At 72.5% G+C, this 57,671-nt stretch carries 42 protein-coding genes and 1 pseudogene (1 of these 43 running past the window's edge); 23 read left to right on the top strand and 20 right to left on the bottom strand.

Annotation, left to right across the window (positions count from 1 at the left end; all coding sequences use genetic code 11):
- Positions 1–58: 58 nt before the first annotated feature.
- Complete coding sequence (locus AB0D99_RS01020) at positions 59–1,267, bottom strand: NAD(P)/FAD-dependent oxidoreductase (protein ID WP_362355386.1); 1,209 nt, start codon at positions 1,265–1,267, stop codon at positions 59–61.
- 317 nt (positions 1,268–1,584) lie between these two features.
- Here AB0D99_RS01020 and gdhA point away from each other — a divergent pair, with 317 nt between their 5' ends.
- On the top strand, positions 1,585–2,931 hold the full coding sequence (gene gdhA / locus AB0D99_RS01015; RefSeq protein ID WP_362355383.1) for an NADP-specific glutamate dehydrogenase: 1,347 nt from the start codon (positions 1,585–1,587) through the stop codon (positions 2,929–2,931).
- A 103-nt stretch (positions 2,932–3,034) separates the two neighbouring features.
- Here the strand turns inward: gdhA and AB0D99_RS01010 are convergent.
- Positions 3,035–5,252, bottom strand: a pseudogene (locus AB0D99_RS01010) (SpoIIE family protein phosphatase).
- A 198-nt stretch (positions 5,253–5,450) separates the two neighbouring features.
- On the opposite strand from AB0D99_RS01010, the gene AB0D99_RS01005 reads away from it, so the two are divergent.
- Both AB0D99_RS01005 and AB0D99_RS01000 read left to right on the top strand, forming a co-directional pair.
- Positions 5,451–6,665, top strand: a complete 1,215-nt coding sequence (locus tag AB0D99_RS01005; protein ID WP_362355380.1) for a cation:proton antiporter — start codon at positions 5,451–5,453, stop codon at positions 6,663–6,665.
- Between the two features lie 113 nt (positions 6,666–6,778).
- The gene (locus AB0D99_RS01000) at positions 6,779–7,000 is read left to right on the top strand and encodes a hypothetical protein (protein WP_362355377.1); all 222 of its coding nucleotides are present in this window, start codon (positions 6,779–6,781) and stop codon (positions 6,998–7,000) included.
- Positions 7,001–7,032: 32 nt separating this feature from the next.
- Here AB0D99_RS01000 and AB0D99_RS00995 read toward each other — a convergent pair whose 3' ends face one another.
- Complete coding sequence (locus tag AB0D99_RS00995; RefSeq protein WP_362355374.1) at positions 7,033–7,863, bottom strand: endonuclease; 831 nt, start codon at positions 7,861–7,863, stop codon at positions 7,033–7,035.
- Between the two features lie 276 nt (positions 7,864–8,139).
- Entirely contained in the window at positions 8,140–8,718 is a 579-nt protein-coding gene (locus AB0D99_RS00990; protein ID WP_362355371.1) for a snapalysin family zinc-dependent metalloprotease, read from the bottom strand.
- A 293-nt stretch (positions 8,719–9,011) separates the two neighbouring features.
- Between AB0D99_RS00990 and AB0D99_RS00985 the strand changes: the two genes are divergently transcribed.
- The 3 genes from AB0D99_RS00985 to AB0D99_RS00975 all read left to right on the top strand — a co-directional run bounded on the left by AB0D99_RS00985 (position 9,012) and on the right by AB0D99_RS00975 (position 13,757).
- A complete protein-coding gene (locus AB0D99_RS00985; RefSeq protein WP_362355368.1) occupies positions 9,012–10,436 on the top strand; it encodes an amidase in 1,425 nt (474 codons plus the stop codon).
- A gap of 45 nt (positions 10,437–10,481) precedes the next feature.
- A complete protein-coding gene (locus AB0D99_RS00980; RefSeq protein ID WP_362355364.1) occupies positions 10,482–11,732 on the top strand; it encodes a glycosyltransferase in 1,251 nt (416 codons plus the stop codon).
- Positions 11,733–11,909: 177 nt separating this feature from the next.
- Positions 11,910–13,757 (top strand): glycoside hydrolase family 15 protein, encoded by a 1,848-nt coding sequence (locus AB0D99_RS00975; protein WP_362355361.1) that lies wholly within the window; start codon positions 11,910–11,912, stop codon positions 13,755–13,757.
- 24 nt (positions 13,758–13,781) lie between these two features.
- Here the strand turns inward: AB0D99_RS00975 and AB0D99_RS00970 are convergent, their stop codons facing one another.
- The 8 genes from AB0D99_RS00970 to AB0D99_RS00935 form a co-directional block, all read right to left on the bottom strand.
- Positions 13,782–15,560, bottom strand: a complete 1,779-nt coding sequence (locus AB0D99_RS00970; protein ID WP_362355358.1) for a cation:proton antiporter — start codon at positions 15,558–15,560, stop codon at positions 13,782–13,784.
- 56 nt (positions 15,561–15,616) lie between these two features.
- Positions 15,617–16,675, bottom strand: coding sequence for a cytochrome d ubiquinol oxidase subunit II (locus AB0D99_RS00965; RefSeq protein WP_362355355.1), 1,059 nt, complete (start codon positions 16,673–16,675; stop codon positions 15,617–15,619).
- On the bottom strand, positions 16,672–18,147 hold the full coding sequence (locus AB0D99_RS00960) for a cytochrome ubiquinol oxidase subunit I (RefSeq protein WP_362355352.1): 1,476 nt from the start codon (positions 18,145–18,147) through the stop codon (positions 16,672–16,674). Before AB0D99_RS00960 ends, AB0D99_RS00965 begins: the two co-directional genes overlap by 4 nt.
- 35 nt (positions 18,148–18,182) lie before the next feature.
- A complete protein-coding gene (locus AB0D99_RS00955; RefSeq protein WP_362355349.1) occupies positions 18,183–19,025 on the bottom strand; it encodes an SDR family oxidoreductase in 843 nt (280 codons plus the stop codon).
- Positions 19,026–19,188: 163 nt separating this feature from the next.
- Complete coding sequence (locus AB0D99_RS00950; protein WP_362356025.1) at positions 19,189–20,769, bottom strand: GMC family oxidoreductase; 1,581 nt, start codon at positions 20,767–20,769, stop codon at positions 19,189–19,191.
- A gap of 166 nt (positions 20,770–20,935) precedes the next feature.
- Entirely contained in the window at positions 20,936–21,853 is a 918-nt protein-coding gene (locus tag AB0D99_RS00945) for a cyclase family protein (RefSeq protein WP_362356023.1), read from the bottom strand.
- 32 nt (positions 21,854–21,885) lie between these two features.
- A complete protein-coding gene (locus tag AB0D99_RS00940) occupies positions 21,886–23,382 on the bottom strand; it encodes a gluconokinase, GntK/IdnK-type (RefSeq protein ID WP_362355346.1) in 1,497 nt (498 codons plus the stop codon).
- Between the two features lie 35 nt (positions 23,383–23,417).
- Positions 23,418–23,831 (bottom strand): hypothetical protein, encoded by a 414-nt coding sequence (locus AB0D99_RS00935; protein ID WP_362355343.1) that lies wholly within the window; start codon positions 23,829–23,831, stop codon positions 23,418–23,420.
- A 558-nt stretch (positions 23,832–24,389) separates the two neighbouring features.
- Between AB0D99_RS00935 and AB0D99_RS00930 the strand changes: the two genes are divergently transcribed.
- From AB0D99_RS00930 to AB0D99_RS00905, 6 genes are read left to right on the top strand one after another with little or no spacing between them, the layout of a single operon-like run.
- Positions 24,390–25,094 (top strand): sigma-70 family RNA polymerase sigma factor, encoded by a 705-nt coding sequence (locus AB0D99_RS00930; protein ID WP_362356021.1) that lies wholly within the window; start codon positions 24,390–24,392, stop codon positions 25,092–25,094.
- The gene (locus AB0D99_RS00925) at positions 25,091–26,347 is read left to right on the top strand and encodes an FAD-dependent oxidoreductase (protein WP_362355340.1); all 1,257 of its coding nucleotides are present in this window, start codon (positions 25,091–25,093) and stop codon (positions 26,345–26,347) included. Before AB0D99_RS00930 ends, AB0D99_RS00925 begins: the two co-directional genes overlap by 4 nt.
- 53 nt (positions 26,348–26,400) lie before the next feature.
- Complete coding sequence (locus tag AB0D99_RS00920; protein WP_362356019.1) at positions 26,401–27,126, top strand: DUF1365 domain-containing protein; 726 nt, start codon at positions 26,401–26,403, stop codon at positions 27,124–27,126.
- On the top strand, positions 27,123–28,433 hold the full coding sequence (locus AB0D99_RS00915) for a cyclopropane-fatty-acyl-phospholipid synthase family protein (protein WP_362355337.1): 1,311 nt from the start codon (positions 27,123–27,125) through the stop codon (positions 28,431–28,433). Before AB0D99_RS00920 ends, AB0D99_RS00915 begins: the two co-directional genes overlap by 4 nt.
- A complete protein-coding gene (locus AB0D99_RS00910; RefSeq protein ID WP_362355334.1) occupies positions 28,430–29,263 on the top strand; it encodes a DUF1295 domain-containing protein in 834 nt (277 codons plus the stop codon). Before AB0D99_RS00915 ends, AB0D99_RS00910 begins: the two co-directional genes overlap by 4 nt.
- Positions 29,260–29,961, top strand: coding sequence for an alpha/beta hydrolase (locus AB0D99_RS00905; protein WP_362355331.1), 702 nt, complete (start codon positions 29,260–29,262; stop codon positions 29,959–29,961). Before AB0D99_RS00910 ends, AB0D99_RS00905 begins: the two co-directional genes overlap by 4 nt.
- 104 nt (positions 29,962–30,065) lie before the next feature.
- On the opposite strand, the gene AB0D99_RS00900 is transcribed toward AB0D99_RS00905, so the two are convergent.
- Both AB0D99_RS00900 and AB0D99_RS00895 read right to left on the bottom strand, forming a co-directional pair.
- A complete protein-coding gene (locus AB0D99_RS00900) occupies positions 30,066–31,151 on the bottom strand; it encodes a MerR family transcriptional regulator (protein WP_362355328.1) in 1,086 nt (361 codons plus the stop codon).
- 162 nt (positions 31,152–31,313) lie between these two features.
- Positions 31,314–31,805: a MarR family winged helix-turn-helix transcriptional regulator gene (locus AB0D99_RS00895; RefSeq protein ID WP_362355325.1), complete on the bottom strand. Its 492-nt coding sequence runs from the start codon at positions 31,803–31,805 to the stop codon at positions 31,314–31,316.
- A 216-nt stretch (positions 31,806–32,021) separates the two neighbouring features.
- On the opposite strand from AB0D99_RS00895, the gene AB0D99_RS00890 reads away from it, so the two are divergent.
- Positions 32,022–33,278: an NAD(P)/FAD-dependent oxidoreductase gene (locus tag AB0D99_RS00890; RefSeq protein WP_362355322.1), complete on the top strand. Its 1,257-nt coding sequence runs from the start codon at positions 32,022–32,024 to the stop codon at positions 33,276–33,278.
- Between the two features lie 100 nt (positions 33,279–33,378).
- On the top strand, positions 33,379–33,957 hold the full coding sequence (locus tag AB0D99_RS00885; RefSeq protein WP_362355319.1) for a fasciclin domain-containing protein: 579 nt from the start codon (positions 33,379–33,381) through the stop codon (positions 33,955–33,957).
- 252 nt (positions 33,958–34,209) lie between these two features.
- On the opposite strand, the gene AB0D99_RS00880 is transcribed toward AB0D99_RS00885, so the two are convergent.
- Positions 34,210–34,650, bottom strand: a complete 441-nt coding sequence (locus AB0D99_RS00880; protein ID WP_362355316.1) for an SRPBCC family protein — start codon at positions 34,648–34,650, stop codon at positions 34,210–34,212.
- Positions 34,651–34,874: 224 nt separating this feature from the next.
- On the opposite strand from AB0D99_RS00880, the gene AB0D99_RS00875 reads away from it, so the two are divergent.
- Positions 34,875–36,461 (top strand): SDR family oxidoreductase, encoded by a 1,587-nt coding sequence (locus tag AB0D99_RS00875; protein ID WP_362355313.1) that lies wholly within the window; start codon positions 34,875–34,877, stop codon positions 36,459–36,461.
- Between the two features lie 96 nt (positions 36,462–36,557).
- Complete coding sequence (locus AB0D99_RS00870; RefSeq protein WP_362355310.1) at positions 36,558–37,931, top strand: deoxyribodipyrimidine photo-lyase; 1,374 nt, start codon at positions 36,558–36,560, stop codon at positions 37,929–37,931.
- Positions 37,932–37,953: 22 nt separating this feature from the next.
- Here AB0D99_RS00870 and AB0D99_RS00865 read toward each other — a convergent pair whose 3' ends face one another.
- The 3 genes from AB0D99_RS00865 to AB0D99_RS00855 form a co-directional block, all read right to left on the bottom strand.
- The gene (locus AB0D99_RS00865) at positions 37,954–40,026 is read right to left on the bottom strand and encodes an MMPL family transporter (protein ID WP_362355307.1); all 2,073 of its coding nucleotides are present in this window, start codon (positions 40,024–40,026) and stop codon (positions 37,954–37,956) included.
- A 336-nt stretch (positions 40,027–40,362) separates the two neighbouring features.
- Positions 40,363–41,493: a PP2C family protein-serine/threonine phosphatase gene (locus tag AB0D99_RS00860; protein WP_362355305.1), complete on the bottom strand. Its 1,131-nt coding sequence runs from the start codon at positions 41,491–41,493 to the stop codon at positions 40,363–40,365.
- Positions 41,494–41,655: 162 nt separating this feature from the next.
- The gene (locus tag AB0D99_RS00855) at positions 41,656–44,118 is read right to left on the bottom strand and encodes a SpoIIE family protein phosphatase (RefSeq protein WP_362355302.1); all 2,463 of its coding nucleotides are present in this window, start codon (positions 44,116–44,118) and stop codon (positions 41,656–41,658) included.
- Positions 44,119–45,320: 1,202 nt separating this feature from the next.
- On the opposite strand from AB0D99_RS00855, the gene AB0D99_RS00850 reads away from it, so the two are divergent.
- The 3 genes from AB0D99_RS00850 (at position 45,321) to AB0D99_RS00840 (ending at position 49,674) form a co-directional block, all read left to right on the top strand.
- A complete protein-coding gene (locus AB0D99_RS00850) occupies positions 45,321–46,208 on the top strand; it encodes a DUF4436 family protein (RefSeq protein WP_362355299.1) in 888 nt (295 codons plus the stop codon).
- 479 nt (positions 46,209–46,687) lie between these two features.
- Complete coding sequence (locus tag AB0D99_RS00845; RefSeq protein ID WP_362355296.1) at positions 46,688–48,085, top strand: alpha/beta fold hydrolase; 1,398 nt, start codon at positions 46,688–46,690, stop codon at positions 48,083–48,085.
- The gene (locus tag AB0D99_RS00840) at positions 48,082–49,674 is read left to right on the top strand and encodes an alpha/beta hydrolase (protein WP_362355293.1); all 1,593 of its coding nucleotides are present in this window, start codon (positions 48,082–48,084) and stop codon (positions 49,672–49,674) included. The genes AB0D99_RS00845 and AB0D99_RS00840 overlap by 4 nt, the downstream gene beginning before the upstream one ends.
- Positions 49,675–49,758: 84 nt before the next feature.
- On the opposite strand, the gene AB0D99_RS00835 is transcribed toward AB0D99_RS00840, so the two are convergent.
- Both AB0D99_RS00835 and AB0D99_RS00830 read right to left on the bottom strand, forming a co-directional pair.
- Positions 49,759–51,666, bottom strand: a complete 1,908-nt coding sequence (locus AB0D99_RS00835; protein ID WP_362355290.1) for a hypothetical protein — start codon at positions 51,664–51,666, stop codon at positions 49,759–49,761.
- A gap of 185 nt (positions 51,667–51,851) precedes the next feature.
- Positions 51,852–53,000 (bottom strand): ROK family transcriptional regulator, encoded by a 1,149-nt coding sequence (locus tag AB0D99_RS00830; RefSeq protein WP_362355287.1) that lies wholly within the window; start codon positions 52,998–53,000, stop codon positions 51,852–51,854.
- 510 nt (positions 53,001–53,510) lie between these two features.
- Here AB0D99_RS00830 and AB0D99_RS00825 point away from each other — a divergent pair.
- From AB0D99_RS00825 to AB0D99_RS00810, 4 genes are all read left to right on the top strand, one after another.
- Entirely contained in the window at positions 53,511–54,407 is an 897-nt protein-coding gene (locus AB0D99_RS00825; RefSeq protein ID WP_362356017.1) for an ABC transporter permease subunit, read from the top strand.
- On the top strand, positions 54,404–55,339 hold the full coding sequence (locus AB0D99_RS00820; RefSeq protein ID WP_362355284.1) for a carbohydrate ABC transporter permease: 936 nt from the start codon (positions 54,404–54,406) through the stop codon (positions 55,337–55,339). Before AB0D99_RS00825 ends, AB0D99_RS00820 begins: the two co-directional genes overlap by 4 nt.
- Positions 55,340–55,465: 126 nt before the next feature.
- The gene (locus AB0D99_RS00815; protein WP_362355281.1) at positions 55,466–57,127 is read left to right on the top strand and encodes a hypothetical protein; all 1,662 of its coding nucleotides are present in this window, start codon (positions 55,466–55,468) and stop codon (positions 57,125–57,127) included.
- On the top strand, positions 57,124–57,671 hold the 5' end (the start) of the coding sequence (locus tag AB0D99_RS00810; RefSeq protein ID WP_362355278.1) for a Gfo/Idh/MocA family oxidoreductase. 658 nt of this gene lie beyond the right edge of the window; only the first 548 of its 1,206 coding nucleotides appear in the window; it begins with the start codon at positions 57,124–57,126; the stop codon falls past the right edge of the window. Before AB0D99_RS00815 ends, AB0D99_RS00810 begins: the two co-directional genes overlap by 4 nt.

The raw sequence follows: 57,671 nt of genomic DNA, 5'->3' as shown, positions 1-57,671 counted from the left end.
CGGGCGTGCGGGCGCGGACGCGCGGGCGGAGCGGTGGCGGGTGCGGGGCGCGGGCGGCTCAGCCCGCCGGGGCCGTCAGGGCCGGGTCGGAGAAGAACTCCGAGGGGGCGGTCACCCCGGCGACCACCCGGGCGAAGCCGTCCATGGTCTCCTGCTGCCGGGCGATGGCCCCGAACATCTGCAGCATCTCCGGGGTCGGCGGGTCGAGACAGGCGAAGTCGGCGGTGAACTCGTACATCTCCCGCACGCGTCCGTCGCGGGCCTCCTGGTACTCCCGCATGGCCTCCTCGTAGGGGCGCCGTCCGGTGAGGGTCTCGTCGACGGCCCGGGCGCACAGTTCCGCGTCCTGGAAGGCGTCCTGGATGCCCTGGGCGGTGATGAAGTCCTTGAGGTAGCCGGCGTCGCCCACCAGGGCCCAGCCCGGTCCGTACGGGGTGCGGAAGTAGTTCGGGACCGCCGTCCCGACGAAGCGCTCCACGCGGGTGGCCGACGCGATCCGTTCGGCCAGGGCGGGAGCCAGGGCGACGGTCGCCAGGTACTCGCCCTCGGGGTCGGTCCGGTGCTCCTCGAACTCGCGCATGGGCCAGCCGCAGATGAGCAGGGTGAGGCCGTCGTTGGTGGGCCAGCCGGCGAACGCCCGGTCCGGCCGCAGGAACGCCTCGAACCCGTCGAAGTCGAGCCCCGACCAGTAGGTGTAGTAGCTGGACTGCAGCTTGGGCTTCTCGGCGTAGGCGGCGGCGCCGACGCTCCGCGCGAGGAAGGAGTGGGCGCCGTCCGCGCCGATCACCACCCGGGCGCGCTCCGTCACCCGGGGGCCGTCGTGCTCGCGTCCACGGACCCCCGCCACGGTGTCGTCCGCGGCCTCGTCCCCGTGCACCAGCTCCTCGACGGAGAACCCCTCGCGGACCTCCGCGCCCGCCTCCGCGGCCGCGTCCACGAGGATCTTGTCCAGGACCGTGCGGCGCGGGGCGTAGGAGCCGGGGAATCCGTGCCCGGCGGGGGAGCCGGCCAGGACGAGCGGCCCGAGGTCGAAGGAGTAGGTGTGGATCATCGGCAGATCGCCCGCGGTCACCCGGTCCAGGAGGCCCCATCGGTCCAGGGCCGCCAGGCCCGGCGGATGGATCAGGTGCGTGGAGACGGTGTCGCTGGGGAAGTGGGCCCGGTCCAGCAGGAGGACCCGGTGGCCCTGTCGTGCCAGCAGCATCGCGGTGGGCGCGCCGGCGCAGCGCGCTCCGACCACGATGGCGTCGTAGGTCTTGTCGGTCATGGCGTCATCACCTGACAGTCGCGGTACTTCCACGCTATCCCCGGGCCCCGTCCGGCGCGTCCGGCAGCCGGATCAGGGCGCTTCGTCCCGCCTTCCGGGCTGCCGGGACGGCGACTGATACGATCTCGAATCGAATTCGAAAAAGTCCTCGGACCGGGACGAGCCGATCGAGACCCCCCTCGCCCCGGCACCACGGGCCGCCGGGACGAGGGACCGGATCGCCGACCGCCGCGGCACCCGCGCGGGCTAAGGTCCGACGACGACTGTGTGACGTCGCCCTCGGGCGACGGAACTTTCGGAGAAAGCGAGGCACGGGAATGAACGTCAGCGCACACATGGAGGCCGTCTACACGGAGGTCTGCCGTCGCAACCCCGGCGAGGCGGAGTTCCACCAGGCGGCGGCCGAGGTCCTCGACTCCCTCGCTCCCGCGATCGAGCGACACCCGGAGTACGTGGACACCGGCATCCTGGAGAGGCTCTGCGAGCCCGAGCGGCAGCTGATCTTCCGGGTTCCGTGGGTGGACGACGAGGGCTCCGTACGCGTCAACCGGGGATTCCGGGTGGAGTTCAACAGCGCGCTCGGCCCGTACAAGGGCGGGCTGCGCTTCCATCCGAGCGTCAACCTGGGCATCGTGAAGTTCCTCGGCTTCGAGCAGATCTTCAAGAACGCGCTGACGGGGATGGCGATCGGCGGCGGCAAGGGCGGCGCCGACTTCGACCCCAAGGGCCGCTCGGACGGCGAGATCATGCGCTTCTGCCAGTCCTTCATGACCGAACTCCACCGCCACCTGGGCGAGCACACCGACGTCCCCGCCGGGGACATCGGCGTGGGCGGCCGGGAGATCGGCTACCTCTTCGGCCAGTACAAGCGCATCACCAACCGCTACGAAGCCGGAGTCCTCACCGGCAAGCCGGTCGGCTGGGGCGGCTCCCACGTCCGTACCGAGGCCACCGGCTACGGCGCGGTGTACTTCGCCCAGGAGATGCTCGCCACGCGCGGTCACGGCTTCGACGGCCGCCGGGTGGTCGTCTCCGGCTCCGGGAACGTGGCCGTGTACGCGGCGGAGAAGGCGCAGGCGCTCGGCGGCCGGGTGGTGGCGTGCAGCGACTCCTCCGGATACCTCGTCGACGAGGACGGCATCGATCTGGAACTGCTGAAGGACGTCAAGGAGGTGCGCCGCGCCCGGATCTCCGCCTACGCGGAGGCGCGGCCGAGCGCGCGGTTCTCCGCGCGGGGCACGGTGTACGACGTCCCGTGCGACATCGCCCTGCCGTGCGCGACCCAGAACGAACTGGGCCGCGACGACGCGGTCGCGCTGGTCAAGAACGGGGTCAGGGCCGTCGCCGAGGGCGCGAACATGCCCTGCACGCCCGAGGCGGTCAAGGTGTTCCGGGAGGCCGGGGTCCTCTTCGGCCCGGGGAAGGCCGCCAACGCGGGCGGCGTGGCGACCTCGGCGCTGGAGATGCAGCAGAACGCCTCCCGCGACAGCTGGTCCTTCGAGCAGACCGAGGCCCGGCTCGCGACGGTCATGCGCGACGTCCACACCCAGTGCCGCGCGACGGCCGACGCGTACGGCGGAAGCCCCGAGGACTACGTGCTCGGCGCCAACGTGGCGGGCTTCCTGCGGGTGGCCCAGGCCATGACGGCCCAGGGCGTCATCTGACGCGCGCGCCCGCCGGACGGTCCGCACCCGCGGCCCCTCCGGACGGCGCCGCACGTACCGGGACAGACCGCCTCCCGCGCCGCCCGGTGCGGGAGGCGGGCCGTCACGCGGTGGTGCTCCCCGTGCCGCCCGCCGCGGGGAGGGCCTGTTCCGCCCAGATCACCTTCCCCTCGCGGTGGTGCCGCGCGCCCCAGCGCTCCGTGAGCTGGGCGACCAGCAGCAGGCCGCGGCCGCCCTCGTCGTAGGTCCGGGCCCGGCGCAGGTGCGGGGCCGTGCTGCTGGCGTCGGAGACCTCGCAGGTGAGCGTGGACTGGAGGATCAGCCGCAGCTGGATGGGCTCCTTGCCGTAGCGGATCGCGTTCGTCACCAGTTCGCTGACGACCAGCTCCGTGACGAAGGACAGTTCCTCCAGCCCCCAGGCGGCCAGCCGCTCGGACACGAAGGCACGGACGTCGGAGACGGCCGCCGGGTCGGACGGGACGTCCAGCGTGGCCACCTGGCCGGGGTCGAGCGCCCGGGTGCGCGCCACCAGGAGGGCGACGTCGTCGGAAGGACGGCTGGGCAGCAGGGTGGCCAGCACACGGTCGCAGATCGCGTCCGGAGACTCGGCGGGCCCGGCCGGCCCCGCCTCCGACGCCTCGGCGAGGACGTCGCACAGCATCGTCCGCGCGGTCTCCACGTCACGCGTCCGGCTCTCGACGAGACCGTCGGTGTACAGGGCCAGCAGGCTGCCCTCCGGCAGCTCGAACTGCGTGGTCTCGAAGGGCAGCCCGCCCAGGCCAAGGGGCGGGCCGATCGGCAGGTCGGGGAAGTCGACGACACGGGCGGCCGGGGTGTCGCCGTCGGTGCCCCGCGGAACCACCACGGCCGGCAGCACATGCCCGGCGCTGGCCAGCGAGCACAGCCGGGAGACGGGATCGTAGACCGCGTACAGGCACGTGGCTCCGGTCTCGCCCCGGTCCGACGCCTCCTCGCGCTGAAGGCGGATGACCACGTCGTCCAGGTGCGTGAGCAGTTCGTCCGGCATCAGATCGATGTCGGCGAAGGCGCGGACGGCCGTCCGCAGGCGGCCCATGGTGGCGGCGGCGTGCAGGCCGCGACCCGACGACGTCGCCCACGACGAGGGCGACGCGGGCGCCCGACAACGGAATGACGTCGTACCAGTCACCGCCCACACCCGCGCGGGAACCGCTGGGCAGATAGCGGGAGGCGGTCTCCACGGCCGACTGCTCCACCGCGCGCTGCGGCAGCAGACTGCGCTGGAGGGTGAGGGAGGTCGAGTGCTCGTGGGTGTACCGGCGGGCGTTGTCGATGTACACCGCGGCCCTGGCGGCGATCTCCTGGGCCAGCAGCAGATCCTCCTCGTCGAAGGGGGCCACCGTGCGATGCCGGAAGAACTCGACGAGCCCCAGGGTGTGACCGCGCGCCTGCAGGGGCACCAGCAGCACCGAGTGGAAGCCGTGGGCGCGCAGGGCCCGCCTCTCCTCCTCGGACGGCGCCAGCCACACGGGGACGTCCGAGGAGGTGATCCGGTGCAGCAGCGACCGACTGTCGGCCAGTGCCAGCGCCGGATGCGATCCCGTCGGGTAGGTGTGCGTGTCACCCGTGGCGACGGCGGAGTCCGGGCAGCCGTCGAGGACGGACCGCTGGGCGATCCGGCACAGCACCGGCGCGTCCGCTGACGGGTGCGCGGCCTCGTCGCGGAGCACCGAGTCGAGCAGGTCCACGGTGACGAGGTCGGCGAAGTCCTCGGCCGCGACGTCCGCCAGTTCCTGGCAGGTGCGGGCGGTGTCGAGCGTGGTCCCGATCCGCACGCTCGCCCGGTTGGTCAGGATGAGTCGCCGCTGGAGCAGCAGGTCGCGCTCCTCCTGGTAGGCGGCGGCGACGTGCTCGGACCCGAGGTCGACGTACTCGAAGCCCAGCGACATCAGTCGGGTCCACGCCGCGTTGACCAGCTGCTGGTCGTCGGTGAGGCCGGCGGCCGTGTCCTGCGCCAGTTGCAGCATGCCGATGTGGCCCAGCCGGTAGGAGCGCAGGAGCTTGCCGACCGGCACCCCGCTCCGGGCGCATCTGCGCGCGAACTCCAGGGCGGCGGGAGGCGTCCTCGCGCTGGTCGCGTCGAGGCCGTTCTCCAGGAGGTCCAGGAAGGCGTCGATGTGTGCGGCCGTCTCCTCCACGGCCTCGGAGGCGAGGTCCTCGTACTCCCACAGCTCCGGAAGCTCGCCGCTGATGCGCCGCAGCAGCATGTCGGCCGTCCGGTCCGCCCGGGGCCGCAGCTCCTGGGCCAAGCGACGAAGAAACACCTCGACATCGGTCGCCATACCCGAAACGTACCGAAGGACCGGTCCGCGCGCCCCTCAGGGATCTTGCCGCCCCGCGCCCCGTCCCTCCCGCTCGTCGGACGCGGGGCCCGCGCGGCCGCTCGGGGGTGCGCGCGGGCCCCCTTCGGCGTGCTCCCGCGGGCCGGAAGGAGGTCCGCCTTACGCTGCCTCTGTCCGAGGGCCCCTTCGAAAGCGCGGATGCTCTTGCTTGCCGTCACCGTCATCGCGGGCGTTCTGTTCACGTGGTGCGTCCTGTCGCACCGGCTCGCACGATGGAGCATCACCGCTCCGATCGCGATGATGGTGGCGGGGATCGCCCTCACCAGCGGCTCCGACCCGCCGCTCGTCTTCGACTTCGGCGACATGGCGGGCTTCGAACACGCGGTGGAGGTGGTCCTCGCCCTCCTGCTGTTCGTCGACGCGACCGAGGTTCCCGCGGGCGTCATCCGCCGGGAGCGCAACGTCGTCGCCCGGCTCCTGGGGGCCGCGCTTCCGCTCACCCTGCTCGCCGCCTTCCTGACCGCGCTCGCCTTCTTCCCCGACCAGCCCGGATGGGTGCTCGCGGCGCTGGCGACCGTGGTCGTCCCGCTCGATCTGGCACCCACCGCTGCCGTGGTGCGGGACAAGCGCATCCCGGCGCGCCTGCGGGAGGTCCTCAACGTCGAGGGCGGCCTGAACGACGGGATCGTCTCCCCGGTGTTCCTGCTCTGCGTCGCCGCCGCCGTGGAGTCCCACACCGAGAGCGACGACTACGCCGAGGCCGTCCTCGACGCCGTCGGATCGGCGGCCTGGGCCGTCGCGGCCGGCTCGCTCGTCGGCTTCCTGGCCGGCTGGGTGCTGCGCCGGTCCTGGGCGAGGGGCTGGACGCAGCCCGCCGCGGCGAGACTCGCGGTGCTGAGCGTGCCCATCGCCGCGTACACCCTGTCCTCGGCCCTGGACGGCAACGGCTTCGTCGCCTCGTTCGTCGCCGGGGTCTGTGTCGTGCCCGCGATGCGGCACCTGCCGAAGGACGCCGTGGAGATGACCGACGACCTCGTCACCCTGCTCACCCTCGCCCTGTGGTTCCTCTTCGGACAGATCGTCAACGACGAGTTCTGGGACGGCTTCCACCTCTCCGTCATCCTCTACGCGCTCCTCGCCGTCACCCTGGTCCGCGTGGTGCCGGTGATGCTCTCCCTGATCGGTACGGATCTCTCCCTGACCGACAGGCTCTTCCTGGGGTGGATGGGTCCCCGAGGCGTGACCTCGGTGGTCTTCGGTCTCCTCGCAGCGATCCAGCTGCCCGCGGCCGAAGGAGGGGACTTCATCTCCCGGGTCATGGTGGTCACCGTCATGCTCAGCATCGTGCTGCACGGACTGAGCAGCGAGCCCGTGGGCCGTCTCTACGCCCGCCGTCGGCGCGCCTCGACCTGAGCGGCCCGGTGCGACCCGTGGCCGTGCCCGGGAACCCGGGGCCGCTCCCGGGCGTCACACAGGGCGAGGGCGATCATCGCCGACGCATGCACCACTCACGGAGGGAGCCGCCCATGCGGTCGAGTGAAGCCGGCACGTTCGAGACCGACCTCCCCGACGGTCGACGCATGACCCTGTCCCTGCCCCCGCTCGACGCCCCCTGGGCCACCGGGGGCGTCGACGGCCTGCGGCCGGTCCGCGCCCTGTACGAGGGGCGCGGCGAGGAGCCGCACGAACTCCCGCCCGTACCGGACCTGCGTGCGCTGAACCTCGCAGTCCTCGGCATGGGGGCCTGAGCCGACCGGGGCCCGTGCGGGCGGGAGCCCCGCTACTTCCAGATCTCGGCGACCCACTCGGGGTGGTCGACGAACGGATTCCGGTTCTTCTGGATGCCGAAGATCTTGTCGTTGCGGGTCTTCTCGAACGCGTCCGGCGGGTCCTGGTCGTTCCACTGCTTGAGCACCGAGAGGCGGCCCATCGCCGGCGCGGACCCGTTGTCGACCCGGTCGTTGGGTTCGAGGTCGGGGAAGCCGTCGCCGCCCTCGTAGCGGACGGCCATGTAGAGGATCATGCGGGCCACATCGCCCTTGACCTCGGCCCGGGGCTCGAACGAGTCGCCGTCGACGCGACTGCCGGCGGCCTCGTCGACCGGGTCGCCCCCGTTGTCGAAGTCGAGGTTCCCCCGGGTCGAGTTGACGGTGACGTCCTCGGGGCGCAGGTGGTGGATGTCGGTGCCCGGGCCGGTGGCGGTGCCGAAGTCGCCGTGCGACTTCGCCCAGACGTGCTCGCGGTTCCAGTCGTCGGCGTCGCCGCCGTTGTCGCCCTTGGCCTGGGAGCGCCCGGAGTAGAGCAGGACGACGTTGTCCGGGTTCTCCGGGTCCTCGTCGGTGGTCTTCAGCGCGTCCCAGACCTCGTCGTACGAGAGCTTGGTCTGCTCGCTGATGATCGTGTGGAGCGCGCCCTTGAGTTCGGCACCGGTCTTGCCGAGCGCGCCTTCGTAGTACGTGTCGTCCAGCGGCGCGGCCGCGGGTGTCTCCGCCTCGGCCGGTGGCGGCTGGACGCCGGAGGCGTAGGCCGCGGTGGGGACGGCGATCGCGGCGACCGCGACGATGCTCAGGACGGGACGCCGCCAGCGGCGCTGCCTCTGGTGAGCGGACATGTGTGGGGGGTGTCCTCTCGCTCGGCGGGCACGGCGCCTCGTTCCGGCGATCGGCAGGCCCGGACGTGGTGCCCGACAGACGGATCACGATGGGTGGTTCACGGCGAGCTTGGCATGTCCTGGCCATCGAGACGTGGACACCGCGCACCCGTCCTGTGGTGACACCGTGGAGAGCGAGTGCGATTCGGGCAGTGGCCGGAGCGCACCGGCCGGGAGTCGTCGGGGGAGGGCGGCGCCCGACCGTGGGGCTCGGTCGGGCGCCCTCCTGTCCGGGTCCTACGGGGCGTCCACCAGGATCCGGCCGTCGGCGGGGGCGAGCGAGGCGACGCCGCCGGCGTACGCGGAGTCCACCCGGGACCGCTCGGTCGCGTTCGGGACCGCGTTCGCGCAGCTCGTACCGGCGCTCGACCCCGACATCAACTGCGAGCACGGGCCGGGCTTGGTGTCGGGCAGGCCCAGGCTGTGCCCGAGCTCATGGGCGGCGATGCGGGTCTTGTCGTACCCCTGGGCCACCGCCTGGCTGCCGAGTTCGACGCGAACCTGCCGCCCCGGGCGGACGGGGCCGAGGGTCGCCTGCGGCCAGCCGGTGGTGGCGACGATGACGATCTCGGCGCGCGTACCCGGTGCGGCCTCGACCAGCCTCACGTTGGCCACGTTCGCGTTCCAGGAGGCGACTCCGGCCGTGATGGCCGCCTCCCAGCCGGCGGCCCGGCTGTCGTCGTAACGAAGTGTCACCACCGCCGCGGCGCGCGCCGTCGACGGTGCGGGGGTGGGTGCTGCGGTCGCGGCCGTGGCGGTGGCCAGGACGACCGCCGCGGCGGTGGTGCCCGCCTTCAGCCATGTGCAGAGCGGCATTGCTGCTCCTTCACTCGTGGGGGCTCGGGTCCACGCGGAACCGAGAGTGCGGGAAGAGCGGCGCGGGTGACCGGTCGACCGGGTGGTCTCGCCGATCCTCCCGGGGCCCTCCGAAGGTATGCCCTCATACCCTCGCCCGTCATGCACCTGTCATTCTTGACTGTTCGTCAATTCTTCTGTGAAGGCGGAGCTTTGGGCTCCACGGCGCGTCGGAGGTGCGAAGCCCTCGCGTGTTACTCGACAGTAAGGAATGATGGTCGACGACCATTCACACGGCCGGGGCTGAGGTAGCGGTGACGACTTTCGACGAACGAACGACGGTGCACGCCTTCCGGGACGACGCGCTGGGGGAGCACGACGCCGTCGGCCTCGCCGCGGCGATCAGGCGCGGCGACGTCAGCGCCGCCGAGGCCGCGCGGGACGCCGCGGAGCGGGTACGGGCGGTCGAGGCGCGGCTCAACGCCGTCCAGGTCCACGCCGGCACGCCGGCGTACCCCACCGGCGCGGCCGGGGAGCGCGGCGCGCTGGCCGGGGTCCCGACCTTCGTCAAGGACAACACCGACCACCACGGTCTGCCCACCGGCCACGGCAGCGCGGCCTTCACCCCGCGCACCGCCCGGCGGGACGCGCCGTTCACCCGGCAGTTCCTGAGCACCGGGGTCACGGTCCTCGGCAAGACCCGGCTGCCCGAGTTCGGGTTCAGCCCGACCACGGAGTACGAGGGCGCCGAGCCCGTCCGCAACCCCTGGAACACGGGGTACTCGGCGGGCGGTTCGTCCGGCGGCAGCGCCGCGCTCGTCGCGGCCGGCGCGGTCCCGATCGCGCACGCCAACGACGGCGGCGGCTCGATCCGGATCCCCGCCGCCTGCTGCGGACTCGTCGGACTCAAGCCGACCCGTGGCCGGGTCGTGCCGAACGCGCAGAGCCGTCAACTCCCGCTGGACCTCGTCTCCGACGGCGTCGTGAGCCGCTCCGTCCGGGACACCGCCGCGTTCCTCGCCGCCGCGGAGAGCCACTGGCACAACCCGAAGCTGCCTCCTCTTGGCCTGGTCGAAGGGCCCTCGGGACGACGGTTGCGGATCGGGTTCCTGCTCGACTCGCCGAACGGCGTCCGGGCCGACGACGCCACCCGCGCGGCCGTGACGGAGACCGTGGCCACCCTCGCCCGGCTCGGCCACACCGTGGAGCCGGTGGAGCCGGTCATCGACCCCCGGTTCACCGAGGACTTCCTCACCTACTGGGGGATGCTGTCGTTCCTCCTCGGCGTCACGGGCCGCACCCTCGGCACGGACTTCGACCGGCACCGCATGGACGGTCTCAGCCGCGGCCTGCGCGAGGCGTACGTCGAGCGGTGGCGGACCACTCCGGGCGTGCTGCGCAGGCTGAAGGGGACGGTGCGGGCGTACGCGGCGGCGTTCCGCGGCCTCGACCTCCTCCTCTCCCCGGTGCTCGCCCACACCACGCCGGCCATCGGCCACCTCAGCCCGTCCGTCCCGTACCCGACGCTGATCGAACGGATCCTCGCCTACGTCGCGTTCACGCCGGTCGACAATGTCGTCGGCACCCCGTCGATCTCGCTGCCCGCCGCGAGTGCCACGGGGGACGGGCTGCCCGTCGGCGTCATGTTCTCCGCCCGTCCGGGAGCCGAACGGACCCTGCTGGAGGTCGCGTTCGCGCTGGAGGCGGAGCGGCCCTTCCGGCGAATTCAGGACGTGTGACGGCACCTCCCCGACAGCGCCCCGCGGGTCTGGCAAGCTGCCCTCGTGCGCGTGTTGATCGTGACGGCGGGAAGCTGGGGCGACGTCGCTCCGTACACGGGCCTCGGCATGCGGCTGCGAGCGGCGGGCCACGACGTGGTGCTCGCGACGCACGAGCGCTTCGAGGGCGCGGCGGCGGCGTACGGCCTCGGCTTCCGTCCGCTGCCCGTCGACCCCCGCGAGGAGTTGGCGTCGGGGCGTGGACAGGGACTGGCCAGAGCGGTCAGCGCCCCGGTGGAGATGGCGCGGATCGCGGCCATGGCGGCGGCGTTCATGCCCCGGCTGGCCGCCGGTGTCGCGGACGCCGTGCGCCAGGGAGCCGACGTGCTCCTCGGCTCCACCGTCACGGAACCCCTGTGTGCGGTGCTCGGCGAGGCGCTGCGCCTGCCGAGCGTCGGTCTCCACCTCCAGCCGCTCCAGCCCACCGCGGAGTTCCCGCCGACGGTGACGGGGCGCAGGTCGCTCGGACGGTACGGCAACCGGCTGGCCGCTCACGCGCTGCTGGCGGCGGCCGACCGGATCTTCGCCCCGGCCGTCCGTGACCTGCGGCGCGACCTCGGCCTTCCGCCACGGCGGTGGGGTGGCCCGCCGGCCCTGCCGCGCGATCGGACGGTCCTGCACGGCTTCAGCCCCCGGATCGTTCCGAGGCCCGCCGACTGGCCCGACGGCCACCGGGTCTGCGGCTACTGGTGGCCGGGAACGACGCCCGGCTGGCGGCCCGACGCCCGGCTGGTGGACTTCCTCGACTCCGGCCCGCCCCCCGTCTTCGTGGGCTTTGGAAGCTTCGTCACCACCGAGGCCGAGCGCCTGAGCACCCTGGTCGTCGAGGCCCTGCGCCGAGCGAAGGTGCGCGGGATCGTCCAGGCGGGATGGAGCGGTCTCCACGCCGACGGCGACGACCTGTTCACCGTCCAGGAGGTCCCGCACGCCTGGCTCTTCCCGCGCACCGCCGCCGTCGTCCACCACGCCGGTGCCGGTACGACCGCGGCCGGTCTGCGCGCGGGGGTCCCGGCCGTCCCGGTCCCGGTCCAGCTGGACCAGCACTTCTGGGCGGCCCGCCTCGCCCGCCTCGGTGTCGCCCCGGCCCCACTGCGCTACCAGCGCCTGACGGTCGAGGGGCTGGCGGCCGCGATCACCACCGCGACCCGCACCCCCGCGCTGCGCGCCCGTGCCCGCCTCCTCGCCGGACACCTCGCCGAGGAGGACGGAGCCCAGCCCGTCCTGGAGACCCTGGAGCACCTCGCCGAGCGGCGGTGACCCGGCGCCGTCCACACGGCCCGGGCGCTGCCGGGGCCGGTGCCCCGCGGCCGCGCGCGGCGTCCCCGCAGGACGGGACGACGACGTCGGCCTAAGCTGACGAGACGGCGACGGTCCGCGTCCCGCGCCGCGCCACCGTGCCCGATCGTCGTCGGCAGAGGCCGAAAGGGGCTCACGATGGACGACTATCCCCTGATCGAGAACCACGGCCTGATCGGTGATCTGCAGACCGCGGCCCTCGTCACCACCGATGCGACGATCGACTGGTTCTGCTGTCCGCGCTTCGACTCGCCCAGCGTCTTCGGCGCCCTGCTCGACCGGCGCAAGGGCGGCCACTTCACCATCCGCCCGGCCGCCGCGAACCACACCACCAGGCAGCTCTACCACCCGGACACCGCCGTGCTGGTGACGCGCTTCATGACCGAGGCCGGGGCGGGCGAGGTGGTCGACTTCATGCCGGTGACCGGCACGACGGCGACGGACCGCCACCGCCTGGTCCGCATGCTGCGCTGTGTGCGGGGCAGCATGACGTTCGAGGGCGAGATCGCTCCGCGCTTCGACTACGGCCGCAAGCCGCACGAGCTGCACATCACGGAGCACGGGGCCCTGTTCACCTCGCAGGACATGGACCTCGCCGTCCACGCCGTCCGTGAGCCGCAGGACGAACGGCTGCTGAGCACCCTCTCGGGAGACACGGACCTGCGGTTCACGCTGACCCTGCGGGCCGGACAGCAGCGCGGCATGATCCTGGAGTCGTCCCCCGGCGGGCCGCCGCACGTGGTCCGCGTGGCGGAGTTCGAGCGGCTGCTGGACGAGACGGTCGGCTTCTGGCGCTCGTGGCTCGGCCAGTCCACCTACTCGGGCCGCTGGCGGGAGGCGGTGGAACGCTCCGCCGTGGCGCTGAAGCTCATGACCTACGCACCGACCGGCGCCCTCGTCGCCGCCCCCACCACGGGGCTGCCCGAGCAGCTGGGCGGGGAGCGCAACTGGGACTACCGCTTCACCTGGATCCGTGACGCGTCGTTCTCCGTGTACGCCCTGCTGGGACTGGGGTTCACGGAGGAGGCGTCCGCCTTCATCGGCTGGCTGCACGACCGGGTGAAGGAGAAGGCCGGTCACGGCAACGGCACCGGGCCACTGAACATCATGTACCGCGTCGACGGCACCTCCGACCTGGTCGAGGAGACCCTGGACCACTGGGAGGGCTACCGCGGTTCCGCGCCGGTCCGCATCGGCAACGGAGCCGCCGACCAGCTGCAACTGGACATCTACGGCGAGGCTCTCGACAGCATCTACTTCGCGCACCAGCACGGCATGCACCTCGACACCGGTGGCTGGCGGGCCCTGCACACCCTGCTCGACTGGCTGGTCGACCACTGGGACCAGCCGGGCGAGGGACTGTGGGAGACCCGGGGCGGCCGGAAGGACTTCACCTACGGCCGCGTGATGTCCTGGGTGGCCTTCGACCGCGCCCTGCGGATCGCCTACGACGACGGCCGCCCCGCGGCCGGTGGCCGCTGGGTGGACGCGCGCGACGAGATCTACGCGCAGGTCCTCGACCGGGGATGGGACCCCGGGAAGCGGGCCTTCGTGCAGCACTACGGCGACGACGTGCTCGACTCGTCGCTGCTGCGCATGCCGACGGTCGGCTTCATCACGCCGGACGATCCGATGTGGAAGTCCACCCTGGACGCGATGGAACGCGAACTGGTCAGCGACAGCCTGGTCTACCGCTACAACCCCGAGGCGTCACCCGACGGTCTGCGCGGCTCCGAGGGAACCTTCTCCCTGTGCACGTTCATGTACGTCGACGCCCTCGCGCGGGCCGGACGCACCGACATGGCCAGGCTGGTCCTGGAGAAGATGCTCACCTACGCCAACCACCTCGGCCTCTACTCCGAGGAGATCGCCCTGACGGGACAGCAGTTGGGCAACTTCCCGCAGGCCTTCACCCACCTGGCCCTGATCGACGCGGCGATCACGCTGGACGCCATGATCAACGGAGCTCGGAGGGGCGGGACGTAGCCCCACGGACCCGGCCCGCGAGGCTCACGGTCCCGCCGCCCTCGGGACGGAGCCGAACAGCACCACCGTGTCGCCCTCCAGCGGGACGGTCCGCTGTCCCTCGGTGACGGGTTCCAGCCGCTGGTCGGCAGCCCGTACGACGAAGAGGGTCGCGTGTTCCGGCGGCTGCGGGGCGGAGGCCGGCTGGACGAGGAACCGGGCACCCTCCTCGTAGCGCGCCGCCAGGACGTGCCGGACGAGGGCACGGCCGAAGAGGATGTCGCCACCCGTGTACGGAGCGACCACTCCATGGCTGTCGTGCGGCGGGCCGACGCGGTAGACGGGCCCCTCGACGTTGTCCTGCATCACGACCGAGGCCAGGGCGTTGAAGTCGTCGTCCTCCGTCGCCAGATACACGGCCGTCACCCCCTCCAACCGCGCCCCGGGGTTGATGGCCGTGGCCAGCAGATCGCCCTTGGCCAGGCCGATCCCCGACCGCCTGATGCGTTCGCGCTGCTCGTCGCGTCCCGCCCACATCAGCACGTCCAGCCCGGCGGACCGCAGGGCGCGCCCCAGGTCGACCACCCACGGCTCGCCGCCCACCAGAAGGATGCGCGTGCCCGCCGGCTTGACGACGCCCAGCCGCCGCGCCACGGGCGCGGCGGTCAAGGAGTAGAGCAGAACGGTTCCCACGATCACCAGAAACGTGACGGGCAGGATCTTCGACGCCCCGTTCATCCCCCGGGCCACCAGGCTTGCCGAGAACGTCGACGCCGTGGCCGCGGCGACGATCCCGCGCGGGTCCATCCATCCGATGAAGGCCCGCTCCCCTCGGCTCAGACCGGAGCGCGCCGTCGCGGCGTAGGCCACGAGCGGCCGCACCGCGAGGACGAGGATCGCGATGAGGACGAACGAGGGTAGGAGTACCGGTACCAGGGACGCGGGGGTGACCGTGGAGGAGATCGAGACGAACAGCAGCCCGATGATCAGCTGGACCAGGGTCTCGAAGAAGGGACGGCGAGCCGGCATGTCGAAGCCGGGGATGTTGGCGACGGCCAGTCCCGTGACGATCGCGGCGATGAGCCCCGTGTCGTCCCGCACGACGTCGCAGCCCGCCGACACGGCGATCACCGTGGCGAGTTGGGCGAGCGTACCGAGGGTCTCGCCGAGCCTGAGGGTCCGCAGGGTGAGCCAGAGCAGCGCCGTCCCCACGACCCCGCCGACCAGCCCCACGGCCAGGCTGATGGCGAACTGGCCCAGCTGGTATCCGCGGCCGAGGTCGACCTGGGTCGTCGTGGCGATGGCATGGAAGGTGAGCGCGCCGAGGATGGCGCCGATCGGGTCGGTCAGCGTCCCCTCCCAGATCAGGATGCGCCGCACCTTGTCGGTCGGCCGTACGAAGTCGAGCAGCGGTCCCACGACGGTGGGGCCCGAGACGACGAGGATCACGCCCACCATCGCGGCCACCCGCAGCGGCATGTCGAACATCGCCGGAGCCACCGAGGCGACCAGCAGAAACGTGAGCAGCACCCCGTACACCAGCAGGCGTCCCACGATGCCCCGGGTCCGGCCGGTGAGCTTGCGCAGGTCGAGTCCCAGGCCGGCGTCGTAGAGGATCACCGCGACGGAGAGCGAGACGAGGGCGGAGAAGGCCGGCCCCATCAACGCGTCGGGATGGATGACGTCCGTGAGCGCGCCCGCGGCGAATCCGACCGGCAGCAGGATGATCAGGGCAGGGACGCGCAGCCTGCTCGCCAGGATCTGCGAGCCGACGGCGAGCACCACCGTCAGGGCGAGTCCGAGAAGGATCTCGTCGTCGGTCACAGAGGCTCCCTTCGCCTGATTCCGGGCACGGTGGATGTCGGTGTGGATCCGGCCGATCAGCCCCCGGGTGCCGCACCGTCACCGTCGGGGCCGCTCCGTGCCCGCAGTTCGGCGTCGGTGAGTTCGGCCAGCTCACCGTGGGTGTCGAGCCAGTAGAGAAGGAAGACGGCCGGCATGACGAGTACGAGCGCCACCAGGGTGACGATCGCCAGCCACGTCAGCGTGGCCGGCGCGCCCGCCGCGTCGGCCACCGTCAGCGAGGTGGGGACCAGATAGGGACGCTGCGCCATGCCCCAGGCGATGACGGCGCAGGCGACCACCGCCACCGCGGTGACGCGCGTCCACGCGCTCGGCGTCCGCAGCAGCAGCCAGGCCGTCGCGAGCGCCGCGGCCCCGGCCAGGACGACGAAGAGCAGCCCCAGGCCGTGGGTGAGTCCGTGCCACACATGGGGGGAGTCCTCGTGCGTGACGAATCCGGTGATCACCGCCAGGACGGTGAGCACGGCCAGGGAGCCCAGCGCCCGCAGCCGGAAGTAGCCGACCAGATCGGGGGCGTCGAACCGACGGGCGTCCCCGGTGAGGAACACCGCGCCCAGCAGGGCCGTGGTCGCGATGGCGACCAGCCCGAACATCACGGAGGTGGGGTTGGCCCACGCGTCCGTCGAAGCCCCGGTGCCGGGCGCCGCCCGCCCCGAGGCGACCCCGCCGACCGCGGCGCCGAGGAAGAACGGCGTGACCAGCGAGGCGACGGCGAACACGGCACCGTACAGCCGCCGGCCCGCGAGCCGCCGGGAGGGCTTGCGGAAGGCGAAGCCCGCGCCGCGCAGGACCAGGCCCACGGCCGCCAGCGCCAGCGGCAGCCACATCGCGGAGAACACCGTCTGGAACAGGACGGGGAAGCCGGTCCACATGATGACGAGGACGAAGATCAGCCAGACGTTGTTGACCTCCCAGACGGGGGCCATGGCGTGGTCGATGAGCCAACGGGGCCGCCGGCCGCGCTCCGCGCCCCCGGCGGTCAGGTCCCAGAAGCCGGCCCCGTAGTCCGTGCCGCCACCGCAGGCGTAGGCGGCCACGGCGAGGAGCAGCACCACGGCGATGAGGTCGGCGGTCATGGGCGGCCGTCCTCGGACTGGGCGGCGCCCCCGGGCGGGGCGTCACCCACCGGGAGGGGCGCCCGGGGACCGTACGGGGTGTCCGCCTCCGGCGCGTGGACCGCGCCTCCCGCGGCCCGTTGCTCGTCGGCGAGCCGCCAGCGCGTGCGCATCCTGAGCAGGATGACGAGGAAGGAGCCGAAGAGGAACACGTACACCACCATCACCACGGCGAGCATGATCCAGAGGGTGGTGGAGCGGGTCGAGGTCACCGCCTCGGCGACTCGCATGTTCTGGTAGACGATCCAGGGCTGGCGTCCCACCTCGGTGGCGATCCAGCCGCACTCGACGGCCACGACCGACGCGACGCCCGCGCAGGCCGCCGAGCGGTAGAACCACTTCGAGGCGGGAAGCCGGCGGTGCCGCAGCCAGACCAGGCCGTACCAGAGAGCCAGCAGGACCAGTACGGAGCCGATCACGACCATGAGGTCGAAGGCCCAGTGGGCGATGGTCGCCTGAGTGGCCGTGGGGCGCTGGTCCGCGGGGACGGAGGTCAGTCCCACCACCTTGGTGTCCGGGCTGAACCCGGCCAGGATGGAGTCGAGCAGGGGGATCTTGATGCCGCCCTTGACGGTCCCGTCCTCCTGCAGGCGGCCGAAGAGGTACTCCGGCACCCGGGTGTCGGTCTCCCAGACGATCTCCAGCGCGGCGAACTTCACCGGCTGCTTGTGGAACACGGACCGGGCGATCGCGTCGCCGAGGACGAACTGCACCGGAGTGGCCAACGCGGCGATGGTGAAGGGAACGGCGAACCCGAGCCGGTGGTAGTGGTCCCGGCGGCCCCGCAGCCAGCCCACGGCGTAGACACCCGACACCATGAAGCCCGCGGTGAGGATCATCGCCACGACGAAGTGCCAGTACTGCGGCCCGAACATCGGGGTGAAGATCGCCTTCCAGACGTTCACGTCGACCGGGTTGCCCTGCGCGTCCAGGGAGAAGCCCCGCGGTGTGTTCATCCAGGAGTTGGCGGCCAGGATGCCGAAGGCGCCGAGGAGCGCCGCGGCCGGGAGGGGCAGCCCGAGCAGGAAGTGCGTACGGGGCTTCAGCCGCCGCCATCCGTACAGATAGATGGCGATGAGGACGGCCTCCAGGAAGAACGCCCATGCCTCGACGCCGAATCCGATGCCGAAGACATCACCCCACCGGCCCATCAGGCCGGGCCAGAGCAGGCCGAACTCGAAGGACAGCACCGTGCCCGTGACGATGCCGAGCGCGAACTGCACCGCCATGACCGCCGACCAGCGACGCGCGAGGAGCAGGGCCGTCTCGTCCTTGCGGCGCAGCCCGCGGTAGTGCATGACCAAGGTGATGAAGGGAAAGGCCACGCCCAGCGGAACCAGGATGATGTGGGACGCCAGGGTGAAGGCCATGAGCTCGCGGGCCGGCAGGAGTTGGGCCGGGGCATCCGCCAGCAGGTGGAGCGAGGTGGACATACACGCCTTCGCTGTTCGTGACGGTCCGGGAGGGGTCAGCCGCCGGTGGCGAATCCCGGGAAGAGGGTCATGCCGCCGTCGACGTACAGCGTCGTCCCCACCACGTAGTCCATGAGGTCGGAGGCGAGGGCGACCACCGCGTGGGCGATGTCCTCGGGGTCACCGATCCGGTCGTACGGGATGAGCGTCAGCAGGTCGTCCCGTGCCTCGGGCGTCTCCCACGCCTCGCGGTTGATCGGTGTCCTGATGGCCCCCGGGGCGACCGCGTTCACCCGGATCTTCTCCGGCGCGAGCTCCTGGGCCAGGGTCTGCATCATCATCTGCACACCGCCCTTGGAGGACGCGTAGTTGACGTGTCCGGACCAGGGGATGATCTGGTGCACCGAACTCATGCAGATGATCTTTCCGGCGGCGCGGGACACCTCGGGAACCACACCGCGGCGCCGGAACTCCTTGACGGCCTCCCGGGCGCACAGGAACTGACCGGTGAGATTGACGTCGATGACCTTCTGCCACTGGGCGAGCGTCATGTCGGTGAGCCGGGCGTCGCGCTGCAGGCCCGCGTTGGCGACCAGGATGTCGATGGTCCCGAACTCCTCGACCATCCGCTCGGTCATCGCCGTGACCTGGTCCTCCTGGGAGACGTCCGCCTCGACGGCCGTCGCACGGACCCCGAACGAGGCGATCTCCTCGACCACCTTCCGCGCGGACTCGGGGTCCGCGACGTAGTTGACGACCACGTCGGCACCGGCTCGGCCCAGGCCGATGGCCGTCGCCTTGCCGATGCCCGAATTGGCGCCGGTGACCAGCGCCTTCTGACCTCGCAGCAGACGTGCGGGGATCACACCCTGCGGTGCTCCCTCGGTGGTGGAACCCATGACGCCCTGCCTCCTCGCCGTGTGGCCGTGTCCCGCCGGGCCGTTGCCGGGGCGGGCACGGAGGTCACGCAATCACCGGCCGTGGCGGTCGGCATGCAGGGAGGAGAGCCGTTGATCCGTTGGGCCGAACATCTTCGTCCGATCGGTCCAGCGTGCCCCGGGCTCAGCCGAGCCGTTCCAGGAGGTGGTCGCCGACGCGCAGGGCGTTGGCCATGGCCGTCAAGGACGGGTTGACCGCGCCGATGCTCGGGAAGAAGCTCGTGTCGACGACGTAGAGGTTGTCGAGGTCGTGGGCCTTGCAGTTGACGTCCAGCGCGGAGTCGGCGGGGTCGGTGCCGAATCGCACGGTGCCCGCCTGGTGCGCGGTCGCACCGATCGGCATGCCCTTGTGCAGGTAGATGCTGCGGGACAGCAGGTGGTGCTCGTGCATGCCCAGGTGGCCGAGCACCTTCTGGAGTTCGTGCCTCAGCCGCTTCAGCCCTTCGACGTTGTTCTTCTCGTCGAGAGCGAGGTGGACGCGGCCGTCCCCGTCGAGAGTGACCCGGTTGTGGGCCTGCGGCAGGTCCTCGCCGCACAGCCAGAAGTCGACGGCGTGATGCGCCAGCACCTCGAACGGCATGTCCGGTACGGCCGCGCCCGCCCACCGCGGCGCCTCGCCGTGGATCTGCTCGGCGTCCGACTTGCCCAGCATCTGGATGCCGCCCAGCGGGAAGTCCCAGTCGTCCGCGCCGAGATACCAGTCGTGCAGGGCCAGCGTCTTCTGGAACCGGGTGTCGTTGGGTTCCTTCGACACCGCCATCAGCGCCAGGTTGTTGTGCCGCATGTAGAAGCGCCCGACCACGTCGGAGCTGTTCGCCAGGCCACGCGGATGGTGCTCGTTCGCCGAGGCCAGCAGCAGCGCGGCGGAGTTGACCGCCCCGCAGGAGACGACGACCACGTCCGCGGTGAAGCGGACCTCCTCGCCGTCGTCCCGCCGACAGACGACCGTGTCCACACGCCGCCCGCGCGCGTCGGTCTCCAGGCGGACGACCCGTGTGTGCGTCACCATCTCGACATGGGGGTGTTCCAGGGCCGGCTCCACGCAGACCACCTCCGCGTCGGACTTGCCGCGCACGAGACACGGGAAGCCGTCCACCCGGTCGCAGCGGATGCAGACACTCGCGTGGGTGGCCCGCCCGCGGTCGTCCTGGCTCAGGTCGACGCCGATCGGCAGGTGGAAGGGATGGAGACCGAGTCTCGTGAGGTCGTCGCTCAGCTGCTGGATGCGCGGCTCGTGCTCCACGGGCGGGTGGGCGTACTGCGCGCTCACCGGACCCTCGCCGGGATCCTCGCCGTGCCGGCCGTGCACGCGGTAGAGGTGCTCGGCCTGCGTGTAGTACGGCTCCAGATCCTCGTAGCGGATCGGCCAGGCGGGAGAGAGGCCGCCGTGGTGGCGCAGCTCGCCGAAGTCCTCGGGCCGCAGCCGGAACAGGGCGGCGCCGTAGAACTTCGTGTTTCCGCCGACGTAGTAGTTGACCTCGGGCGGGAACTCGGCGCCGTTCTTGTCCAGCCAGAACTCCGGAGCCCGGTACTTGCCCTTGACGAAGACGGCCGTCGAGTCCCAGTTGTCCCGCTCCCTCGGCAGGTGGCCGCCGCGTTCGACGAGCAGGACGCGCTTGCCCGACGGGGCGAGCCGATGGGCGAGGGTGCCGCCGCCGGCGCCCGTACCGATGATGATGACGTCGTAGTGGGGAGCGTCGCCCACGGCGACCACCGTCCTCGCGTTCACGGCCCCGCTCCGGCGCCGGGACCTGTCGCTCCGCGCCGCGGAGCCCCTGCGTTCCCCACCCGGGCGGAGGGGACCGCGTTCCCCACCCCGACGAACGTAGCCGTGCTCCTGACGCACGGCGACCCGAGACGGGGCGAGCGGCTCACAGCACCGCGATCGGGTTCACCGGCGAGCCCGTGGCTCCGGGCAGCCGCAGCGGGGCCACCACGCACAGGAAGCTCCAGCGTCCCGCCGACGCGCAGACCGGGACGAGATCCTCGAACCGCAGGTAGTCCATCAGATGGATGCCGAGGGCATGAATGGCGAGGACGTGCACGGGAAAGGCGGTGCCCTCCACCGTGCTGGGCGCGGTGTCGTTGTTGCCGTCCCCGCCCAGGACCGCCACCTGCCGTTCGGCGAGGAACTCCGCGGCGGTCGGGTGGAGACCGGCGCGAGCGCTCGCCGCGTCCCACGGTCCGAGTTCCGCACGGCGGAGGCGGTGTCCCACCCGGACGAAGAGCAGGTCGCCCGGACCGACGCGTACCCCCTGCGCGGCCTCGGCGTCCGTCAGATCGTCCGAGGTCACGCTGTCGCCCGGTTCCAGCCAGCGCACGCCACGCGACCGCGGGACGTCCAGCAGTACGCCCCGGCCGACGACACCGTCCGCCACCCGTCCCACGGAGAGCGCACGGGCTCCCTCGGGCGTGATGCTGCTCGCGGGCACCCCGCCGTACAACTCCCCGTCGAGCACCACGTGGCACAGGGCGTCGAGATGGCTGTCCGCGTCCCCGTGCACGTTCATGGCGAAGCGGTCGGTGGCGAAGTGCAGCCCCTTCGCGTCGAGTTCGCCCGGGGCCGGTCCGGTCATCCGGTGGTCGGCCGGCTCGGGGTCGTCGGGGCCCGGCACGGTCTCGATCGGCGCGGCCAGCGACACCGTGCGTCCGAGGCGGACCTCCGCGGCGGCTGCCACCACCCGCTCGGGCGTCACATGGCGCAGGGCGCCGGGCCGGCCGTCCGGGGCCGACCGCGGTGCCTCGCGCCGCAGGCGCTCGTACAGCGCGCGGAAGTCGGCGGCGCCCATGCCGGGTACGGCCGAGGGACGCGGGCGACGGGTCACGGAGACCCCCAGGGACTGAGGCCCCATCGGAGCACGTGGGTGGCGCCCGGCTCCAGGACCGCGAGATCCGTACCGCTGCGAAAGGCGTCCGGCGGGCAGGACATCGCCTCGACGGCGACACCGCGGCGCCGTCGCTCCGGTTCGGCCAGGGTGTCGCCCGTGTACAGCTGGACGTACCGGGTGCCGTCGCCGAGCCAGAGATCGACGCCCCGCAGCCCGGAGGGATCCGCGAGGCGCACCACCGCCCGGCCGTCGGCGGCGCGGTCGAGCCCGGTGTAGGCGGTGTCCAGTCGCAGATCGCCGATGGGGCGCGCGGTGCGGAAGTCGTACGCGGTGCCGTCGACGGGCTCCCGGCCGACCGGCAGCCCGCGGTCGTCGGTACGGAGCCGGTACCGGGCGGGAACGGTCAGCAGCGCGGTGTCGACGAGATCGGTGCCGACCGTCAGATAGGGGTGCTGGCCCACTCCGTAGGGTGCCGGACCCGTGCCGGTGTTGGTGGCGAGGACCGAGGTCTCCAGCCCTTCGGGTCCCAGCCGGTATTCGGCGCTGACCTCCAGGAGGAAGGGATATCCGGGCTGCGGGCAGAGCGTCGTGCCGAGCCGGATCGCGTCGTCGCCGCGGGCGAGCAGCGCCCACGGCGTCCAGCGCAGCAGCCCGTGGATCGCGTTGTTCTTCTCCGGTTCCGTCAGGGGCAGCTGGTGCTCCCGGCCGCCGAAACGGTAGCGGCCGCCGCCCACCCGGTTCGGCCAGGGGGCGAGCAACTGCCCACGCCCGCCGGTGATGGCGGAGTCGGCGGAGAACCCGTCCAGCAGCTCCTGGCCGTTCGCGGCGTAGGAGCGCAGCGCCCCGCCCAACTGGGCGACCACGGCGCTCTGTCCGTCGCGGGTCAACCGCCACTGCGTGCCCGTGGGGCTGGGGGACATCGAAGGCTCCTCACGGAGGACGGCGTGTTCCGGGACGGTTCCGGCCGGAGGAGCCCCGGAGGCGGGGCCGCGCAGGAGCGAGAGCACCTCCGCGACGATGGCCTCCGGAGTCTGGTCGATCTCCACCACCAGCGGGTGTTCGTCCGGCTGCGGCTCCTGCAGGTCCGCGAGCTGGCTGTCCAGGAGCGCCGCCGGGAAGAAGTGACCGTGCCGGGCGGCCAGCCGGGAGCGCAGGAGTTCAGGCGATCCGCGCAGGTAGACCAGAGCGACTCCGGGGCGCCCGGCCAGCAGCCTGTCCCGGTACGCGCGCTTGAGCGCCGAGCAGGTGGCGACGGCCGGGCGGCCGGCCGCGATCTCACGGTCCAGCCAGGCCCCGATGGCGTCGAGCCAGGGGGCCCGGTCGCTGTCCGTGAGAGCCTGACCGGCGGCCATCCTCGCGCGGTCGGCCTCGGAGTGGAACTCGTCCGCGTCCCGGTAGGGCCGGCCGAGGCGCTCCGCGAGGAGGCGCGCGACCGTCGACTTGCCCGATCCCGCGACACCGACGACGAGCACCACCTCCGGCAGCGTCACGGCTCCCGTCCCGCGTGCGGCCGCGGCCCCGGACGTCAGTCCCTCAGCGGCCGGGGGGCGACGCACAGCGCCCAGATGACGACGGCGTCGAGCGCGATGATCAGCAGTGCCCACCACGGCGTGTAGGGAAGCCACATGAAGTTGGCGATCATGCTGAGTCCGGCGAGCACGATGCCGACGACCCTGGCCCAGGTGGCGCCCGAGAACAGGGCGATGCCCGCCAGCGTGATCACGATGCCCAGGATGAGATGGACCCAGCCCCATCCGGTGAGATCGAGCTCGTAGACGTAGTTGCGGGTGGTGAGGAACACGTCGTCCTCGGCGATGGCCGAGATGCCCGCGAGCAGCGTCATGATGCCGCCGAAGATCATGATCACGGAGGCGAACAGCAGCCAGCCGCTGCCGCGCGTACTCTCTCCCCGCCCCGGATCGCTCACATGTGTGGTCATGACAATCCTCCTGCCGTCGGCCGGCCCGCCGGGCAGGCTCGGGCCCGACGAGTCGGATACCTCCAATCTGGGGCCATGCCTCCCCGGGCGCATGTCGACGGCGCGGTGCCGAACGGGCCGGGGAGGCCGGTCCGGCCCGGCCCGGCAACCGCACGCCCGGCCCGGCATCCGCCCGGCCCGGCATCCGCCCGCTGTCCGACGCCTACGCGACCGCGTAGGCCGGGACCGCCCCACGGCATGGCGGGCTCCACCGGCGCGACGGGCCCTGGGAAGCCGCGCGGGGACATCCGTACGGGACCCTCGGGGAAACGATGCGCAACCGATGCGTCTTGAGCCGTGGCCTCCGCCCACCGGATGCTGAGGAAGCGGAAGCACCCGCCCCCGGGCGGCGGATCCGCACCACCAACGGCCGAGGTCCGCCCGCCCACCACGCCCGCTCGCCGGGCAGAAGGAGTGGCCGTCATGATCACAGCACCAGCGGCGCGCCGCCCCCGCCCCCACCCGACCGACACGGCGTCCGCGCCGCGCCCGGTCCCGTACGGTCCGGACGTACGCCCCGTGCACCGGCCCGCCGACGAGCTCACGGACGAGGAGATCGGCGCCGGGCTCGTCCGCGGCGACGAGCACTGCCTGGTTCTCGCCTACCGGCGCTGGGGCGGTCTCGTCCACACGCTCGCCAGCCGTACGATCGGCGACCCCCGCGAGGCGGAGGACGTCACGCAACAGGTCTTCCTCGCCGCCTGGCGCGGCCACCGGAGCTACCGCCCCGAACGCGGACCCGTCCCGGCCTGGCTGGTCGGCATCGCCCGCCGCAAGATCGCCGACGCGCTCTCCGCACGCACCCGCAGGACCGCCCTCATCGCCGCGGCGGGAGCCGCGCTGCCCCCGTCCACGGCGACGGCCGACGGGCCCGACCACGTGCTCGACCGCGTCGTCGTCGCGGGCGAACTCGCCCGCCTGCCGGGTGCCCAGCGCGACGTCCTGACCCTGGCCTACTTCGGGGACCTGACGCAGGCGCAGATCGCGCGGCGCACCGGCCTGCCGCTCGGCACCGTCAAGAGCCACGCCCGGCGCGGCATGCAGCGCCTGCGCTGCCGCCTGGCCCCGGACGCGGGAGACGACCTGCCGGACGGGGAGGCCACCCCGACCCGGACAGCCGTTCCGGATTCCGTCGACGCGTGCGGGGAACGCGCACCCATCCGCACCGCCGACCGCACCGAATCACACCCGTGGAAGCCCACGGACAAGAGGGGGAACCGATGAACCGAGGGACCGTCGCCGTCGTGGGGGCGGGCGTGGCCGGCCTCACCGCGGCCCATGTGCTCTCCCGCGTCCACGACGTCGTGCTCTACGAGGCCGACTCCAGGCTCGGCGGGCACGCCCACACCCACGAGCTGCCGACCCGGAACGGCGGCACGGTGCGCGTGGACACCGGATTCATCGTCCACAACGAGCGGACGTACCCGAACCTGCTGCGCCTCTTCCGCGAACTCGGCGTCGCCACCCAGGACTCCGAGATGAGCATGTCCGTCCGGTGCGACGGCTGCGGCCTCGAGTACGCGGGTGCCCGCGGCCCCCGGGGGCTGCTCGGCGGCGGAAACCTGCGCCGCGGCCGCCACCTGAGGATGCTCGCGGACGTGCCCCGTTTCCACCGCGCGGCACGCCGCCTGCTCGCCGCCGGGGACGAGGGCCCGAGCCTCGGCGCCTTCCTGGACCGCGAAGGCTTCTCCCCGTACTTCGTCGGCCACTTCGCCATCCCGCTGGTCTCCGCCGTGTGGTCCTGTCCGCCGGACACCGCGCTGCTGTACCCCGCGGCCTACCTCTTCCGCTTCCTCGACCATCACGGGCTGCTCTCCACCACCGGCTCACCCCAGTGGAAGACGGTCACCGGCGGCTCCTCCGCGTACGTCGAGAAGGCGGTCAAGCGACTCGCCGCCGTCCGTACGGCCACGCCCGTCCGGGCGATCGAGCGCTCCGCGGACCACGCGCGCGTGACCACCGAGGACGGCGAGTCCGAGACGTACGCGGCCGTCGTCGTGGCCGTCCATCCCGACCAGGCCCTGCGGCTCCTCGCCGACGCGACCCCCGACGAACGCCGCGTCCTCGGAGCGTTCACCTACTCCCGCAACCCGACCGTCCTGCACCGGGACACCACCGTGCTGCCGCGATCGCCGCACGCCCGCGCCTCCTGGAACTACTGGCTCCCCTCATGCCGGGCACGCCCCGGGTCCGTGCAGGTCAGCTATGACATGAACCGGCTCCAGCGCCTGCCGGCGGACGAGCCGCACATCGTGACCCTCAACGCCGGCGACCGCGTGGACGAGACCACGGTCCTCGCCCGCATGGTGTACGAACACCCCGTCTACACGCCCCGCTCCGTCGCCGCCCAGCGCGAACTGCCGGGCCTCGCGACATCCGTCACGGCCTTCGCCGGCGCCTACCACGGCTGGGGCTTCCACGAGGACGGCTGCCGCTCCGGAGTCGAGGCGGCCCGAGCCCTGGGGGTGACGTGGTGACCGCCCCAGCCGCCGACGTCCCGTCCGTCGCACCGCCCGGCCCCCGCGTCCCGGTGCCGTCGCTCTACCCGAGCGAGGTCGCGCACACCCGCGTCCAGCCGGTGCGGCACAGCCTGCGCCGCCGGACCTACCTCTGGCTCGTGGACCTCGACGACCTCCCCCGACTGCCCCGACTCCTGAGGCCGCTCGCCCGGTTCGAGGCCCGCGACCACTTCGGCGGGCGGGCGCCCACCCTGCGCGCCGGCCTCGACGCGTACCTCGCCTCCCACGGTGTGCGCGACGCCGACGGCCAGGTGCTGATGCTGGCCCACGCCCGGGTCTTCGGCCACGTCTTCAACCCGCTGACGCTGTACTGGTGCCACGACCGGACCGGCCGCCCCGTCTGCGTCGTCGCCGAGGTGCACAACACCTACGGCGGCCGGCACTGCTACCTCCTGCGGCCCGACACCGACGGACGCGCCGACGTCGCCAAGGACTTCTACGTCTCGCCGTTCTTCGACGTCGAGGGCTCCTACCGGATGCGACTGCCGCTCCCCGGCGAACGCCTCGACCTCACGGTCCAGCTGCGGCACGGCGACGGAAGCCGCCCCCTCACCGCCACCGTCCGAGGGCACCGCCGTCCGGCCGATCTCCGCGGCCTGCTCGCCGTCGCACTGCGCCACCCCTGGTCCACCGCGGCCGTCAGCATCGGCATCCGCTGGCACGGAATCCGCCTGTACCTCAAGGGACTTCCCGTCCGCCCCCGACCCGCTTCGCCCACCCGAGAGGGCATGCTGTGACTGTCACCGTACCGTCGGCCGAACCCATCGCCCCCGGTCCCGACCGCCCGCCCGTCGACCCCGAGCGCTGGCCCGACGTCGCCCGCCTCCCGCGGGCCTCCGCCCTCCGTACGGCCGTCGCCCGTCGTGTCGTCGAACGCGCCCTCGCCCGCCTGCCGCTGCGGATACGGAACGGCCCCGCATCCGGCGGCGTCCCCCACCCGGCCACGGACGGAGCCGGTCCGCCCACCCTGACCCTGCACGACCCCGCCGCCTTCCACCGCCGGATCGGCGCCGACGGCCTCATCGGCTTCGGCGAGTCGTACATGGCCGGCGAGTGGGACAGCGACGACCTCGTCGGCGTGCTCACCGTGCTCGCCACCCATGTGGACGACCTCGTGCCCGGCCCGATGCGCCGCCTGCGCGGCGCGTGGGCGCACCGGCGCCCCGACAGGGACCGCAACACCCTCGACGGCGCCCGGGACAACATCCAGCGTCACTACGACCTGTCGAACGACCTGTTCGCCCTCTTCCTGGACCCGAGCCTCACCTACTCCTCCGCCGTCTTCGACACGCTCCCCGCCACGGCCGACGTGTTCCCCGCCGCCCAGCACCGCAAGATCGACCGCCTGCTCGACCTCGCCGGGGTCGGCCCGGGGACACGGCTCCTGGAGATCGGCACCGGCTGGGGCGAACTCGCCGTCCGCGCCGCCTCCCGGGGCGCCGACGTCCTCACCGTCACCCTCTCCGAGGAGCAGCGCGAGCTGGCCCTGAGGAGGATCGCCGACGCGGGCGTGAGCGAGCGGGTCACCGTCGAACTCCGTGACTACCGCCAGGTCGAGGGGCGGTTCGACGCCGTGGTCAGCGTCGAGATGATCGAGGCGGTCGGCGCCGAGTACTGGCCCGCGTACTTCACCGCCCTGCGCCGCCTGCTGGCGCCCGGCGGCGCCGTGGCCCTCCAGTGCATCACCATGCCGCACGAGCGGATGCTCGACACCGCCCGCACGCACACCTGGATCAGCAAGTACGTCTTCCCCGGCGGCCTCATCCCGTCGCCGGAGGCCATCGCCGGGGAGAGCGCCGCCGCCGGCCTGACCCTCACTCACGACACCGGGTTCGGCGACCACTACGCCGAGACCCTGAGGCTCTGGCGCGAGCGGTTCGTCGCGGAGTCGGAGGCGGTCGGCGCGCTCGGCTTCGACCGGGTCTTCCGCCGCATGTGGGAGCTGTACCTGGCCTACTCCGAGGCCGGGTTCCGCTCCCACTACCTGGACGTGCGCCAACTCCGGCTGGTCGCCGACGGCCGGGATCCGGAGGCGCGGCGATGACATGGTCCGCCTTCGCCGTGAACCTGGCCGCGTCGGCCGGCGCCGCCCTCCTGGTCATGCTCGTGACCTTCGCCGTGGCCCTGGTGAAGGGCGTCCACCGGATCGTCGACGTCGCCTGGGGGGTGGCGTTCGCCGCCGTCGCGCTGGTCACCTGGGTGCTCTCCGACGGGTACGGGGACGACGCGCGCAGGCTCGCCGTCACCCTCGCGACCTGCCTCTGGGGGCTGCGGCTCGCGCTCCACATCGGTCGCCGGGGACGCGGCCACGGCGAGGACCCCCGCTATGCCCGGATGCTCGCCCGTGCCCCCGGCAGTCCCGCCCTCTACGCGCTGCGCAAGGTCTACCTGCTCCAGGGCGCCCTCGTCTGGCTGGTCTCGCTCCCCGTCCAGGCGGCGGCGTACCTGCCCGCAGGCGTGGACGCGCTGCTGGTCGCCGGTCTTCTGCTGTGGGCGGTGGGGCTCGCCTTCGAGGCCGTGGGCGACCACCAGCTCGCCCGCTTCAAGTCCGACCCCGCCAACCGGGGACGGATCATGGACCGGGGGCTCTGGAGCTGGACCCGACATCCCAACTACTTCGGTGACTTCCTCGTCTGGTGGGGGTTGTATCTGACGGCATGCGCGAACCCGTGGACCGCCGCGCTCACCCTCGTGTCGCCGCTGGTGATGAGCGGACTGCTCATCTGGGGGAGCGGGAAGCGGCTGCTGGAGGCGCACATGGCGGAGCGGCCGGGATTCGCCGCCTACGCGGCCAGGACCAGCGGCTTCCTGCCCCGGCCTCCGCGTCGCCGGTCCGCGCCCCGGGCGGGCGCGTCCGGGAGCGAGGCCGGATGACCTCGCGGTACCGGCAGCGGCGGGACCCGGCGGGCGGGGCGGGGGCGCGCCGGGAACAGGCGGGCCCGCGGCGGGACGAGGCGGGCCCGCTGGTGGTGCGCAGTGCGCCGGCGGTTCCGGTCGCGGCCGTGCTCCTGCTGCACGGCGGCCGTTCCGAGGGGCTGGAGCCGCCGCCCGCGATCAACCTCCCCGCATTGCGCATGCGGCCGTTCGCGGCGGCCGTCTCCCGTGCCCTGTCCGGGCGCGACGTGCTGGTCGCCGAGGTGCGCTACCGGCACCGCGGCTGGAACGGAGAGCGCCGCGACGCCGCTCGCGACGCGGAGGCCGCCCTCGTGCGGCTGCGGGAGCGCTACGGCGCGGTCCCGGTCGTTCTCGTCGGGCACTCGATGGGCGGCCGCGCCGCCCTGAGCGCCGCCCGGGACCCGATGGTCCGCGGGGTGGTGGGCCTGGCCTCGTGGTGCCCGCCCGACGAGCCCGTCGGGCACCTGCGGGGGCGGGCGGTCTACCTGCTGCACGACGAGGCGGACCGGGTCACCTCGGCGCGGGAGTCCTGGGAGTTCGTGCGCAGGGCCCGGTCCGCGGGCGCCGACGCGGTCGGGGTCCCGATGCCCCGCGGAGGGCACGCCATGCTCGCGGGCGCCTCCCGCTGGCACCGCCGTACCGCCGAACTCACCGCGAGGCTGCTCTTCCACCGGTGACCCATGGCCGGTCCTGTGCACGGCGCGGCCCCTGTCGCGGCCGGAGCCGCGCCGGAGCAGCAGCGGCGCCGCGTCGCGACCGGAGCCGCGGGACGGCGACCGTGTCAGGCGGACGCGTCCCGGGCCGTGTCGGGGCCGGCCGTGCCGCACCGGTGCACGAGGATGTCGAGCGCCTCGCGCAGGCCACCGGGCCTGAGCATCCCCGGCGCGGTGGCGCGGCCCGCCCAGCCGGGGCCGGCGAGCAGCACCAGGGGATGGGTCCGGGCGCCCCTGACGCCGAAGGAGATGTCCGCCACGTGCCGTGCCAGGGCGTGGCTGGCGGTCGACCGGGACTGGGACCAGAGGACGACGGCCGTGGGGCCCAGACGCCGTACCGCGGCGTCCAAGGCCTCGGCAGGGACGGCCGCGCCGAACATACGGGTCGGCAGCCCTCGTTCGGCCAGTCCGGCGGCCAGGGCCTCGATCGGAAGGGTGTGCTGCTCGCCGGGGACGCAGGCCAGCAGCACCGGATTCGCGTCCGCGCGGTGCGGACGCGCGGAGCCGACCAGCTGACGGAGTGCCGTGGAGATGTGCCAGGACAGCAGGTGCTCCACCTCGACGTAGCGGTCGCCCGAGGACTCCCACTTGCGGCCGACGGCGTGGAGCGTGGGAGCCATCACCTCTTCCCAGGAGACGAGCAGCCCGTGCGTGGCCACCAGATCGCAGAGCAGCGTGTGCATGGTGGGGCTGTCCAGGCGCACCGCCGCCCGGGCCAGGCCGCGGAACTCCTGATGGACCGAGGTGAGCGGCAGCCCGTTGCCGGAACCCGGGGCATGCGGCCGCTCCGCCCGGTCGGGAGCGGGCTGTTCGGCGGTGTTCCGGGACGGCGCTTCGGCGGTGTTCCGCGACTGCTGTTCGGAGGCGTTCCGGGTCGGCTCCTCGGAGCGCTTCCCGGACGGCCGCGGTGCCTGATGACCGGCGCGCTCCCGGGCGACCCGGGCGGCCTCCGCCGGCGGCACGCCGGACGTCGTGAGCCGGCACATCGCCTCCAGCATCTCGACGTCCGCCGGTGACCAGCGCCGGTGCCGTCCGTCCTCCCGTTTCGCCGGGCCGATGCCGTAGCGCTGGTCCCACGAGCGCAGCGTGGTGGGGGAGACACCCAGCCGTCGGGCCACGGCCCCTGTGGTGATGCCGGCCGCCGTATCGCTCATACGGCCAGGATACGACGCACAAGCGATGCGAGCAGAGCGGTGGCGACCCAGGCAAGGGAGGGGTCAGCGGCCCGGGGCCGGAAGGGCGGTCAGCGGGCCGGGGCAGGAAGCGCGGTCGGCTGCAGGGGGCAGGGGGCAGGGGGCAGGGGCAGGGGCAGGCGGTCAGCGGCCGGGGGCGCGAAGAGCGGCCAGTTCGTCGTTCAGGACGGTGAGGAAACGCAGCGCCGTCGCCAGTTCCCGTTCGTCGAACCGCTCCCTGGCCCGGGTGGCCGCCTGCGCCAGCGGGAGGAAGTGTTCGCGGGCGGCCGCCCGCGCCCCGTCCTCGTAGTGCACATGGACGACCCGGCGGTCCGCGGTGTCCCGGGACCTGCGGATGTGGCCGGCCTTCTCCAGGCGGTCGAGACACGCCGTCACCGCACCCGAGGTCAGCCCCAGGTGCTCCCGGAGCCGCCCGGGGGTCAGGGGTTCGGCACTGTCCAGGACGATGCCGAGCGCCTGCACGTCGGTCGGGTGCAGACCCTGGGCCAGCGCGAAGCCGTGGACCAGCCTGCTCATCTCGGCATGCGTACGGCGGAGCGCGACCGCGAAGCCCTGGAGGTCGCCCGGAGTTCCGCCAGGGGGCTCGGTCGTCTCTCGGTCATCGGTACTGGCCACGCGATCACCCTATGCGCCCGGACCGCCGGCGGACGAACGCCGGGTCCGCGGCGGGGACGTGGCCGGGCCGCAGGCGAGTGGGGCGCCGGCTCATCCGTACGGCACGCGATGACGGAAGTACGGATGACCGCACTCCACCCCGGGCCGTCTGCCGCCCCGGGTGCCGTGGTCGTCGGCACGTGCCTCGCAGGACCGGACGCGAAGAGGAGCGACAAGGTGACGAGGAAGACGGAGGGTGGAATCGACGTCGTGATCGTCGGGGCCGGGGTGTCCGGGCTGGCCTGTGCGGCGGACCTGGTCGCCGCGGGGCTGCGGGTACGCCTGCTGGAGGGTGACGACACCGTGGGAGGGAGGATGCGGACCGACAGGATCGGCGGCTTCACCGTCGACCGCGGCTTCCAGGTGTTCAACACCTCCTATCCACAGGTCAAACGGCGGATGGACCTGCGGGCGCTCCGGTTGAGGCCGTTCACCCCGGGCGTCATGGTGCACACGGACGACGGGCGGCGACGGGTCAGCGACCCCACCCGGCGGCTCCGGGAGAGTCGGGACCTGCTGCCCGGCCGACTGGCCTCGGCCCGTGACCTCGCGGCCCTCGGCGTGCTCTCGGCGCGCGACGCGTTGCTGCCCGTCGCGCGGCTGCGCGGGCGACGCGACTCCACGACCCTCGGGGCCCTCACCGACGCGGGCGTCTCGGCCGAACTCGTGGACACCTTCCTGCGGCCCTTCCTCTCCGGAGTCTTCCTCGAGGACGACCTGGAGACCTCGGCGCGCTTCTTCCACCTCGTGTGGCGGTCCATGGTGCGCGGCACGCTGTGTCTGCCGGCCGACGGGATCGGTGCGGTCCCCGCCCAGCTCGCCTCCGGGCTCCCCGACGGGGTGGTGCGCACCGGTTCGCCGGTCGCCTCGCTGACCGTCGACGGGGTGGCGCCGGCCGACGGCGGGGAGCTGGCGGCGCGGGCCGTCGTCGTCGCCACCGGACCGGGCGAGGCCGCACGTCTGCTGCCCGGCCTCGCCGTACCCCCCGGCCGGACCGTCACCACCTACTACCACGCGGCGGAGCGATCGCCCCTGGGCGAGCCGACCCTCATGGTCGACGCGCGTCGGCGGTTCCTGAACACCTGCGTCCTGACCGAGGTCCAGCGCGGCTACTCCGGCGACGGCCGGGCGTTGGTGTCGACCTCGGTCCTCGGGGCGCCGGGCCCCGAGGAGGAGAAGGCCGTCCGCGTGGCGCTCGGCGAGGTGTACGGCACCGGCACGGCGGTCTGGGAGACCGTGCACCGGGTCACGGTGCACGAGGCCCTTCCGGCCATGCTCCCGCCACTGGCACTCTCACGGACCACGCGTTTCGTACCGGGCAGGTACGTCTGCGGCGACCACCGGGCCACGGGTTCGCTGCAGGGAGCGCTCGCCTCCGGAGCCCGGGCGGCCAGGGAGGTCCTGGCCGACCTCGATCGCCCGGCTCCGGCCTGATCCGGAGAGGGGTGTCGCCCCGAACACTTCTTGAGAAGGCAATCCAGCTCACGGCCCGCCGGTTCCGGTTTCCTGGGCCGGCCCAGGAGGAGAGAGCATCATGAACACCTCACACGTCATGCGCCGCGTCGCTGCCGTCGCGGCAGCCGTCACCCTTCCGGTGTCGCTGGGCGTACTCGCCCCGCAGGCGGTGGCCGCGGCGGAGAACGGGCCGTTCGGGCCCGGCTGCAGCGCGCTCCCGGCCGAGGGGGAGGGCAGCGCCGAGGGCATGTCCGACGACCCGGTCGCCACCGCGGCCGCGAACAACCCGGAACTGTCCACGCTCGTCTCGGCCGTCAAGGCGGCCGGTCTGGTCGACACGCTGAACAACGCCGAGGACATCACCGTGTTCGCGCCGACGAACGACGCCTTCGCGAAGATCCCCAAGGCGGACCTGGACAAGGTCCTCGCGGACAAGGCCGCCCTGACCAAGATCCTCACCTACCACGTGGTGGACGAGGAGGTGGGCAAGGCGGACCTCGCCGACGGCTCGTTCAAGACGCTCCAGGGCGGCACGGTGACGACCGACGGCTCCGGCGACGCCTACACGGTCAACGGCACCGCCAAGATCGTCTGTGGCGACGTGCAGACGTCCAACGCCAACGTCCACGTGATCGACACCGTCCTGATGCCGAAGTGACGCCCGCGGTGACGCCCGCGACCGGCCGAACGCTCGCGCCTCCCGTCCGGGGGCGCGAGCGTTCGGGGACGGTGCGACCGTCCGGAGGGGGTGGCGACCCGGAGAGGGTGGCGACGTGAGCGCCTTCGGGAGGACGCGGGCGAATTCGGCGTCGGGCGAGGATGGCGACGTGGGGCGCGAGGGCGGCGACGTGGTGCGACGGCTCAGCGGCAGTACGTCCACGGCTCAGCTGCAGGAGTACTGCGCGACCGCTCAGCGGCAGTACTGCGCGACCGCGGCCGGGAGACGTTCGGTCACGCCGTCCCCGAGCCGTTCGAACTCGGCCCGCAGGAAGGGCGTGGCCAGCTTGGCCAGTCCGTGGAACCGCAGGGATCCGACGTACGTCAGCTCCGTCACCGCGGGAGAACGCGCCTCGAAGCGCATGTCGTCGGTCGCGGTCACCGTCGAGTTCTTCCCCACGAACACCAGACGGGCCGGGTCCCGGGTCTCCAGCCGGTAGAGGAGGTCGCTGGTCCGCCCGCGGAAGTGCGAGGTGTTGCGCCATGTCGACCCCGGCCGCACCGGACCCTCGTCGACCCGGACGCAGCGCACCGTCCCGGGATCCCATTGCTCGGTCCTCCCGAAGTCCTCCAGATAGGCGACCACCTCGTCCAGAGGACACGCGATGACCATGTTCCGCCGCACGACGATCACGCCGCCGCCTCCTTCGTCCGGCCCGACGGCCGTCGGGTCTCGTCGTCCCTCCTTCTCCCGGAAGGACACCGCTGGATGCACGACTTCCCTCCGCACGTCACGACGGACGCCTCCCCGTGCATCCAGCCGAGTCGGGAAGAGGGAAGACCTCTCGTGTAGTACGGCTTGGACCAGGACGTCATCCGTTCCGAGCGTCCGTCCGTCGGGAAGGGGAGTGGCTGGCCATGGCGACGCGTACAGGGGACTCGTCCACGGGCGAGCGGTGTCTGGTCACGGGAGCCGGTGGATACATCGGCGGCCGGCTCGTACCCGAACTGCTCGACGCCGGGTACGCCGTCCGCTGCCTGGCCCGTACACCCGCCCATCTGCGCGACCTTCCGTGGGCCGACCGCGTCGACGTGGTCCGTGGCGACGTCACCGACGCCGACACTCTGCGGCCCGCTCTGCGGGACGTGCAGGTGGCGTACTACCTGGTCCACTCCATGAGCTCCGGCCGGGACTTCGAGGAGACGGACCGGCGCGCGGCCCGCATCTTCGCCGAGGAGGCCCGCGCGGCCGGGGTCCGCCGCATCGTGTACCTCGGCGGTCTCACCCCGGTCGACATCCCCGAGGACGAGCTCTCCCCGCACCTGCGCTCCCGGGCCGAGGTGGGAAGGATCCTGCTCGCCTCCGGGGTGCCCACGACCGTGCTGCGGGCGGCCGTCGTCGTCGGCTCGGGCTCCGCCTCGTTCGAGATGCTCCGCTACCTCACCGAGCGCCTCCCCGTCATGGTGACCCCCAGCTGGGTCAGCACCCGCGTGCAGCCCGTCGCCGTCCGGGACGTCCTGCGCTATCTGGTCGGCAGCGCCCGGATGCCCGAGGAGGTCAACCGGACCTTCGACATCGGGGGGCGCGACATCCTCACCTACCGGGAGATGATGGAGCGCTACGCCACCGTCGCCCGGTTGCCCCGCAGACTGATCCTCCCCGTCCCGATGCTGACCCCCCGTCTCTCCAGCCATTGGATCGGGCTGGTGACACCGGTACCCGCCGCGCTCGCCCTGCCGCTGGCCGAGTCGCTGCGGTACGAGGTCGTGTGCTCCGAGAACGACATCACCGACCACGTGCCCGACACGCCCGGTTCGCCGCTGTCCTTCGACCGGGCCCTGGCCCTCGCCCTCCAGCGGGTGCGCGACGCCCAGGTCGTCACCCGCTGGTCCTCCGCCTCGCTGCCGGGAGCGCCGAGCGACCCGCTGCCCACCGACCCCGACTGGGCGGGCGGCAGCCTGTACACGGACGAACGGCGGCGTGACGTCGCCGCCGGGCCCGAGGCCCTGTGGCGGGTCATCGAAGGGATCGGCGGCGAGAACGGCTGGTACTCGTTCCCGCTCGCCTGGGCGCTGCGGGGCTGGTTCGACCGGCTGGTCGGCGGGGCGGGGCTGCGGCGCGGCCGTCGCGACGCCGACCGGCTGCGGGTCGGCGACGCCCTCGACTTCTGGCGCGTGGAGGAGATCGAGCGGGGGAGCATGCTCCGGCTGCGGGCGGAGATGCGCCTGCCCGGTAAAGCCTGGCTGGAGATGTACGCCGAGCGGGACGGCGCCGGGCGGTCCCGGTACCGGCAGCGCGCCGTGTTCCACCCCCGGGGCCTCGCCGGACAGCTCTACTGGTGGAGCGTCGCGCCCTTCCACACGATCGTGTTCGGCGGCATGGCCCGCAGGATCGCGCGGACCGCCGAGGAGTCGGCGAGCGCCGGCCGCGGCGACGCGCCCGCTGCCGCGGACCCGGCCACGGAACCGCCCCGGCACGGCCGCGAGGAGCAGCCGCATCCGTGAGCCCTCCGCGCGGAGAAGGAGGACCGCAGTGCACACGCAGCAGTGCACCGGGCGTACCCGCCTCCGCCCCGGTGCTCGATCGCCAGGAGTGGTGACATGAACGTCTCGGTCGTCCTGTACACGTCGGACCTCCGCCTCCACGACCACCCGCCCCTGCGCGCCGCGCTGGAGTCGGCGTCCGAGGTGGTGCCCCTCTTCGTCCGCGACCCCGCCGTCGACCGCGCGGGCTTCGCCGCCCCCAACCGGCTGGCGTTCCTCGCCGATTGCCTGACCGACCTCGACGCGGGGCTGCGGGAGCGGGGCGGCCGGCTCGTGGTGCGGCACGGCGACACGGTGGAGGAGGTGTGCGCCGTGGCCCGGGAGGTCGACGCCGACGAGGTGCACATGGCGGCGGGCTGCAGCGCCTTCGCGAGCCGGCGGGAGGAGCGCCTGCGGCACGCCCTGGAGACGGACGGCCGCCGGCTGTACGCCCATGACGGGGTGGTGACCGTGGTGCCGCCCGGCGCGGTCACTCCGGGCGGATCGGACCACTTCGCCGTCTTCACCCCCTACCACCGGCGGTGGTCGGCCGAGCCGCCGCGTTCCCCGGTCGCGGCTCCCCGGTCGGTCACGGTTCCCGGGGACGTGCGCTCCGAGGACGTGCCCGCGCGGGGCGCGGTGTCCGAGGTGTCGGAGGGCCTGGCCGTCGGGGGGGAGCGCGAGGCGCGCCGGCGGCTCTCGGCGTGGATGTCGCGGCATGTCGACGCGTACGAGGACCGTCACGACGACCTCGCCGGCGACGTCACCTCCCGGCTCTCCCCCTATCTGCACTTCGGCGCGGTCTCTCCGGCCGAGGTGGTGCACCGCGCGCGGTCCCGGGGCGGGGCGGGCGCCGACGCGTTCGTACGGCAGATGTGCTGGCGGGACTTCCACCACCAGGTGTTGAACGCCCGCCCGCACAGCGTCACGGAGGACTACCGTCCGCGCCACGACCGCTGGCGGCAGGGCAAGGGGGCCGAGGCCGACCTCCTGGCGTGGAAGGAGGGCCGGACCGGCTATCCGGTGGTGGACGCCGCGATGCGGCAACTCGCCCACGAGGGCTGGATGCACAACCGGGGGCGGCTGCTCGCGGCCTCCTTCCTGACCAAGACGCTCTACCTCGACTGGCGGGCCGGAGCACGCCACTTCCTCGACCTCCTCGTCGACGGCGACGTCGCCAACAACCAGCTCAACTGGCAGTGGGTCGCGGGCACGGGCACCGACACCCGGCCGAACCGGGTCCTCAACCCCGTCCTCCAGGCCAGGAGGTACGACCCGGACGGCGCCTACGTCCGCCGCTGGGTCCCGGAACTCGCCGGTCTGGAGGCCCCGGCGGTCCACGAACCGTGGAAGCTCACCGCGCGCGGGGAGGTCTCCCTCGACTACCCCGACCCGATCGTCACGCTCGTCGACGGACTGGCCCGCTTCCGCCGTGCCCGCGGCCAGGACTGACGCCCCGGCCGCGGTCGCACCCTCAGGGGCGGTGCCGGAGGGCGCCCGGCCACCAGACCCCGGGGCCGATGTCCCGGACGAGGGCCGGCACCAGGAGCGACCTGACGACGAGGGTGTCGAGCAGGACGCCGAAGGCGACGATGAAGGCGATCTGGACCAGGAACGCCAGCGGGATGACGCCCAGCGCGGCGAAGGTGGCCGCGAGCACGACGCCCGCCGAGGTGATGACCCCGCCCGTGGCGACCAGGCCGCGCCGTACGCCCTCACGTGTCCCGTGCAGCGCCGTCTCCTCGCGCACCCGTGACATGAGGAAGATGTTGTAGTCGACGCCGAGGGCGACGAGGAAGACGAAGCCGTACAGGGGGACGGCGGGGTCTGTTCCGGTGAAGCCGAAGACGTGCTCGAAGACGAGGGCCGACACCCCCAGGGTGGCCAGGAAGTTGAGCGCGACCGTGGCCACCAGGAGGACCGGCAGCAGCAGGGAGCGGAGCAGCCCGACGAGGATCACCAGGATGATCACGAGGACGACCGGGACGATGAGCATCCTGTCGCGCTCGGCGGTGAGTTGGGTGTCGTACCGCTGCGCGGTGTAGCCGCCCACGAGCGCGTCGGCCCCCGGCACGGCATGCAGCGTGGTGCGCAGGTCGGCGACGGTGCTCTTCGCGGCGTCGGAGTCCGCCGTGTCGCTGAGGGTGACGTCGATCCGCACCCGTCCGTCGGCGACGAGCGGCTCGCGGGAGCCGGGGGCGACGAAGACCGTCGCGGAGTCGACCCCGTCGACGCCCTCGGCGGTGGTCCGTACCCTCTCGGCGGCGTCGGCGTCCGCGATCACCACTCCGGGGTTTCCGACGCCGCCCGGGAAGTGCTCGCTCAGGCGTTCCTGGGCGGCGACGGACGGGGCGTCCTGGACGAAGATCTCGTCGAGCGGGACGCCCTTGGAGTCGAGCGTGAGGGAGAAGGCGGCGCAGGCGAGCAGGGCCGCGAGGGAGGCGGCCCAGACCTTGCGCGGCGCCCGGTCGACGAGCGCCGCGACCTTGCGCCAGACCGGGTGGGCGTCGTCCCCGGTCGCCGCCTTGGGCCGGGCCGGCCAGTAGGCGGAGCGGCCGAGCAGGACGAGGGCGGCGGGCAGGAACGTCAGGGAGCTCAGCACGGCGCAGGCGATGCCGATGGCGCCGACCGGTCCGAGGGCCCGGTTGTTGGTGAGATCGCTGAGGAGCAGGGCGAGCAGGCCGAGCGCGACGGTGGCCGCGCTGGCCACGATCGGCCCGAAGGACTGCTTGAGGGCGGCGCGCATGGCCGGAACGCGGTCCCCGCCGCGCGCGCCGAGCTCCTCCCGGAAGCGGGCCGCCAGCAGGAGGGCGTAGTCCGTGGCGGCGCCGATGACCAGGATGGAGAGGATGCCCTGGACCTGACCGTCGACCCGCACGATGTCGTTGTCCGCCAGCACGTAGACGATGGCGCAGGCCAGGCCGAGGGCGAACACCGCTCCGATGATGATCAGCAGGGGGAGCAGGACGCTCCGGTACACCAGGAGCAGGATCACCAGGACGGTCACCAGGGCGACGACGAGGAGCAGACCGTCGATGCCGGCGAAGGCGTCGCCCAGGTCCGCCTGCGTCGCGGCGGGGCCGGCGATCCACGCCGTGGTCCCGGGCACGGCCGACACCGCGGCGTCGACCTTCTCCAGCGTCGCGCCCAGCTCCTCACCGAGGTCGGGGCGGAGCTGGACGATTCCGCGCAGCGCTTCGCCGTCCTCGGACGGCAGGGCGGGGGAGGGCGCGCCGACCACGCCCGCGGCGCCCGTCAGCGAGGCCAGGGCGCGGGTGGCCGCGACCTGGGTCGCAGGGTCGACGCGCCCGCCGCCGTCGGCGGTCCAGACGACGATGGCGGGCAGCGTCTCCTCCTGGCGGAAGGATTCCTGGGCCTGCAGGACTCGGGTCGACTCCGCGCTGCGGGGCAGGAAGGCGGCCTGGTCGTTGGTCGCCACCTCGCCGAGCTTGCCCGCGTACGGGCCGAGTCCGCCCCCGACGGCGAGCCAGACGACGAGCACCAGGAGCGGCAGCAGCCTGCTCGCCCAGCGCAGAGGTGTGGCCATGGAAACTCCCCAAGACATCTCGATGATTAACAATCTTAATGATCGAAATAAATTGAACCATGCGAGGCCGGGGACCCGCGCGGCCGGGTGCGGGAAGGCGCGCTCGGCATCTCCACCGTTTCTCTCCCCGGGCACGCGGTGGATGCGATGGACGGCGAAGTCGCCCGGGGGAGTGGTGCCGGCGCGGCTGAACGGCGCCGGGGGAGTGGTGCCGGCGCGGCTGAACGGCGCCCGGGACACCGGAGGTCAAGGGCGGGGCCGTGGACGGCCCCCGTAACGGCGGAGCAGGGCGCGGACCGACGGGGGCTCGGGCTCAGCGGCAGTACGGCCGCGCGCTCACCGGACCGCTCGCGGTCGATGGGCGGCGAGGAGGGCCATGTCGTCGCCGGTGAGGCCGTCGGCGTACCGCTTCACGTCGCCGACCAGCGCGCCGAGGAGCCGCACCGGGGAGGAGAAGGTCCGGCCGCCCAGCCGCGCCGCCGGGTCGTAGAACACGCCGTCCCGGCCGCGGGCCTCCGACAGGCCGTCCGTGTAGAGCAGCAGCGTCGACTCCGGCGGGAAGCTCCACTCGTCCGGCTCGCGCGGGGTCGGTGCCAGCTCGGAGAGGCCCAGCGGCAGCGCGTACGACCCGGGGGCCAGGGTGAGGACCTTCCCGTCGCCCGCGAACAGCAGCGGCGGCGGATGACCCAGATTGAGGACGCGGACGACGTCGTGACCGGGCGGGATCTCGACGAGCACACACGTGGCGAAGGCTTCGGTGTCGTCGAAACCGGACCGGCGGACGCTCTCCCGGGCCAGGGCGCGCTCCAGACTCCCGGCCAGCTCCACCAGTGTTCCGTCCCGGTCCGCCGCCTCCCAGAAGGAGCCCAGGATCACGGAGACGGTCTCGATCGAGCCCAGCCCCTTGCCCCGTACGTCGCCCATGACGAGCCGTACCCCGAAGGGCGTGGACCGCGCGGCGTAGAGGTCGCCTCCGACCAGCGTGTCCTCCACGGCCGCCTCGTAGTGGCTCACCAGGTGCAGGCCGTCCAGGCGTTCGGGGGGAGTCGGCAGGACGGCCCGCTGCGCCGCCTCGGCCGCACCCCGGGCCGAGGCGAGCCGCGCCCGCCCGCGTCGCACGACCCGGTTGAGGAGAAGGGCGATGGCGGTCACGAAGCCGATCGTCGCCAGCTCGGTCGCGAGGTCCTGGACCACCGCGGGCTCCCACATCGACCCGGCGACCAGATTCAGCAGCGCCGTCGCGACCAGCCCCGCGCCGCCGAAGAACAGCGTGGCCCACCACGTGTACAGCGGCGCCGCCATCAGCGGCGCCGAGACGAAGAAGGGCGTCCCGGTGAGCTGCGCGGGCGTGGTGACGTGGAACAGGACCCCGAACACGATCAGGAGGACGGGCAACAGCAGCGACAGCCTCAGCGCGTTGGTGCGCCCGCCCAGGGCTTCCTGGACGCCTGTGAGCCGTCTGTCCACACGCACCTCCGGGGGGAGGGGCTCCGCTCCTCAGTATGCGGGTGCGCGCACACCCTCGCCGCCCGCGCCCGAGGCAGCGCACCGCGCCCGGAACCCTGCCGCGCGAGTCGTGGGGCGGGGGCGTCCGTCTCGTCGCGGGTGGCGGGGTCGAGCCCGGTCGGCTCACCCCGCGGCGGCCTGCTGCTCCGCCCAGATCGTCTTGCCGTTCTTCGTGTAGCGAGTGCCCCAGCGGTCGGCCAGCTGGGCGATCATGAAGAGTCCGCGTCCGCCCTCGTCGCTCTCGGTGGCGAACCGCACGTGGGGGGCGGTGGACGCGCCGTCCGTGACCTCGCAGATGAGCGAACGGTGGCGGATCAGCCGCAGCCGGACCGGAGGCCGGCCGTAGCGGATGGCGTTGGTGACCAGCTCGCTGACGATCAGTTCGGTGGTGAGACCGAGGTCGTCGAGCCCCCAGTCCCGCAGCTGCCCCGTGGCCAGCGAGCGGGCCCGGCCGACGACGGCGGGGTCGGAGGGCAGCTCCCAGGTCGCGACCGACGTGGAGGGGAGGGCCCGGAGGCGGCCGAGGAGGAGGACGGCGTCGTCGAGGGGCTGTTGCGGGAGCAGCGCGTTCACCACGGAGCCGCACCGCTCGTCGAGGGAGCCGGACGCCGCGGCCAGAGCGCCGCACAACGAGGCCAGGGAGGCGTCGACGTCGCGGTCACGACCGGTCACCAGGCCGTTGGTGAACAGGGCGAGCGTGGCACCGTCGGCGATGTCGACACGGGTCGACTCGTAGACCACCCCGCCGAGCCCCAGGGGCGGTCCGACCGGAACGGGCAGCAGGTCGGCGGTGCCGTCGGGGCCGACGAGTGCGGGCGGGAGATGCCCGGCACTGGCGATCGTGCAGCGACGGCTCACGGGGTCGAAGACGGCGTAGAGGCAGGTGGTGCCGACGGACGGGGTCGGTTCGCCCGCGGCGAGCCTGATGTCCGTCGCCTGGCCGACGGCGTGGTCGAGCTGGGTCAGCAGCTCGTCGGGCGGCGGATCGAGCGAGGCCAGGGTCTGGATGGTGGAGCGCCACCGTGCCGCGTGCGCGGTGGCGTGGATGCCGCGCCCGGGGACGTCGCCGACGACCAGGGCGACGCGGGCGCCGGAGAGCGGGATGACGTCGAACCAGTCGCCGCCGACCTCGCCATGGGCCGCGGCGGCGACGTGCCGGTGCGCGACGCGGACGCTGTTCTGCTCGGGGAGCGCGCCGATGAGAAGACTGTTCTGCAGCGCGAGCGCGGAACGGTGCTCGCGGGTGTAGAGGCGCGCGTTGTCGACGCACAGCGCCGCGCGGGCGACCAGCTCCGTCGCCAGGGCCAGGTCGTCCCGCTCGAAGGGCTCGGGGCGCTGCCACCGGTACATGTGGACGACGCCCAGGGTGGTGTCCCTGGCGCGCAGCGGCACGAGCATCAGGGAGTGGATGCCCGCCCCGAGCATCGTCGCCGCCCTGACGGGGTCCTGGGCGAACCAGTCCTCGGCGCTGTGCAGCACGGGGATCAGCCGCGCGGCGCCCCCGGTCAGGCATTCGCCCAGGGGCGTCGCCGCGGGGAACGTCATCAGCTCGCCCACGGGATAGCTCGCTTCCGGGGCGTGCTCCCGTACGGAGCGGAGCGCGGTGCGGCGCAGCAGGGCGGTGATGTCCGGGGCGCCGGGCGGCGGGGGTTCGCCCTGGGCGACGCCCTCCAGCAGGTCGACGGCCACGAAGTCCGCGAGCGCCGGGACCAGGACCCGCGTCAGCTCCTCGGCCGTCCGGGTGACGTCCAGCCGGGTGCCGATCCGTTCGCCCGCGGTGTTCAGCAGGGTGAGGCGCTCGCGCGCCCGGTGGCGTTCGGTGATGTCGACGACGGAGGACGCGACCGCGGCCAGCCCCCCGGCGGGGTCGCGGATGCGGAACGAGCTGATGGACCAGACGTGGTCGTGGTCGGGGTCGGCCGGTGTCCTGCCGCGGTGCTCGGTCGTCAGCTGGGGGACGCCGGTACGCAGGACCGCTTCGAGCCGCCGCTCCATCGCGTCTCCCTCGGGCCACGGATAGACCTCGCTGATCCGCTTGCCGACCGACTCGCTCGCGGGGATGCCGTGGATCTTCTCCAGGGCGGGATTCACCCTGGTCAGGCGGAGGTCCGGGCCGTAGATCGCCAGACCGATCGGCGACTGGGCGACCAGGCCCTCGAGGATCGCGTACTCCGCCTCGCTCCGCCGCGCCGCCGCGCTCCGGACCGCGCTGACGTGCCAGACCGCCGGGCTTCCCTCCGCCGCGGCGAGCCGGGAGGCGCGCAGCCGCACCTCCACGCCGTGCCCGTCGCGGTGCCGGAGGGCCGCTTCGCCCTCCAGGGATTCACCGGTGCGGCACCGCGCGGCGCGGGCCGCGATGGCGGCTCCGTCGCCGGGCGCGAGGAGCAACTCCGAGGCGGGCAGGCCCACGAGGGATCCGGGGGAGTGGCCGACGAGCCGCTCCACCGCCGCATCGCAGGCCACGACGCGGCCCACGGCGTCGAGTACGGCCACGGCCGACTCGGGCTCGGGTCGGCTGCTCGGGGCGGGGGTGTGAGCCCTGCGTGCGCACATGGCCACCAGTTCCGGTGAGGAGGACTGCGGCACGAAGGATCTCCGCGTCGGAGAACATTATGGTCGGTTCCGGGCGCGATCGGCTCGGCGGAACGGTCGACCGGGCGAGCGACGTCCCCGACTCGACCCGACGCGATTCGACCCGATCCGGCCGCCCGATTCGAACCATCCTCGTCCCGCTCGCCCGCTCGCCCGCTCGGCGTTGCTTCGCCTGCTCGGGTGAGGCGCCTGACCCCGGGCCGACAAGGCGAGGCGGGGTCACCACGGGTCCGAGAGGCGCTGGGGCCTTTCAGGCGCTCCAAGCGCACAGGAATCACGCAGATTTGCGACCTGGTTCGGCGTAGGTTTTCGCGGACTGATCTGGAAACTTTTCGAGGATCCGATACGAATCACGAGTCGTGAATCTTCTTAGTGGTCTACGTTAGTGGTGCCGCCTTACCCAATCTTTGGGGTAAGTGGACAGAGAAGCGGGGGCACGCCGTACGACATGCCCCCGCTGTGAGGGTCGGACCCCGACTAGGATCCGTGGCCGTTCCTGAGCAGATCGAGTGCAAGTCGAGCTGTGTTCACCAGGAACGATCCCGCAGCGAGGACCCCGGTCGGGGTCCACCGCTTCCACCAAGGCGGCTTCTGCTTGTCCACTGAAGTCCTCTCGTCGTTGAACCGAGCGAAGACGAGGGACTCCTGTGACGGCACATCAACCACCACTGAAGGCAGCGTATTCACCGGGTGCGTCGTCATGGGTACGTTTCGCTTGGGAAGATGTAATTCGCCATCGTTCGCCATGGCGCGTGCAGCACGCCACCCGCAAACGCCACCCCTCGCTCATCTATGTCCGCCACTGCGGATATCGGGAATAGTCGTATAAAGACGACACTTCGGCCGTTGCGTGCTCCGGGTGTGCGGCTCTACGAACGCAGCGGCCGTCGGGTCCGGTCGACCGGCGGGCGCGGCCTCCCCGCCCGCCGGTCCCTGGAGTGGCGGAGCGGGCCGCGAACCCGTGGCCGAGGTGCGGGTGCTCGTGGGCGTGAGGTGCCGACACGCCCGCGTGGATGCGGTGGATCGCCGGCCCCGTCGACGAGGATCGGACCGCGGCCACCGTCCCCGTCCCGGAGAGGGCGGCCACCAGCGACGATCGTGCCCGCTTCGGCAGACCGCGCCGCGTGGGCGGGAGGCCGCTGCCGGTGTCCGGCGGGACGCGTCCGTCCCCCCTCCCCACCTCGCCGGAGTCACCCATGGCCCCACCCTCGGACGCACCTCGCCCCCGCCGTTCCGGGTCCTCGCTGCTGCCGGTCCTGCTGGCCATCGCGGTCCTGATCGTCGTGGCGGTGTGCGTGGGGTCCTGGCTGCAGTTCTCCGAGCGGGAGGCTGCCGACACGGTCCACACCGTCGGATCGTCGGCCGCCGATCGTGTCGACGTGGAGGCCGCCGTCCAGCGCGTCGACGCCGCGGCCAGGGAGATGGTCCTGCGCGTCTGGGTCACGCCGCGCGGGAGCCTCGGCGAGGCGGGGGGCGCCGCCCCGGCGGCCGATCTCACCCTCCAGACCTCCGGTGCCACCCTCGGCGACCTGGAGTTCCCGGCGCACGAGCGGCTCGCGACGCGGGACGTGCAGGTCGCGCTCTCGGGCGGGTCGATCAGCGACTACCCGTTCGACACCTACGAGACCGACATCGCCTTCCGCGCGCAGCTGGGCGGCGAACAGGTGCCGGTGCGCCTGATGTTCTCCAACAACGACACGCTCTTCTCGGTCACCGCGACCCCGGTGCCCTCCGGGCAGGAGGCCGTCATGCGGGTGGGGCTGTCCCGCTCGGGCAGCCTGCTCGGCTTCGTCCTCTTCATGATGGTGGTGATGTGGGCGCTGGCGGCGTCCGTGCTCATCGCCGCCTGGTATCTGACGACCCACGGCACGGGCCTGGTCTGGCCCGCCCTCGCCTGGATGGCCGCGACGCTGTTCGCCCTCTCGGCGTTCCGCAACACCGCCCCCGGCACACCCCCGATCGGCTGCGTGCTGGACTGGTTCGCCTTTCTGTGGGCGGAGACCGTCATCGCCCTCTGCCTGATCGCCGTGGTGCTGACCAGCGTCCGCACCGCCCTCCGGGAGACCGCCGACCGCACGGAGTGACCGGCCACCGAACAGCTCGTCGACGACGCGCACTCACCCGGACCCACGCGCACTCACCCGGAGCGGGACTGCTCCGAGTGGCGCTCAGCGGTGGTTGACGACCGCTCACCGGCAGAGGCTGGCCTTCGCGGTGGTCGCCACCCGACGCGGTCGGGGACGGGCGGAGCCGCCTCACAGCATCGTCATCAGTCTCGGCGCGGCCGAGGCGGTCAGAAGGACGGAATCACATGGCGGAACAGGGCATCAGAACGGGCTGCCCACCGTTCGCTCACGGAAGTGACGGGCCCGTACGGAGGCGGGCGCGTCGCCGTCACGCACCGCGAGGCTCCCGGCGGTCGCCCGGCGGGCTGGCGCTTCTCGCGGCCGGGCTGGCATTCCTGGGCGCGGTCGGCCCGACACCGAGCAGCGCCGCGTCACCCCCGTCGACCGGGCCCGGTCCGGGAGGTGCGACGCGCTTCGTCCCCGGCCCCTGTCCGCAGGTGCCCGAGCCGATCCCCGGACGGTGCGGCCTCCTGGAGGTGCCCGAGAGCCGGACCCACCGCGGCGGACGGACCATCAAGCTGACCGTCGCGATCATCCCGGCCGCGTCGGCGAAGCCCGCCCAGGACCCGGTGGTCTTCATGGAGGGCGGGCCCGGCGGCGACGCGATCGGGGCCATCCCCTTCCTCATCGCCTCCGGCGTGAACCGGGAACGCGAGCTGATCGTCATGACCCAGCGCGGCGGGCTCCATTCACAGCCGAACCTCGCCTGCCCGGAGATCGACCGGTTCAACGCGAGGGCCGTCGGGCTGCCCTACGACGCGCCCTCGACCGGACGGCTCCTGGTGCGGGCGGCGAAGGAGTGCCGGGACCGCCTGACGGCCGACGGCATCAGGCTGAGCGACTACAACACGACCGAGAACGCCGCCGACTTCGCCGACCTGCGCAAGGCGCTCCGCATCAAGAAGTGGAACGTCTACGGCTACTCCTACGGCACCGATCTGGCTCTCACCCACCTGCGCCGGCACCCCGAGGGCGTCCGCACGGTGACCATCGACTCGGTCGTGCCGCCCCAGATCGTGAGCCTGCCGTGGGCCTGGGACAGCGCCCAGGAGGGGATCAACAAGATCTTCGCGGCCTGCGAGGCACAGCCCCGCTGCAAGAGCCGCTACCCGGACCTGTCGCGCACGCTGACCGTGCAGGTACGGAGGCTCGAGGCGAACCCGCTGACCGTGACGGCGCAGCCGCCGGGCGGCGGAAGCCCCGTCAAGGTCGTCCTCGACGGTGGCACGCTGGTGAACCTGCTGGTCACCAACGGGGGCGCGCTGCCTGCCGTCGAGGTCCCCGCGGCGCTCGACGAACTCGCCCGAGGGAATCCGGAACGCTTCGCGCGCGCACAGGCCGCCGGCGCGACGCCCGCCATCGGCGAGTTCGCCCACGGTCTGACGCATTCGGTCGCGTGCGCGGAGTGGGCGCCGGGCTTCACGAAGGCCGACATCCTGGAGGCGGGCCGCCGGGCCTTCCCCGGGTGGCCGGACACGGTCCTGGCCCACGCGCCGCAGCTGCCCTTCGAGTACGACCTGTGCCGTGTCTGGAACGTCCCGGACCGCACCGCGATCCAGCGGGTGACCACCTTCAGCAAGGTGCCGACGCTGATCATCTCCGGCACGTTCGACGCGAAGACGGGGGCGAGCTGGGGGCCGTACACCGGACGCACGCTGCCGCGCTCGACCGCCGTGCTGATTCCCGGGATCGGCCACTTCGTGGTTCCCCAGTCGCCCTGCGCGCAGAGCGTCCTGGCCTCCTTCCTCGCGCGTCCGACCGCGCCCGACACCGGGTGCGTGGCGGGCCTCGCGCCGCAGCCGTTCCTCATCACCCCCGACCCGGAGAGAACATGATGTCCCTCTGCTCACCACGAGCCGGGCGCGCGTCGCGCGGGCTCCCGGCCGCGCTGGCCGGAGCCACGGCCGCCGCCCTCGTCGTCGGCCTGGCCGCGATGCCCGCACACGCGGAGCCCGACACCGGCAAGCCGATCGGCACGGTCGCGCGGACGGCGGGCGACGCCCGCTTCGCGCCGGGACCCTGCCCGAGGACGGCCGACCCGATCCCCGATCTGGCGCGTGCCCGCTGCGGGACCCTGACCGTCCCCGAGAAGCGCTCCCACCGCAAGGGCCGGAAGATCACCCTCGCGGTGGCGATCATGCCGTCCGTCGCCGCCCGACCGGCACCCGACCCGATCGTGTGGCTCGCCGGCGGGCCCGGCGACGACGCGGTCTCCGAGATCCCGATGGCGCTCGCGGGCGGCCTGAACCGCGACCGCGACGTGATCTTCATGTCCCAACGCGGGACCTACTCGGCCGACCCGGAGCTCACCTGCCGGAACATCGACGAGTTCGCCGCGGACTCCCTCGACCTCGTCTTCGGCGCACGGTCCACCGGGCGCCTGCACGTCGCGGAGACCCGCAAGTGCCGCGACGGCCTGGCGAGCCGCGGGGTCGACCTCAGCGCCTACAACGGCACCGAGAGCTCCGCCGACTACGACGGCCTGCGCCGGGCACTGGGCATCAGGCAGTGGAACGTGTTCGGCATCTCCTACGGCACCGACCTGGCGCTCCAGTACATGCGACTGCACCCGAAGGGCATCCGCTCGGTCGGCATCGACGGCGTCCTACCGCCGTCCCTGGCAGGCGGGGCCGTGACCTGGAAGGCCGCACGCGAGGGCTTCGACGGCATCTTCAAGGCGTGCGCCGACCAGCCCGCCTGCAACACCCGCTATCCGAACCTCAAGGCCACCTTCGAACGCCTCGTGGTCGAGCTCGAAGCACGACCGGTCACCACGACCGTCACGGTGCCGGGCCGGCCGGAGCCGGTGGAGGTGACACTGGACGGTGGGCTCCTGGTGAACTGGCTGACCTTCGCCAGCCACCTCGCGCCCGGCGTGCCCCGTTCCATCGACGAACTCGCCCGCGGCAACCCGCAGCGGATCGCCGAACAGTACGCGGGCGGAAAGCTCAGCCCGCAGGCCATCGGAAGGGTCTCCCACGGGCTCGTCTTCGGCGTCTTCTGCAGCGAGTGGACGCCGTACGAGAGCGAGGGCGACGTGATCCGGGCAGGGCGACGCCTGTTCCCGTCGTTCCCGCGCTCCGTGCTGGCCAACGCTCCGCTGCTCAGCTGGATGCACGCGGACTGCCGCGCCTGGGACATCCCCGCGGCGCCGCCCTCGATCCGGTCCGTGACGCGCAGCGACATCCCGACGCTCGTCCTGTCCGGCGGGTTCGACGCCCAGACCGCGCCGAGCAGCGGCCCGTACGCCGCCCGCACGCTGAGCCGGTCCACCGCCGTCACGATCCCCTACGTCGCCCACGTGGTCTTCGCCGACTCGCCGTGCGCGCAGACCATCACCCGCTCGTTCTTCAACACCCCGACCGCGCCCGACAGATCATGTCTCGCGGGTCTCCAGCCGCCCACGTTCGAGATCGCGCCGTAGCGACACGGCGGGGCCGGGTCCGGGACCGTCCCCGACCCGGCCCCGCCGTGCCGACCCGTATCGTCCGATCGTCGTGGACCCGGGTCACGGCCACCGAAGGATCACATAGCCGCGGTGCGGCACGTCGGCCTCCACGTGCACGCGCGGCCCCACCCGCCGCACCGGCACCGGCACCGGATCCTTGAGGGGCTCCAGCAGCAGCGCCGTCGGATCGACGTCCGTCGTCACGACGGGGCGCGCCGGGTCGGCGGACCCGTTCGCGATCGCCAGCCGCCGTGCACCGCCCACGTCGCCGTACTGCGGGATCAGGTGCGGTCCGCCGGTGACCAGGGGGAGTTCGGCGCCGAGGAAGCGGACCATGCGCTGCGCCAGGCGCTGCCCGTCGTCGCAGCGCCCCAAGGCGTCGGGCGCGCATGCCGCCAGGGTCATGACGCGTCCGCCGAGGCGGTTGGTGTGGGCGACACGGCCGTCGCCGCAGTGCTCGCCCCGTGGCGTGAGGATGTGCGTCCACGCCCGGGCCCCGGGTGCGGCGGTCATCCTGGCCAGCGCGGGCTGGACGTTCACGCTCAGCAGCGCGTCCTCGTCGAGGACGCGTTCCATGCTGTACGGATCGGGCCGCGGGGTGTCGCGCTCGACGATCTCGTCGACCCGGACGCCGAGGAACTCCCCGTAGCCGCGTTCGCCGAGGACGCGCGCGGCAACTCCGTCGAGGAGCAGCCCTCCGGCGAGGAGGCGGGGCAGCTCCTCGTCGGGTACGCCCCAGGCGGCGTTGCCGAACAGTGCCGTCACCGGCGCGGCGCCGGCCTGGACCGGAATGCCGTAGGAGAGCAGGAAACGCGCGGTGCGCACGGGGTCGGCCTCCAGCCCCCGCAGAGTGCCGTCGCCCGGGATCGACGCCGCCGTCTCCGGCCACCAGGGGACGCCCACGCCGATGGTCGTCAGGGCGTCGGTGACCGTCGCGTCGAGTGCGGGACGTGAGGAGTCGAGCAGGCGGCCGATGCGGGGGTAGCGCGCGGGATCGCCGGTGACGAAGGGGAACAGGTCCAGGAGGAGGGCGTCCGCGCCGGAGAGTTGGGCGGTGACCATCTCCGACCACGTCTGGGTGTCGGACTTGCTCCACTCCGTGTGCGACCAGTTCTCGATCTCCGGCGCGACCTCGACCGTGTCGGGCCGCAGCGGCCTCTGCAGTTCGAGCATGGCGACGGAGTGGGAGAGATGGGCGCCGGGCTGGTCGCTGTACGGGGCGAAGTGCGGGCGGTGTACGTCGCAGCGGGTGAACAGGGCGTCCCAGTCGCGCCCTTCCAGGGACGCGGATCCCAGACCGGAGCTCATGATGCCCAGCCGTGCCCGACCGCCGACGGCCTCGCGCACGGCGTCCAGGGCCTCCTCCTGCGTCCTGCGCCACGTACGTCGGAGGATCTCCCGCCAGGGGTGCACGCCCGCGCCGGTGACGGCCTCCACGAGCTGCTCCCTGGAGGGGCGTATGCCGGCCGACTCGGCGAAGCGGTCGAGCATGCCGGGCTCGAAGCCTCCGCCCCAGGTCAGGGGCGCGTGGTTGTGGAAGCGGAAGTCGTCCTCGATCCACAGCACGCGGAAGCCGAGTCGGGCGAAGCGGCCGTAGTGCGAGGCGAGCCAGTCGCGCCAGACCGGGCATGCGAAGGAGGCCGTCGCGGTGGCGACCTCTCCCCGGGGCGAGACCATGGGCGCGAATCCGAGGTCCTGCACACGCCCCCGGTCGGCGTGCCCGGTCGTCACCCAGGGGTTGAGGGCGAGTGAGACGCCGAACTCCGTGAGCACCTCGTGCGCGTGGGCCACGTGCTCGAACCAGAAGTCCTCGTCGGCTGCCGCCGGATGACCCGTGTGCAGCTCCTCGGAGCCGTAGATCAGGACCACCTCGTCGACGCCGTGCGCGACGCAGAACTCGCCCAGTTCGCGGGGGTCCCGCCCGGGAAGGAGCTGGTAGCGCAGGTGGTAGCGCGACGTGCCGGTCATACCTGGGGTCCCCTGTTCACACGGGTGACGGATGACTCAGGGAGCCGCGCGGACCTGCTCGCCCGCGGGACGGTCCTCGCGTGCCGCTCCCTGCGGCACGAGACAGTAGCGCACTTTATGAAAACCATCAGGTTTATTGGTGCCGGCCTCCGCGCTCCGGGGCTCTTCGCGCCCGAAACGGGCCGCTATGCCGGGGTGGTGTCCGATCCGCGGGCCGGCGCGATGCCGGATTCGGTGTGCTCGAGCGCCAGTCGCGCCGCCCCGGTGGCGACCGAGTCGCTGCCCAGGCCGGACGCCACGACCTCGGGCGGGTACAGGCAGGCCCGGTTCAGGTGTTCCTGGATGGGCTCCACCAGCAGGGCGCCGCCACTCGACAGCGAGCCTCCGATGATGACCATCTCCGGGTCGAAGGGGCCCACCACCGTCACCAGGCCCTCCGCCAGTCCGACCGCGAGCGCGGTCACGGCCTCCGAGGCCCTCGGGTCGCCCACGGCGGCCCGGGCGAAGGCGAATTCCGCGGCCTGCGCCGGTGAGCGCAGCTCTCCCGGTTCGACCGCCGTCGCGAACTCCATGACGGGTCCGAAGACCTGCCACAGGCCGGTGGCGTGTTCGCCGATCTCACCCGACGCCGAGTGGGCTCCGCGGTACGGCTTGCCCCCGATGAGCATGCCCAGGGACATCCGGTTGCCCGCGAAGAGGTAGAGCACGTCCATGCGGTCGACGGCGGCGCCCCGCCACCGCTCGGCCAGGACCGCGAGGCGGACGTCGTTCTCGACCACCACGGGCGCCGAGATACGGGCCGACAGCTCGTCCTGCAGCGCGAGGCCCGTCCACCCGGGCAGCACGGAACTCTTCACCACCCGCCCGGTACCGTCGACCACCCCGGTGGTGCCCACCCCCACCGCCATCGGGCGCTGGCCCAGTTCCTCCGAGCAGTCGTCGACGAAACGCTCGATCGCGTCGAGGCGCTCGTCCACGGTCATGTCGGGGAAGATCGCCGCCTTGCGGGACTGGGTGACCTCCCCGCTCAGGTCGACTCCCACCGCCTGCAAGCGGTAGGCGCTCACGCTCAGTCCGAGGACGCGTCCGGCCGACGCGCGGAAGCGGTAGCGCTTGGCGGGCCGGCCGCGCAGCCCGCGCTCCTGACCGCACTCCTCGGCCCACCCCTGTTCCAGCAGCTCTTCCATGATCGTCTCGACCGTCGGCCTGGAGACCTGCACCTGCTGGGCCAGCTCGGTCAGGGTCGCGGCCGTCTCGCGGTGCCGCAGAACGCGCAGGACGGCAGCGGAGTTCAACCGCCGCAACAGGGAGGCGTCTCCGCCGTGCTGGTTCATGTCACGCATCCTACTTACGAAAGTTCACAGAGAAACGAGAGTGCTGCGGAATTCGTCGGCGCTTCCTCCGTGCTGCCGGGGCGGAAGCCTCGTGGCCCCTGTCAGCTGGGGGTGCGGAGGTCTGCGCGGGGTCGGGCGGCTGCCGCTCGTGGCCCCGGCCTCCCACGCCTGGACCCCTCGTTAGACAAATGATTTGAATAAAGGTCTTGACCGGGCGCGACCCGACCTGTTGACTCCTGCCACATTCGCACCGAGGCCCGACGCCATCGAGCCGACGCCGGGCCTTCGGAAGCGCTGATGCCACCGCTCGGCCCTCCGGGCGCCCCAAGAACGCCGGGCGCGGGTCGACGTTCCCCCCGCTCCCACTCGCCGCAGGAGGTGCATGTGTCGGCCGCCGCACCCGCTTCGCCCCGTCCGGACACGCCTCAACCCGCTCCGCCGCGCGACCAGCGCGCACGTTCGCGTTCCGCAGCCGGAAAGGCGGTCCGGGAACCCGGAGTCCGACGCAGCATCCGGGACCGCCTCAGGCGGGACCGGATGCTGCTGCTCCTGTGCGTGCCCGGCATCCTCTACTTCGCGGTCTTCTTCTACCTGCCGCTGGCGGGCAACGTCATCGCCTTCCAGGACTACCAGACGTATCTGGGCTTCCAGCAGAGCCCGTTCGTCGGCTGGGCCAACTTCGCCGCGCTGCTGGAGCAGCCCGAGTTCTGGTCCGCCGTGTGGAACACCCTGGAGATCAGCGTCGTCCAGCTGTTCCTCTACTTCCCGGCACCGGTAGCCCTCGCGCTCTTCCTCAACTCCCTGATCAGCACCAAGGTCCGCCGGCTGATGCAGACCGTGGTCTACCTGCCCCACTTCCTGTCCTGGGTCGTGGTCGTGGGGATGTTCCAGCAGGTCTTCGGCGGCGCGGGCACGGTGACGAGTCTGCTCAACGACAACGGCGTGCCCGTCGGCAACATCATGAACAACCCGGACACGTTCATCCTGCTCCTGACCTCCCAGGCCGTCTGGAAGGACGCCGGCTGGGGGGCGATCATCTTCCTCGCCGCCATGGCGTCCATCGACAACTCGCTCTACGAGTCGGCGGCCATGGACGGCGCCGGCCGGCTGCGGCGCATGTGGCACATCACCCTGCCGGGCATCCGCCCGGTGATGATCATGCTCCTGATCCTGCGGCTCGGCGACATCCTCTCCGTCGGCTTCGAACAGATGCTGCTCCAGCGGGACGCCGTCGGCGCGGAGGCGGCGGAAGTGCTCGACACCTACGTCTACTTCCACGGCGTCGTCGACGGGGACTGGGGCATGTCCACCGCCGCCGGACTGATGAAGGGCGTCATCGGATTCGTCCTGATCGTCCTGGCCAACAAACTCGCTCACCGCCTCGGCGAGCAGGGGGTCTACCGATGAGCATGCCGTCGCTTTCGACGATTCTCGGCAAGGGGCGACGCCGCCGCCCGACGGAACGCCCCGTGTGGATGGAACAGCCCAGCAGGGCGGGCCAGGGGCTCAAGCTGCTCGTCATGGTCGCGATGATCGTCGCGGTCGGCTACCCGTTCCTGCTCGCCATCGGCACCAGCCTGTCCACCAAGGCCGAACTGGCGGCGAACGGCGGGTACGTGCTGTTCCCGACCGATCCGACCCTGGAGGCGTACCGGGTCGTGCTCTCCGGTGGCGTGGTCACCCGTGCCGCCCTGGTCAGCCTCGGCATCACCCTCGTCGGCACCGCGCTGAGCCTCGTGTGCACGATCTGCCTCGCCTACGGACTCTCGCGGCCCGGGACCCTCGCCGGAAAGCCGCTGCTCCTCATCGTGGTCGGCACGTTCCTCTTCACGCCGGGCATCATCCCCAACTATCTGGTGGCACAGGCGCTCGGACTGCTCGACACCTACGGCGCGATGGTCGTGCCCATCATGCTCAACGCCTTCAACGTCATCGTGGTGCGGGCCTTCTTCCAGGGCATCCCCGAGGAACTGCACGAGGCGGCGCGCCTGGACGGCGCCGGCGACCTGAAGGTGCTGCTGAAGATCGTGCTGCCGCTCTCGAAGGCGGTGATCGCGGTCGTCGGCATGTTCTACGCGGTCACCTACTGGAACAGCTTCTTCAACGCGATGCTCTACATCAACGACCCGGACAAGCTGCCGCTCCAGGTCGTCCTGCGCTCGTACGTCCTCCAGGGCGACACCTTCAACGCCAAGGCGATGGGCGTCAGCGTGCTTCCGGCCGGCACCTCGCTGTCGATGGCCGTGCTCATCCTCGCCGTCCTGCCGATCGTCGCCGTCTACCCCTTCCTGCAGAAGTACTTCACCAAGGGCGTCCTCACCGGCGCGATCAAGGCGTGAGCCCCCAAGTCAACCGCCCCGCCCCCCGGGCCGCCCGCCCCACCGCGCGTCCCGAGCCCCTGCCGCGCGTCCCGCACCCCGCCCGTCACCCGTCGCCCCTCGCCTTCCATCCCCTCAAGGAGAGCCATGTCCTCCAGAAGCCTCAACCGTCGTGGGTTCCTCGGAGCGGCCGGCGCCGCCGGCCTCACCGTCGCGGGTGGCGGTGCGCTCACCGCCTGCAGCACCGGAACGGGAACCTCCCAGGGCGCCGGCGCCGAGGCTTCGGCCAGGCTGAAGCTGCCGGACTACGTGCCGGCCCAGATCGCCGCACCGGACCTGCCGGGCAACGGCCAGGGACTGGACCCCGCGTACCTGCGCTACCCCAGGAACCCCGCCCGCAGCGTGCCCGCGGTGCCCGGTGACGGAGAGCCGGTCACCGCCCTGACGGAGACGTTCACCACCGCGGCCCCGGCCATGAACCGGAACGCCTACTGGCAGGAGCTCAACAAGCGGCTCGGCTCGGAACTGCGCATGACGATCGTCAACGGCCTCGGCGCCGAGGACGTCTACCGGGCGAAGTTCAACGCGACCGTCGCGGGCGGCGACATGCACGATCTGATGTGGTTTCCGCCGAACCAGGGTCTGAAGAACGTCCCCGCGCTCCTGCAGGCGAGGTTCCACGACCTGACGCCGTACCTCTCCGGTGACGCGGTCAGGAAGTACCCGAACCTCGCCAACATCCCCGACTTCGCGTGGAAGACCGCAGTCTTCAACGGCAGGATCTGGGGCGTGGCCGTCCCGTACGGGCGGATGGGCCAGGTCTACGTGGCCAACGAGGACTTCTGGAAGCCGGTGGGCGGGGTGAGCTTCGACAGTGCCCAGGACTTCCTCGACAAGGGCAGGGAACTCCTCGACGTCAAGCGCAAGAAGTACGTGCTGGAGCCTGCCTACGTCAACCACATCATGCAGTTCGCCCAGTGGCACGGGGCCCCCAACCGGTGGCGGCTCGACGGCGGCAAGCTCACCCACACGTTCGAGACGGACGAGTTCCTCGCCGGTGTCGAGTTCGCCCTCAAGTGCCAGCAGGCGAAACTCTTCTGGCCCGATCCCAACCTCGCCACCACACTGGAGAAACTGGAGGGGGGATTCCTCGGAGCCCACGTCCAGTCCTTCCCCGGCTTCCTCAACGACAGCGCGATGTACGACTGGCCGGCCAAGGTCATCGTCCCCTTCGCCGCCGAGAAGGGCGGCACCCCGAGCTTCAGCTTCGGCTACGGCTCGGTCGGCTTCACCGCCATCAACAACAAGGTGAGCAAGGCCCGCGTCGAGACGCTGCTGCAGGTCATGAACTACCTCAGCGCACCCTTCGGCAGTGAGGAGCGGCTCTTCCTCGACTACGGCATGGAGGGCACCCACCACACCCGGACCAAGGACGGCGACGTCACCCTGAACACCAAGGGCAACGCCGAGGTGCTCACCACCCGGCAGGCCATCACCTTCTTCGGCAACTCTCCCCAGACCCTCTACCTGCCGGGCAAGCCCGACACCACCCGCGACATCCACCGGACGGAGGTGGAGCTGATGAGGATCGCCCGGATCAACCCGACCACGGGCTACTTCTCCGACACCGACGCCAACAAGGGCGCCTCGGCCTCCGGCGACTTGTACACCTCTCTCGGGGACATCGTGGCAGGACGCAAGCCGCTCTCCTCCTTCGAGAAGGAGATCCTGCCCAAGTGGCAGCGCTCCGCCGGCAACGCGATCCGCCGCGAGTACGAGAAGGCCATCGCCCAGGGCGGTGCCAAGTGACCGACGACCTGCGCATCGGCGTCATCGGCCTCGGTCTGCGGGGCAACCTCGCCCGGTCGGCCCACCGTCCGGGGCAGGGCTCGGTCGTCGCCGGGGTCGCCGACCTCGATCCGGCTGTCAGGGCCCGGGTTCCCGAGCGCTTCCCCGGAGCGAGAGCTTTCGGCGACCACAGGGCGCTCCTGGACGACGACGGCATCGACGCCGTCATCGTCGCCACCCCCGACGACACCCACGAGGCCGTCGCCCGCGACGCGTTGGAAGCGGGGAAGGCGGTGTACGTGGAGAAGCCCCTGGGCATCACCGTCGAGCAGTGCGACGCGATCCTGCGCACCGCGTACGAGACCGGCAGCCACCTCTACGTCGGGCACAACATGCGGCACATGGGCGTCGTCCGCCTGATGCGCGACATCATCGCCCGCGGCGACATCGGTGAGCCGAAGACCGTATGGGTACGGCACTTCGTCTCGTACGGCGGTGACTACTACTTCAAGGACTGGCACGCCGACCGCCGACGGACCACCGGTCTGCTCCTGCAGAAGGCGGC

The sequence above is a fragment of the Streptomyces sp. NPDC047971 genome (assembly GCF_040653355.1).
Classification (GTDB): Bacteria; Actinomycetota; Actinomycetes; order Streptomycetales; family Streptomycetaceae; genus Streptomyces.
Note: the sequence above shows the minus strand (reverse complement) of the source record. Positions and strands in the feature narration are given on the sequence as shown.

What these genes read in the sequence shown, in the direction of transcription:
- AB0D99_RS01020 (WP_362355386.1), bottom strand. Translation starts at nt 1,267, where the DNA reads ATGACCGACAAGACCTACGACGCCATCGTGGTCGGAGCGCGCTGCGCC.
- gdhA (WP_362355383.1), top strand. Translation starts at nt 1,585, where the DNA reads ATGAACGTCAGCGCACACATGGAGGCCGTCTACACGGAGGTCTGCCGT.
- AB0D99_RS01005 (WP_362355380.1), top strand. Translation starts at nt 5,451, where the DNA reads ATGCTCTTGCTTGCCGTCACCGTCATCGCGGGCGTTCTGTTCACGTGG.
- AB0D99_RS01000 (WP_362355377.1), top strand. Translation starts at nt 6,779, where the DNA reads ATGCGGTCGAGTGAAGCCGGCACGTTCGAGACCGACCTCCCCGACGGT.
- AB0D99_RS00995 (WP_362355374.1), bottom strand. Translation starts at nt 7,863, where the DNA reads ATGTCCGCTCACCAGAGGCAGCGCCGCTGGCGGCGTCCCGTCCTGAGC.
- AB0D99_RS00990 (WP_362355371.1), bottom strand. Translation starts at nt 8,718, where the DNA reads ATGCCGCTCTGCACATGGCTGAAGGCGGGCACCACCGCCGCGGCGGTC.
- AB0D99_RS00975 (WP_362355361.1), top strand. Translation starts at nt 11,910, where the DNA reads ATGGACGACTATCCCCTGATCGAGAACCACGGCCTGATCGGTGATCTG.
- AB0D99_RS00965 (WP_362355355.1), bottom strand. Translation starts at nt 16,675, where the DNA reads ATGACCGCCGACCTCATCGCCGTGGTGCTGCTCCTCGCCGTGGCCGCC.
- AB0D99_RS00960 (WP_362355352.1), bottom strand. Translation starts at nt 18,147, where the DNA reads ATGTCCACCTCGCTCCACCTGCTGGCGGATGCCCCGGCCCAACTCCTG.
- AB0D99_RS00955 (WP_362355349.1), bottom strand. Translation starts at nt 19,025, where the DNA reads ATGGGTTCCACCACCGAGGGAGCACCGCAGGGTGTGATCCCCGCACGT.
- AB0D99_RS00945 (WP_362356023.1), bottom strand. Translation starts at nt 21,853, where the DNA reads ATGGGCGCCGCCGACTTCCGCGCGCTGTACGAGCGCCTGCGGCGCGAG.
- AB0D99_RS00935 (WP_362355343.1), bottom strand. Translation starts at nt 23,831, where the DNA reads ATGACCACACATGTGAGCGATCCGGGGCGGGGAGAGAGTACGCGCGGC.
- AB0D99_RS00925 (WP_362355340.1), top strand. Translation starts at nt 25,091, where the DNA reads ATGAACCGAGGGACCGTCGCCGTCGTGGGGGCGGGCGTGGCCGGCCTC.
- AB0D99_RS00910 (WP_362355334.1), top strand. Translation starts at nt 28,430, where the DNA reads ATGACATGGTCCGCCTTCGCCGTGAACCTGGCCGCGTCGGCCGGCGCC.
- AB0D99_RS00905 (WP_362355331.1), top strand. Translation starts at nt 29,260, where the DNA reads ATGACCTCGCGGTACCGGCAGCGGCGGGACCCGGCGGGCGGGGCGGGG.
- AB0D99_RS00900 (WP_362355328.1), bottom strand. Translation starts at nt 31,151, where the DNA reads ATGAGCGATACGGCGGCCGGCATCACCACAGGGGCCGTGGCCCGACGG.
- AB0D99_RS00885 (WP_362355319.1), top strand. Translation starts at nt 33,379, where the DNA reads ATGAACACCTCACACGTCATGCGCCGCGTCGCTGCCGTCGCGGCAGCC.
- AB0D99_RS00875 (WP_362355313.1), top strand. Translation starts at nt 34,875, where the DNA reads ATGGCGACGCGTACAGGGGACTCGTCCACGGGCGAGCGGTGTCTGGTC.
- AB0D99_RS00870 (WP_362355310.1), top strand. Translation starts at nt 36,558, where the DNA reads ATGAACGTCTCGGTCGTCCTGTACACGTCGGACCTCCGCCTCCACGAC.
- AB0D99_RS00865 (WP_362355307.1), bottom strand. Translation starts at nt 40,026, where the DNA reads ATGGCCACACCTCTGCGCTGGGCGAGCAGGCTGCTGCCGCTCCTGGTG.
- AB0D99_RS00850 (WP_362355299.1), top strand. Translation starts at nt 45,321, where the DNA reads ATGGCCCCACCCTCGGACGCACCTCGCCCCCGCCGTTCCGGGTCCTCG.
- AB0D99_RS00840 (WP_362355293.1), top strand. Translation starts at nt 48,082, where the DNA reads ATGATGTCCCTCTGCTCACCACGAGCCGGGCGCGCGTCGCGCGGGCTC.
- AB0D99_RS00835 (WP_362355290.1), bottom strand. Translation starts at nt 51,666, where the DNA reads ATGACCGGCACGTCGCGCTACCACCTGCGCTACCAGCTCCTTCCCGGG.
- AB0D99_RS00830 (WP_362355287.1), bottom strand. Translation starts at nt 53,000, where the DNA reads ATGAACCAGCACGGCGGAGACGCCTCCCTGTTGCGGCGGTTGAACTCC.
- AB0D99_RS00820 (WP_362355284.1), top strand. Translation starts at nt 54,404, where the DNA reads ATGAGCATGCCGTCGCTTTCGACGATTCTCGGCAAGGGGCGACGCCGC.
- AB0D99_RS00815 (WP_362355281.1), top strand. Translation starts at nt 55,466, where the DNA reads ATGTCCTCCAGAAGCCTCAACCGTCGTGGGTTCCTCGGAGCGGCCGGC.